The sequence below is a fragment of the Kitasatospora sp. NPDC058478 genome, assembly GCF_042720345.1.
GTDB lineage: Bacteria > Actinomycetota > Actinomycetes > Streptomycetales > Streptomycetaceae > Kitasatospora.
On record NZ_JBHXML010000013.1, the window covers coordinates 59250 to 114912 of the forward strand.

Sequence of the window (55663 nt, forward strand, 5' to 3'; positions counted from 1 at the left end):
TGCCCGCGCACACGGGGAGAGCGCCGTGGCCAGAGTCCGGCTGCAGATCGGCGAACTGGCCGGAGTCGTCCCGTCGGCACTCGACTTCTGCTTCGAACTGGCCTGTGCCGGAACGCTGTTGGAAGGTGCGGTGCTGGAGACCGAGGCCGTCGCCGCACGGGCGAAGTGCACGCCCTGCGGGGTCGAGTGGAGCGTCGGCATGCCGCCCGACCTGGGCTGCCCGCGCTGCGCCGGTGCCAGGGTCGAACTGCTGGCCGGGCGTGAGCTGCAGATCCTCGGCGTCGAGTGGTCCGAGCCCCCGGCGGGCGCCCGGACCGATCAAGGAGGCTGAAACCGATGTGTCGCACCGTCGATCTCCGGCAGGCGGTTCTCGCCCGCAACGACGACGACGCCCGGCGGCTGCGGGCGGAACTGGCCGCCCGGGGCACCGTCGTGGTGAACCTGCTGTCCAGCCCGGGCAGCGGCAAGACGGCGCTCCTGGAGGCCGAACTCGGCCTGGCCCGGGAGCGCGAGGTGCCCGTCGCGGCCCTCACCGCCGACCTCGCCACCGAGAACGACGCGCGCCGGCTGGCCCGTTCGGGCGCGCCGGTGAAGCAGGTCCTCACCGACGGGCTGTGCCACCTGGAGACGGCGATGCTGCGCGGGCACCTGGCCGGCTGGTTGCCGCCGGACACCCGGCTGCTGTTCGTCGAGAACGTCGGCAACCTGGTCTGCCCCGCCTCCTACGACCTCGGCGAGTCGCTGCGGGTCGTCCTCGCCTCGGTCACCGAGGGAGAGGACAAGCCGCTCAAGTACCCGACCGCCTTCGGACTGGCCAACCTGGTGCTGGTCACCAAGGCGGACCTCGCCGTCGCGGCACAGTTCGACGAAGCCGCCTTCCTCGCGAGCGTCGCGCGGGTCAACCCGGGGGTGGAGGTGGTCTTCACCTCGGCCCGCACCGGGCAGGGCGCCGGGGCGCTGCTGGACCGGGCGCTCGCGGTGCTGGCCGGCGCGCAGGTCCACCGGCCGGTGATGGCCGGCGCGCACGACCACGACCACACCCACGGCAACGACCACAGCCACGACCACGGCAACAACCACAACCACAGCCACGGCAACGACCACGCCCACGCGGGGGCCCACGACCACCCGCACCCGGCCGTGGACCTGTCGTGACCACGGATCAGCAGCCGCCCCTGCTCCAGCGCCGCCGGGTCGCCGTGCGCGGACTCGTCCAAGGCGTCGGATTCCGACCGTTCGTCTTCACCCTCGCCACCGAACTCGGCCTGTCCGGCAGCGTCACCAACACCGGCGATGGCGTACTCGCCGAGATCGAGGGCACCGGCGAGGCGGTGACCGCGTTCTGCCGACGCATCGCCAGCGACGCGCCCCCGCTCGCCGATGTCGCCTCGGTGGACCACCAGCCGCTGGCCGTCACCGGCACACCGGGCTTCGTCATCACACCCTCCCGCGCCGACGGACCGCACCGCACCCAGATCCCCCCGGACACCGCCACCTGCGCCGACTGCCTCGCCGAACTGGCCGACCCCGCCGGCCGCCGCTACCGGCACCCGTTCATCAGCTGCACCAACTGCGGGCCCCGGCACACCATCGTCACCGCCCTGCCGTACGACCGGGCCAACACCACGATGGCGGCCTTCGCGATGTGCCCCGACTGCGCCCGCGAGTACGCGGACCCGGCCGACCGGCGCTTCCACGCCCAGCCCGTCGCCTGCCACACCTGCGGCCCGACCCTCACCCTGTCCGTCCCCGGGCTCCCCGTGCTCGACGGCGAGCAGGCGCTCACCGAGGCCCGGCGCCTGATCACCTGCGGAGCGGTCCTGGCCGTCAAGGGCATCGGCGGCTACCACCTGGCCTGCGACGCCACCGACGCGGACACTGTCGCCCTGCTGCGCCGGCGCAAGCGGCGCGGTGACAAGCCCTTCGCCCTGATGGCCCGCGACCTCGAACAGCTCAGGGCACTGGCGGCATCCGGGGCGGTGGAGCTGGGGCCCGTCGAGGAGGAACTGCTCACCGGCCCGGTGCGGCCGATCGTGCTGCTGCGCCGGGGGGCACACCGGATCGCCGAGCTGGAAGCCGCCGCTCCGCGCAGCCCCGACCTCGGCGTGCTGCTGCCGTACACCCCGCTGCACCACCTCCTGCTCGCCCCTCCCGGCCCCGGACTGCTGGTCATGACCAGCGCGAACCTCTCCGGCGAGCCCATCGTGACGGACGACCGGGAGGCCCTCGCCCGCCTCGCCCCGCTGGTCGACGGCTGGCTCACCCACGACCGCCCCATCCACGTGCCCTGCGAGGACTCCGTGGTGCGGGTGGTGGACGGGCACCTGCTGCCGGTACGGCGCTCGCGCGGCTACGTGCCGCTCCCGGTGCCCCTGCCGGTGCCGGTGCGGCCCGCGCTGGCCGCGGGCGGCGACCTCAAGAACACGTTCGCGCTGGCCCGGGACGGCTACGCCTGGCTGTCCGGCCACCTCGGCGACATGGACGACCTCGCCACCCTGCGGGCGTTCGACCGCGCGGTGGACCACCTCGGGGCCGTCACCGGCGTGCAGCCCGAGGTGCTCGTCGTCGACCGCCACCCCGGCTACCGCTCCGCCCGGCACGTGCGCAGGTCGGCCCGGGGCCGTGAGGTGCGGGACGTCCAGCACCATCACGCGCACATCGCCTCGGTGATGGCCGAGCACGGTCTCGACGGCAGCCGGCCCGTGATCGGGATCGCCTTCGACGGCACCGGTTACGGAGTGGACGGCGCGGTGTGGGGTGGAGAGGCGCTGCTGGCCGACTACCGGGGCTTTCGGCGTCTCGCCCGGCTCGACTACGTTCCGCTGCCGGGGGGCGATGCGGCCGTGGTGCGTCCGTACCGGATGGCGCTGGCCCATCTGCGGGCGGCAGGGCTCCCGTGGGCGGCCGGCCTGCCGCCGGTGCGCTCCTGCCCTGAAGACGAACTCCGACTGCTGTCACAGCAGTTGGATCGATCGGTGAACTGCGTGCCGACCTCCAGCATGGGCCGGCTGTTCGATGCCGTGTCCTCGCTGGCCGGGGTCTGCCAGAAAGCCGGGTACGAGGCGCAGGCGGCGATCGAGCTGGAGGCGGCCGCCCTCGCGCACGGGCCGGTGGCCGGCCCGGGGGAGGGCTACGCATTCCAACTCGTCGACGAGGGCGGGATGATGACCGCCCGACCCGGGCCGGTGCTGGCTGCGGTGGTGGCGGACCTGGCAGCAGGGGCGCCGCCCGGGCTGATCGCCGCCCGGTTCCATGCGGCGGTGGCCGCGCTGGTGCGGGCGGTCTGCGCCGATATCAGGCGGCGGCACGGCACCGGGACGGTCGCGCTGAGCGGCGGCGTCTTCGCCAACGCGCTGCTGTCCTCGGCATGCGCGCGGGGTCTGGCGGAGGACGGGTTCACCGTGCTGCGGCACCGCCGGGTGCCGCCCAACGACGCGGGGCTCGCGCTCGGCCAGTTGATGGTGGCGGCGCGGGCCGACGACTGAGCGCCCCGCGCGTACGGAGTTCGGCAGGTTCGGAGGAACCGGAGAGAGGAGGGAGACCGCAATGTGCCTGGCGGTACCCGGAAGAGTGTTGGAGATCGCGGAACGCGACGGGACCAGGATGGCGGTCGTCGACTTCGGCGGGGTCGTCAAGGACGTGTGCCTGGAATACCTGCCGGACCTGAAGGTGGGCGAGTACGCCATCGTCCACGTCGGGTTCGCCCTGCAGCGGCTGGACGAGGAATCGGCCCGCCGGACCTTGCAGCTGTTCGAGGAACTCGGTCTGCTCCAGGAGGAGTTCGGCGACCCCTGGGAGGCGGCTGCGGCTGCGGCGACTGCGGCGTCCTCGGCGAGGCAGGAGGAGGAACGGTGAGATACCTGGAGGAGTTCCAGAACCCCGAGCTGGCCGGTGGTCTGCTCGCCGACATCAGGGCGACGGTCACCCGGCCGTGGGCGCTGATGGAGGTGTGCGGCGGTCAGACGCACAGCATCATCCGTCACGGGATCGACCAACTGCTGCCGCCCGAGGTCGAGTTGATCCACGGCCCGGGCTGCCCGGTGTGCGTCACCCCGCTGGAGGTGATCGACAAGGCGCTGGAGATCGCGGCCCGGCCCGAGGTGATCTTCTGCTCCTTCGGTGACATGCTGCGCGTGCCCGGCACCGGCCGTGACCTCTTCCGGGTGCGCGGCGAGGGCGGCGACGTCCGGGTGGTGTACTCCCCGCTGGACGCGCTGCGGATCGCCGAGGAGAACCCGCACTGGGAGGTCGTCTTCTTCGGCATCGGTTTCGAGACGACCGCACCACCCAACGCCATGGCCGTGCACCAGGCCAGGAAGCGGGGCATCGGCAACTTCAGCATGCTGGTCTCGCACGTACGGGTGCCACCCGCCATCGAGGCCATCATGAACTCGCCGCAGTGCCGGGTCCAGGGCTTCCTCGCCGCCGGACACGTGTGCAGCGTGATGGGCATCGACGAATACCCCGCGCTCGCCGAACGCCACCGGGTGCCGATCGTCGTCACCGGCTTCGAGCCGCTGGACATCCTGGAGGGAATCCGGCGCACCGTACGGCAGTTGGAGCGCGGCGAGCACACCGTCGACAACGCCTACGCGCGGGCCGTGCGCCCGGAGGGCAACCCGGCGGCCCGGGCCATGCTGGAGGACGTCTTCGAAGTGACCGACCGGGCCTGGCGCGGCATCGGCATCATCCCGGACAGCGGCTGGCGGCTCTCCCCGCGCTACCGCGACCACGACGCCGAGCACCGCTTCGACGTCGCGCGGATCACCACCGTCGAACCCGCGCAGTGCCGCAGCGGGGAAGTCCTCCAGGGGCTGCTCAAGCCGCACCAGTGCGAGGCCTTCGGCACCGCCTGCACCCCGCGCACCCCGCTCGGCGCCACCATGGTCTCCAGCGAGGGCGCCTGCGCCGCCTACTACCTCTACCGGCGGCTCGACGCGCCGGGCATGGCCCGGGAGGCGAGCCCCGTTGGCTGAGACCCAGACCCAGACCCAGACCCAGACCCAGACCGGCGCCGGCGGCGCCCCGGACCTCCTCGGATGGAGCTGTCCACTGCCGCTGCGCGACCACCCCCGGGTGGTGATGGGGCACGGCGGAGGCGGGGTGCTGTCGGCCGAACTGGTGGCGAACCTGTTCGCCCCGGCCTTCGGCGGGCCGGTGCTCGCCGGGCTCGCGGACTCGGCGGTCGTCGAGCTCGGCGGTGCCAGACTCGCCTTCTCCACCGATTCCTACGTCGTGCGGCCGCTCTTCTTCCCCGGCGGCAGCATCGGCGACCTCGCGGTCAACGGCACCGTCAACGACCTGGCCATGAGCGGGGCCCAGCCGGCCTATCTGTCCTGCGGCTTCATCCTGGAGGAGGGCGTGGAGACGGCCGTGGTCGCGCACGTCGCCCAGGCGCTGGGCGCCGCCGCCCGGGCCGCCGGGGTGGAGGTGGTCACCGGCGACACCAAGGTCGTCGAGGCCGGGCACGGCGACGGCGTGTACCTGAACACCGCCGGCATCGGTCTGGTCCCCGCCGGAGTCGACATCCGGCCGCAGCGTGCCGCCCCCGGCGACGTGGTGATCGTCAGCGGTGAGATCGGCCTGCACGGCGTGGCCATCATGAGCGTGCGCGAGGGTCTGGAATTCGGCGTCGAGATCGAGAGCGACTGCGCGGCCCTCGGCTCACTGGTGGCCGCGATGCTGGCCGTCACACCCGACCTGCACGTCCTGCGCGACCCCACCCGGGGCGGCCTCGCGGCGGCGCTCGGCGAGATCGCCGAGGCCGCCCGGGTGGGCGTCGTGGTGAACGAGCGCGCCGTCCCCGTGCCCGCGCAGGTCGCCAACGCCTGTGCCATCCTCGGTCTCGACCCGTTCTACGTCGCCAACGAGGGCAAGCTGGTCGCCTTCGTCCCGCGCGAGCACGCCGACGCCGTCCTCGCCGCGATGCGGGCGCACCCGCTGGGCGCGCGCTCGGCAGTGATCGGCGAGTGCGTGGCGGACCACCCCGGCATGGTCGTCTGCCGCACCCCCTTCGGCGGCACCCGCGTCATCGACCTGCCGATGGGGGAGCAACTCCCGCGGATCTGCTGAGGGTTCCGCCCGCCTCGTGCGGGTGGGGGAACAGAATCGGGGCTCGTACCGGCTTCACCGGTACGAGCTCCGATCCTTGTCCAGGGCGTGCGATCAGCCTGGGTGCACCAGGGCCGCTTGGCCCGACGCAACCGGGATCCTGCCGGTCCCGGGTGTGCCCGGGACCGGCAGGACAGCGGTCAGCGGCGGCTCCGGCGGAGCGTCAGCAGCAGGCCGCCCGCGGCGAGCATCGCGAAGGCCGCCAGGCCCGCCAGGGGCATCGGGTCCGACCCGGTGGGGGGCAGCGGGCCGCCCGTGGGGCTGGGCGAGGGCTGCGACGGGTTGACGGTGATGCTGGTGGCGCAAGGTCCGCCGGTGGTCGCCGACGGCTCCGGCACCTCCCGCGCGGAGCGGAGCGACCGGTTCGTCGAAGCGGGGCAGTTGCTGCCGTCGCCGAGCGAGACGACCCGGTTGTCGAGGCGCTTGCCGCCGGCGTCGGACTTGACGGTGAAGGTGTAGACGAGGGTCTCGGTGGCTCCGGGGCGGAGGTCGAGGATCCAGGTCAGGCGCGGCGGGCTGTAGGAGATCCGGCCGATGGTGGCGTGGGCGTCACCGTCGTAGTCGGCGGCGTCCAGGACGCCGGTGAAGTCGTCGACGACGACGGCGCCGTGGTAGGTGCCGCTGGCGCGGTTCGTGGCGGTGACGGTGTAGGTGACCTTGTCACCGGGGTCGGGCTTGGCCGGGGAGACCTGCTTGGCGAGGTGCAGGTCGTGCCGGACGGTGATCGGCTCCGTCGGGGTGGCCACGGCCGTGTGCGTGGGCGTCGCCGGGTCGGGGCCGCCGGTGACGACGGCGGAGTTCACCGGCACCTCCGTCGCGTCCGGCGAGAGGGTCCCGCTGAGGGTGTAGGTCGCGGTGGCGCCGACGGCCAGGTCGATGGCCGGGCACGTGGCGACGCCGCCGGTGTCAGGGCAGTGCGTGCCGTCGGCGTCGGCGGTAAGCACCGGGTGGTCCACCTGCTGCGGGAACCGGTCGGTGACCACGACGTTGCGGGCCCGCGAGGGGCCGTCGTTGGTGACGCCGACCCGCCAGGAGATCGGCCCGCCGGCCACGACCGGGGAGGTCAGCAACACCTTGGAGACCGTCAGACGGGCCTGCTGGGAGGGCGGACCGGTCGGTGAGGCGACCGCGGTGTGGGTGGGTGTGGCGGGGTCGGGCCCGCCGGTGACGACCGCCGTGTTCACCGGTGTGCTGGTGGCCGCGGGGTCGAGCGTGCCGGTGAGCGTCCACGAGTGGGTGGCGCCGACCGGGATCTGGACGGCGGGGCAGGTGGCGACCCCGGCCGTGACGGGGCAGACGGCGCCATCGGAATCCGAGGTCAGCGAGGCGCCGGACACCCCGCCGGGCACCCGGTCGGTGACGACCACGTCCCGCGCCTGGCTGGGGCCGTTGTTGGTGACCGACACCCGCCACCGGATCTGCTGCCCAGGCACCACCGGGCTCGTCAGCAGCACCTTCGACACCGTCAGACGGGCCTGCTGGGACGGTGAGGAGGTCGGTGAGGCCACGGCGGTGTGGGTGGGTGTGGCGGGGTCGGGCCCGCCGGTGACGACCGCGGTGTTCACCGGTGTGCTGGTGGCCGCGGGGTCGAGCGTGCCGGTGAGCGTCCAGCTCGCGGTGCCCCCGGCGGGGATCTCGACCGCCGGGCAGGTGGCGACGCCGGCGGCGACGGCGCAGCTGGCCCCGCTCGTGTCGTCGGCCATCGCGGGGTTGTCGACGCCGTCCGGGATCCGGTCGGTGACCACGACGTTCCGGGCCCGCGAAGGACCGTGGTTGGTGACCGTCACCCGCCACCGGATCGGGCCACCCGGCACCACCGGATCGGTGAGCAGGATCTTGGAGGCGGTCAGGTTCGCCTGCGGCGACGGGGAGCCGGTGGGCGAGGCCACGGCGGTGTGCGAGGAGGCCGTGGGGTCGGGGCCGCCGGTGACGGTGGCGCCGTTGGTGGGAGTGACCGTGGCGTTGGGGTCGAGGACGCCGCTCAGGCTGTAGCTGTGCGACTGACCGACCTCCAGCTCGATGGCCGGGCAGGTTGCGACGCTGCCCGAGACCGGGCAGGCGGCCCCGTCGCTCTCGGACGTCATGGTCGGGCTCGACACTCCCGCCGGGATCCGGTCCGTGACGACGACGTTCCGGGCCCGCGAAGGACCGTTGTTCGTGACGGTGACCCGCCACTGGATCTGCTGCCCGGGCACCACCGGGTTCGTCACCAGCACCTTGCCGAGCGTCAGGTTCGCCTGCGGGATGACGGCGCCGGTGGGGCTGGCGACCGCCGTGTGTGTGGGCGTGGCCGGGTCCGGGCCGCCGGTGACGGTCGCGGTGTTCCCGGGCACGGCCGTGGCGTCCTGGGCGAGCATGCCGGTGAGGGTGAAGGTCGAAGTCGCGCCGACCGGGATCTCCACCGCCGGGCACGTCGCCGTGCCCGTGCTGACCGGGCAGGACGAGCCCGTGGCGTCCACGGTCATCATCGCGCCGACCACCTGGTCCGGGATCCGGTCGCTGACGACCACGTTGCGGGCGGTCGACGGCCCCCGGTTGGTGACGGCGACCCGCCACGAGATCGGCTGGCCGGGCACCACCGGGTCGGTGAGCAGGATCTTCGTCACGGTCAGGTTCGCCTGCGGCTGGGCCGTCTCCGTGGGAGTCGCCGTCGCCGTGTTGTTCGACGGGTTGGGGTCCGGGCCGCCGGAGACGGAGGCGACGTTCACGGGCGTGCTGGTCGCGGCGGCGTCGAGCGTGCCGGTGACGGTGTAGGAGGCGGTGCCGTCGGCCGGGATCTCGATGGCCGGACAGGTCGCCGTGTTGCCGGCGATCGGACACGGCGTGCCGTCGGCGTCGGCGGTCACGGCCGGATTGTGGACCTCCGCCGGGACGGTGTCGGTGACGACCACGTTCCGGGCCCGGGAGGGACCGTTGTTGGTCACCGTCACCCGCCACTGGATCGGGCCGCCCGGCACCACCGGGCTCGTCAGCAGCACCTTGGCGATCGACAGGTCCGCCCGCGGGGCCAGCGAACCGGACGGGGTCGCGACGGCGGTGTGCGTCGGAGTGGCCGGGTCGGGACCACCCGTGGCGGTCGCGGTGTTGGTCGGCGTGGTGGTCGCGTTCGGGTCGAACGTGCCGGTGAGGGTGTACGACTCCGACTGGCCGACGGCGAGCTCGATGGCGGGGCAGATCGCCTGGTTCCCGGTGATCGGGCACGGGGTGTCGTCGGCGTCCGCAGCCATGGTCGGGTCCAGGACGCCGGCCGGGATGGTGTCGGTGACGACCACGTTCCGTGCCCGGGAGGGGCCGTTGTTGGTCACCGTCACCCGCCACTGGATCGGGCCGCCCGGCACCACGGAACCGGTGACCAGCACCTTGGAGAGCGTGAGGCTGGCCTGCGGAGAGGGCGAGACGGACGGGGTCGCGACGGCGGTGTGCGTGGGCGTCGCCGGGTCCGGGCCGCCGGTCACGACGGTGGTGTTGGTGGGCGTGGTGGTGGCGTCCGAGGCCAGGGTGCCGGTGAGGGTGTACGACTGCGACTGGCCGACGGCGAGCTCGATGGCGGGGCAGGTCGCCCGGTTCCCGGTGATCGGGCAGAGGCTGCCGTCCGTGTCCCGGGCCAGGGACGGGTTCGCGACGCCGTCAGGGACGGTATCGGTGACGACCACGTTCCGGGCCGTGCTCGGTCCGTTGTCGGTCACGGTGATCCGCCACTGGATCTGCTGTCCGGGCACGACCGGGTTGGTGAGCAGCGTCTTCGAGACCGTCAGGCTGGCCTGTCCTGAGGGGGTGGTGGTCGGCGAGGCGACGGCGGTGTGGGTGGGTGTGGTGGGGTCGGGGCCGCCGGTCACGGTGGCGGTGTTGGTGGGTGTGTTCGTCGCGTTGGGGCTGAGGGTGCCGGTGAGGGTCCACTTCAGCGTTTGGCCGACGGGGATCTGGACGGCCGGGCAGGTGGCTGTCCCGTTGGCGATCGGGCAGGTAGTGCCGTCCGTAGCCGTCATGCTGGCGTTGGTCACGCCGGTTGGTACCTGGTCGGTGACGATGACGTTGCGGGCTTCGCTGGGGCCGTTGTTGGTGACGCTGACCTGCCATTGGATCTGCTGTCCGGGCACGACCGGGTTGGTGACGAGCACCTTGGAGACGGTCAGGCTCGCCTGCGGTGACGGCGAGTTGGTTGGTGAGGCGACTGCGGTGTGTGTGGGTGTCGCGGGGTCGGGGCCACCGGTGACGGTGGCGGTGTTGGTGGGTGTGGTGGCCGCGTTGGGGTCGAGGGTGCCCGTCAGTGTCCAGGTGCGTGTCTGGCCGACCGGGATGTTCACTCTTGAGCAGGTGGCGGTGCCGTTGGTGATCGGGCAGTTGATGCCGTCGGCGTCAGCCTTCATCGAGGCAGCTGTGACACCGGCCGGCACCTGGTCGGACACCACCACATTCTGGGCGGTGCTCGGTCCGTTGTTGGTGACGGCTACCTGCCACTGGATCTGCTGTCCGGGTACGACTGGGTTGGTGAGCAGCGTCTTCGAGACCGTGAGGCTGGCCTGCGGTGAGGGCGAGTTGGTAGGTGAGGCGACGGCGGTGTGGGTGGGTGTGGTGGGGTCGGGTCCGCCGGTCACGATGGCGGTGTTGGACGGTGTCGTCGTGGCATCAGGGCCGAGGGTGCCGGTGAGTGTCCAGGTGAGTGTTTGACCGACGGGGATGTCCACCCCCGGGCAGGTGGCGGTGCCGTTGGTGATGGGGCACGTTGTGCCGTCTGCGGCCGCCATGTTGGCGTTGGTCACGCCGGTTGGTACCTGGTCGGTGACGATGACGTTGCGGGCTTCGCTGGGGCCGTTGTTGGTGACGCTGACCTGCCATTGGATCTGCTGTCCGGGCACGACCGGGTTGGTGACGAGCACCTTGGAAACGGTCAGGCTCGCCTGCGGTGACGGCGAGCCGGACGGGGTCGCGACGGCGGTGTGCGTCGGGGTGGCCGGGTCGGGACCGCCCGTCACCGTCGCCGTGTTGGACGGTGTCGTCGTGGCGTTCGGGCTGAGGGTGCCGGTGAGTGTCCAGGTGAGCGAGCCGCCGACGGGGATCTCGACGGCGGGACAGGTTGCTGTCCCGTTGGTGATCGGGCAGTTGGTGCTATCGGCGTCGGCCTTCATCGACGCGCCGGTCACTCCGCTGGGGACCGCGTCCGTCACCACGACGTTGCGGGCGCGCGAGGGCCCGTTGTTGGTGACTGTCACCTGCCACTGGATCTGCTGCCCGGGCACCACCGGGTTCGTGAGCAGCGCCTTCGACACCGTCAGGCTCGCCTGCTCGGAGGGGGATGCTGTGGGGGAGGCCATGGCGGTGTGCGTGGACGCGGAGGGATCCGGACCCCCGGTGACGGTCACGGTGTTGGTGGGCGTGGTGGTCGCGTTGGCGTCGAGGGTGCCGGTGAGTGTCCAGGTGAGTGAGCCGCCGACCGGGATCTCGACGGCGGGGCAGGTTGCTGTCCCGTTGCTGATGGGGCAGGTGGCGCCGTCGGTGTCGGCGGTCATGGAGGCGTTGCTCACCCCGTTGGGCACCGTGTCGCTGACGACGACGTTGCGGGCGCGCGAGGGCCCGTTGTTGGTGACTGTGACCTGCCACTGCACCTGCTGCCCGGGCACCACCGGGTTGGTGAGCAGGGCCTTGGAGACGGTCAGATTGGCCTGCGGTGTGGGCGAGTTGGTCGGCGAGGCGACGGCGGTGTGTGTCGGGGTCGCGGGGTCGGGGCCGCCGGTGACGGTCACGGTGTTGGTGGGTGTGGTGGTCGCGTTGGCGTCGAGGGTGCCGGTGAGTGTCCAGGTGAGTGAGCCGCCGACGGGGATCTCGACGGCGGGGCAGGTTGCTGTCCCGTTGGTGATCGGGCAGTTGGTGCTATCGGCGTCGGCCTTCATCGACGCGCTGGTCACTCCGCTGGGGACCGTGTCCGTCACCACGACGTTCCGGGCGCGCGACGGCCCGTTGTTGGTCACGGTCACCTGCCACTGCACCTGCTGTCCGGGCACCACCGGGCTCGTCAGCAGTGCCTTCGACACCGTCAGGTTCGCCTGCGGCGACGGAGTGGCGGTCGGCGAGGCCACCGCCGTACGCGTCGGGGTCGCCGGGTCGGGGCCTCCGGTGACCGTGGCGGTGTTGGTGGGGGAGGTGGTGGCGTCGGGCGACAGCGTGCCGGTGAGTGTCCAGGAGAGCGAGCCGCCGACGGGGATCTCGACAGCCGGGCAGGTGGCAGTCCCGTTGCTGATGGGGCAGTTGGTGCCGCCGGTGTCGGCCGTCATGGAGGCGCCGGTCACTCCGCTGGGCACGGTGTCGCTGACCACGACGTTGCGGGCCCGCGACGGGCCGCTGTTGGTCACCGTGATCCGCCACTGGATCTGCTGTCCGGGCACCACCGGGTTGGTGAGCAGGACCTTGGAGATGCCCAGGGTGGCTTGTCCGCCCGGCGGGATCGGGTTCGCGGTGCTGGTGCAGTTCGGGGTGCAGCCCGGGTCGGTGGCGCCGCCCGGAGGGGTGACGGTGGCGCGGTTGTCCAGCGCACCGGTGGCGTCGGCCGGGACGGTGCCGGTGAGGGTGTAGGTGACCTGGCCGCCGGCCGCGATGTTGACGGTGGTGTTGATGTTCCCGGTGCCCGACGCGGCGCTGCCGCAGCTGCTTCCACTGGCGGCCGTGCAGGTCCAGGTGAAGTTCTGGACGGAGGCGGGCAGTGTGTCCCTGACGCTCACTCCGGTGGCGTCGGAGGGGCCGCTGTTCTTCACCACGATCGTGTAGGTGAGCGGCTGGCCGGGGATGTACGGGTTCTTGTCCGGTGTCTTGGTGACGGACAGTCCGGTGGTCGGCTGCGACGGCGTGTCGAGGGTGGTGGAGCAGGTCGGGCCGCAGTTGGGGTCGGTGCTCGCCGAGGGGCGGGTGACCGTGGCGGTGTTGGTGAGCGTCCCGGTGGTCGAGGGAGGGACGGTGCCGGTGACCGTGTAGGTGACGCTGTCGTTGGCCGCGATGGTGGCCGTGGTGTCGAGGCTGCCCGAGCCGCTCGACGTGCCGCAGGCGCTGTTCGCGGTGGCGGCCGAGCAGGTCCAGGTGAAGCCCGAGAGTGCGGACGGCAGGGCGTCGCGGACGGCCGCGTCGACGGCGGGCGCGGGGCCGGCGTTGCGGACGGTGATGGTGTAGGTCAGCGGCTGGCCGGGGACGTAGCCGGCCTTGTCGGCGGTCTTGGTGATGGACAGGCCGACCGTGGTCTGCCACTCGATGACGACCTCGCCGTTTCCGCCGTTGGAGTAGCCGCCGCCGTCGCCGATGCCGCGCACGTACTGGGTGTCGGTGCGGCCGCCCGAGGTGCCGCCCTGGCCGTTGCCGGTGCTGTTGGTGCCGTTGGAGGTCTGGGTGTTGGTGACGCCGGTGCCCCGGTTGTAGCCGGAGCCGCCGCCACCCATGCCGTTGGGGTCCAGGGTGCCGGAGCGCTGGCAGGCGCCGCCGCCACCGCCGTAGTAGCCGCCACCGCCGCCGCCACCACCTTCGTAGCCGCTGTTGTTGGCGCCGCTGCCACCCTGGTACTGGCTGCCGGCGGTCGCTGCCGCGCAGGCCGTCTGGGTGGCTGCCGCGCCGCCCGCGGTCTGGGTGCCGCCCCGGCCGGAGGCGGCGGGCTGGTTGTCCTGGCCGCCGTTGGTGCCGCCGCCGCCACCGGCCGCCGGGGTGGTCGCGTCGGCGCCGGGCGAGGAGCCGCCACCACCACCGGCGATGAGCAGCGGGGTGGTTCCGTAGGTGCCGTTCCACACGGCGCTCAGCCCGCCGCCGCTGCCGCCCGTCGCGCTGGCGCCGGCGGCGTTCGTGAATCCCTGGCCGCCGGCGCCGCCGCCGCCGTACGTCGGGCTGGTGCTGTTCATCACGCCGCCCTGTCCGGAGGTGACGGTGAGCCGCTGGCCGGGCGTCACGGCGAGGGTGCCGGTGGTGTAGCCGCCGCCACCGCCCCCGTACTGGCCGGTGTAGTAGGGGCGGGGGGACCCGGCGCCGCCGGCGCCGAAGACGCGGGCGTAGACGCTGCTCACCCCGGCGGGCACGGTGAAGGTCTGGTCGCCGCCGCTGTAGGTGAAACGGACGCAGTTGGTGTTGGTGCCGGACGGCGTGCAGGAGACCTGGGCGCGGTTCCGTTCGACGAGGCGCGGGGCGGTGTGCTGCGGGTGCACGGAGGCGGCGAGGGCGAACCCTCCTTGCGGCACCAGGCACAGCAGGGCGAGGACGCCACGCAGCAGCATGGACACTGGACCGTCGACCAACGACCGCACCGGACGCACCGGCGCCTCCTCTCGCGATCACGCGTCAGCACGCGTGCGCGACCAGGAATAACCGACGTCACGGTAGGCAGCGGTCACTCGCGACCGTGTCATCTGATCATTACGTGCGAATCCCTGCTATTGGCCTATGAGGAGGCCTCGGCCGGGTCTTGCGGGCGGCGACGGAGTTGCTGTTCCTGTCCCGGAGGACTCCGGTAGGAGCTCTGCCCGGAACGACGGGTCTGGGTGGGGAGCAGCCGCCGCGACCCGCGTGTCGACGTCCCGGTTCGCTCAGTGCGCTCAGCTCGTTCAGTCGAACGCCGGTACCTGGTCCAGCACCGCCAGCCGCGCGTTCGCGGTCCGGATGCTGCCGCAGACCACCTGCGCACCGCCGATCCGGTAGTCGTCCCCGCTGCCGGTCGCCTTGATCACCGCACCCTGCAGCGAGGTGTAGGACTTGTCCGCCAGATCGGCCTTCCGCAGGTCCCGGACCACGATCAGGCGGCGCAGCAGGTCGCTCGCGCCGGGCTGGGCGCCCAGGGCCTTCTTCTGGTCTTCCGGCAGTTTGGCGAAGGCCGTGTCGTTCGGGGCGAAGACGGTGACGTTGTCCATCGAGTCGAAGACGTCCTCGGCCTTGGCCGTCTTGATCAGCGAGGACATCGAGGTGAGGTCCTTGGTCTGGTCGATCGCGGACAGCACCGGGATGCCGCCCATCGAGGCCAGGCTCCCGGGGCCGTCGGCCGGCAGCGCGGCGCAGTTCGGGCCGAACGCCTGCTCCGGCGGGGGAGGTGCGGCGACCGCCGGAGCGGCAGCGTCGCTGCCCACACCGGTGCAGCCGGCGAGCGGCACGAGGGCCAGCGCGACGGCTGCGGTCAAGACGGGGTGGGTCGTGCGACGACGCATGCGAAGTCCTTCTCAAGGGGGCGAACCGGCCTATCCGGGCTGAATACGCTCAGATAGTGACACGGGAACGGGACGATCCCCGGGACTGACCTCACTTGACCGCCCGTCACCGAATCGGTGCCGGGCTCCGGCGGACCGGCCCGCCCGGGCGACGGGCGAGCCGAACGGGCTGTCCTCGCCCGGACCCCCCGTCAGGGGGTGAGTCGGAACGCCTCCAACTCCATGCCGTACCAGCGGGTGGTGCGGCCCAGCGCGGTCATGCCGAGCCGGTGGCAGACGGCCAGCGACGGCCGGTTGTCCGGCCGGACCACCGCGTGGATCTCGGCCAGGCCGTCCGCGAATCCCTTGGCCACGGCGCCCTGCGCGGCCTCGGTGGCGTAGCCCTGCCCCCAGCTGTCCGGATGGAGGTGCCAGCCGACCTCGACCTCTCCGTCGCCGTCCGGGATCGGGATGAGCAGGACGGAGCCGGCGACCACGCCGGTGTCCTTCCGTTCCGCCGCCCAGGTGCCGAAGCGCGGGTCGGCCGAGCGGGAGCGGAAGCGTTCGATCGCCGCCTCGGCGTCAGTGAGGTTTTCCAGGGTGCGGGGATCGCGGCCCAGCCACTGCGTCACCTCCCAGCGGGAGTAGATGTCGAGTGCCCGCTCGCGGTCCTCGGGCTGCCACTGGCGTATCGTCAGGCGATTGGTCGTGAACATGGACGTGATTCTGCTCCGACTGACCTGCGGGTGCCAGGCGCAGGCGCTTCCGGCATCGACCGAGCGGCCTCCCCGCAGGGCTTCCACACCGCGGCTTCCACCGCCCCGACCGGACGGGCTCCCGTGCGCAGGGCGACTTTGGGCCAAGATTGCCTGTTCATGCGATCGGCACATGTTATGCACACTTCCTCCCCGTAGGGTGTGGCCGTCCCATCCCGGGTTCCCCCGTCAACGGGCCGCATCGTGCTGCCCGCCGCTAGGACTGGAGTGAATTGACCATGTCTGACCGCCACTTGTGGAAGCATCTGACAACTGCCGTCGTCCGCAGGGGAGTCGGCGCCACCCTGGGCGCCCTCGCGCTGATCGCGGCCTTCGTCCTCGCGGGCACCGCCGCCGGGATGTCGAGTGCGGCGGCCCAGCCGGCCGGCTGGGGCGGCCCCGGCAAGTGGGCCTGCTCCGGCGCGCCCGTCCAGTCCGGATGGGTCATCACCATCTACGACCGGACCGGCTGCAACGGCTCCGGTTCCTGGTACCAGGAACCGGTCAAGGACGGGATCTGGACCTGTTCGGGCTCGCCGATCGTCCCCGGGTACGTCATCACCGACCACATCCAGACCGGCTGCAACGGCATCGGCTCCTGGCGGCACAACCTCCCCAAGGACGGGATCTGGACCTGCGGCGGATCGCCGGTCGTCAGCGGCTATGTCATCACCGACTACATCCGCAACGGCTGCAACGGCGTCGGAGCCTGGCGGCACAACCTCGCGCGCGTCGGCCTGTGGACCTGCCCGGGCTCGCCCATCCCGGCCGGCTTCCGCGCCACCACGTACAGTGCCGGCGGGTGCAGCGGCCTCGGCGCCTGGGCCCTGGTCCGCGCCTGACCCCACCCGCCCGGCCCGGAGGCACCGCGCACTCGTCGTGCCGGTGCCTCCGGCACGCTCCCACAACGGCAGCTGGTCGAAGCCGTCGCCGTCGGCACGCACAGCGTCGAGATCCACGCCGGCCATCGTGTCCACACAACGGATGGTTGTGCCCTCCCGGCGGATCAGTTGTTTGATCCCGCCATTCGCCATCCGCTTTGATGCCGGTGGTCAGCGGGTGGTTGTTCGGATCGGCGAGAGGCGTACGGGTATGAATGGGCGGCGGGCACTGGGGCGGCGGTTCGGATGGCTGTGGGCGGCGTTCGCGGTCAGCTCCTACGGCTCGGGACTCGGATTCGGCGCGTTCCCCCTCCTCGCGATCGTCGTGCTGCACTCCGGACCGACCCAGGTGGCGCTGCTGGCCGCCGCAGGACGGGCGGTGGGGGCCCTGGTCGCCGTGCCGCTCGGTCCGTGGATGGAGTTCCGGCGCAAACGGCCGGTCATGATGGCGATGGACCTGACCCGGTTCGCGGTGCTGCTGAGCGTCCCCGCCGCGTTCGTGCTCGGCCGGCTCAGCTTCGCCCAGCTCCTCGTCGTCTCCGTCGTCACCGCCGCGGCCGACATCGCCTTCAGGGCCGCCAGCGGCGCGTACCTCAAGACGCTCGTGCCGCCCCAGGACCTGCTCGTCGCGAACAGCCGGTTCGAATCGACGACCTGGACCGCCACCACGGTCGGGCCACCGCTCGGCGGGGCCGCCATCGGAGTGTTCGGCCCGGTGGTGACCGTGGTCGCCGACGCCCTCAGCTACCTGCTCTCGGCCCTCGGCATCCGCGCCATCGGCGGCACCGAACCGCACCCCGCGCCGACCGGCGCACCGCGGCTGCGCGCCGGGGACCTGCTCGAAGGGTGGCGCCACATCCTCACCCACCCCACACTGCGCCCGCTGTTCCTCAACGCGATCGCGGTCAACGGCCTGATCATGGCCGCCGAACCGCTGATGGCCGTACTCCTCCTCGGCCACCTCGGCTACGCACCCTGGCAGTACGGCCTCGTGTTCGCCTCCCCCTGCGTCGGCGGCCTGCTCGGCTCACGCCTCGCCCGCCCGCTCGCGACGCGCTTCGGACAGCACCGGACGCTGCTCACCGCCGGAGTGCTGCGCGCGTGCTGGCCCATCGGGCTGGCGTTCGTCCAGCCCGGGGCCCCCGGGATCGTCCTGATCGTCACCGTCCAGCTCGGCCTGGTCACCTGCTGCGGCCTGTTCAATCCGCTGCTGGCCACCCACCGGCTCGAACAGATCGACCCCGACAAGCTCGCCCGCACCCTCGCCGCATGGTCGATCAGCAGCAGTGCCGCCATCGCGGCCCTCACCGCCCTGTGGGGCCTGCTGGCCGCCACCACCAGCCCCCGCACCGCGATCGCCGCCGCCGGAATCCTCCTCCTCGCCACCCCGTTGCTGCTGCCGCGCCGCGAGAGGACGCCCCGGAAGGCAGGGGAACAGGCCGCGAGCCTGACCTGAGACGCGGGAGGACCCGGCATGGGGGAGCTCGGACAGCTGCCGGTCGGGTGTCTCGGACGGCTCGGATGTCAGTGCGGCCCACGCCGGTCGTCGAGCTGGACCTCCAACTGCGGCCAGGTTGCGGCCAGGCGTGTCAGGTCGTCTGCCGTCGGGGTGGTGAGCGAGCCCACCGGTGTGCCCGGCTTGAAGTGGACCAGTGTCCCGGTCGTGCCGTCCACCTCGACGGGCTCCAATCCGGTGACGGGGACGCCGAGTTCGTAGCGCTGGGTCCAGGCCCCGTTGAGACGGCGGTTGGTGTGGACGAGCCAGTCGCTGAGCGCTGCGACGACGGACATGCCGCGCCGGGGATGACCGTCGGGCAGCACTTCGGCCTGCGGGGAGTCGAAGAACCGAAGGTCCTTCGTCGCCATGACGGGCTTCTTCACGCTCCGGCCCTGCTCGTCCACCCGGGTGTCGGTGCCCCGCCCGTTGTCCCTGACGGACAGGGAGCTGTCGGTGTGGAGAACGAGGACGCAGCGCCCGCTGCCGTTTCCTGATGCTTCGTCGGCCGCATAGCCGAGGACTTCCAGGGCGAGGTGCCACGGTCCGCCCGGAGCGAACTCCGCCGGGTTCTGCCTGATGTGCGCCAGATGATCCGTATCGACGGCGCTCGACCAGTCATGTGTCGTGTTGACCCACTGGGCCCTCGGTTCATTCATCGGGCCAGGATGCCGCAGGCCGACGACGGCTCCGGGACCGGCCCCGTGACTGGCGACCGTTCGTGGCATCTGTGCCGGTCGAGGCCGGGCGATGGCCGTTGGGTGTCAGAGCAGGACCGCTCCCGCGACTGCCGCCGACGCCGTGACGAGAACGCCCACGATGCCGCTGGTGACTCCGCTCCTCCAGGACCGCTGTGCGGCCGCGAGGTCCGGGGTGAAGTCGGCCGGGTCGGCGGGGGAGTAGTGGATCGTGACGTTCCGGCCGTACGAGTTGGTGGGGTCCGGCAGGCCTGAAAAGCAGTACGCGGTGACGGCCGCGCCCTCGTGGGTGGTGAAGGCGACCACCGGCGTCTGGCTGGTGGAGGTGTAGCCGTCCTCGTCGGTGCGGACGCTCCTGACGACGGCGACCACACGGCCCGGAACGGGAACCATCGCGGCCAGGGTGTCGAACCGGCTCCGCGCCTGGCGGACCTCCGGGGGCAGGGAGCACGCGAGGAACACGCTCCACGGCGCGCCGACACCGATCAGGGCCCACGGCCAGCCCCAGTCGACCGCGGCGACGACCACCAGCCCGACGCAGATCAGGAACACCGCGAAGTTCGGCCAGCCGAGCCCGTAGCGGCCGGCCCAGAGGTCGTCGGTGAACCGGAAGGCCTGCGGTCTTCCGGGCGGATAGCGGATCCCGATCTCCCGGCCCGTCCAGGCCGTGCTGATCCTGTCGCCGCAGTCACCGTCGTTCGTCACGGTGAACTCCTGCCCGGTGGAGGGGTCTTGGAAGGTGACGACGACCGCTATGCCGTCCCCCTCGGAACCTCCGTGCCGCGGCTCCTGCACCCGCTCGATCCGCCCCATCACCCGGACCGTCCGCTGGGCCCGGGTCGCCCCCGCCAGCGACCGCCCGTACCCCAGCAGTGCCAACGTGCCGAACACCCCGCACCAGAGCGCCAGATAGTCGTGCCAGCCCATGAGTCCTCCTCCTGTCCTCCGGGTACGGTCTGCCGGGGTTCGTTCGCTGCTGTGGCAACCCGCCGTGTCGAAGCGCGTCGAGTGCGGGTGAGGCGCGGGTGATCAGCGTGCCGGGGCTCGTCGCACTACCTGGCCCTCACCGTTCGCCTCCAGCGAGGCACTGCCCTCGGGCCCGGTCACGCCGACCCTGATCGTGAGGGAGCCGGCGAGATGGTCGGCAGTGATCTGCCAGGACGTCGGGGAGTGGACGCCGAGCGTCGTTTCGGCCTCCTTGACCAGGGCCGGGAACCGCTCGTAGGGCAGGGAGAGCGGATCGAACTGGGGGGCCTTCGTGCCGCTCGGGGAGAACACGACCGACAGCACGCGGTCCTGCGCGAAGACGGTGATCGCCTGGCGCGGATCCTTCCCCTCGGTAAGGGAGTTGATGGCCTTGCGTAGTTCGCCGTCGTCGAGGAACGACTGGTCCGGCCCGAGAGAGACCGTCCCGGTCCCGGACGACACCACCGTGGTCGACCACGTCGAAGTGACCGTCGGCGTCGGGGAGGCGGAGTCCTGCTGCTCGAACAGGTCCACGCGGAACAGGAAGACCACGGCAGCCGCGGCGAGCAGCAGGCCGAAGAGCCCGACGAAACCGGTCGAACGGCCCTCGGAAGGCTCGGTCACCATGGTCGACTCGGGAGCCGAATCCAGCTGAGCGCCGGCCGCCCGCTCCTCCCACTCCGGGGTCGGCCGCTTCACGATCCTCACCCGCCACGGCCTGTCCTGCGGATACTTCACCACCAGGACGCCGCGCGGCCGGTAGTCGGGGAGGTCGACCAGGTTGATGTCCTGAGTGATCCCGACGCGGTAGGCAGGATCGTCGTCCGGTGCGACGGTGAGATCGAACCGCACCGGCACGTCGCTCGTCTCACCCCCAATGGCGCGCAGGCTCTCGATCACCGCGAGCGCCGTTCGGGGCACGACCTCCGCCTCCCGGGCCCGCCGTGGCGCCCCGGCGAGGAGGAGCAACAGGCCGTAGGCGATGGGCAACCCCAAACCCCCGATGAACAAGGGCACCTTCTCGACGACCACACCGACGACGAGCGCGGCCAGCGAACCCCCGATCACGGCACCCGTCAGGAAGCTGCGGGCGAGAGCGACCGGAGTACTGCGCGGGGGCGGCGCGCTCGTGGTGATCGTCATACGGGTGATTGTGCCGGGCCGGGGTGACAGTCGGTAGGCCTGGGGCGGGCGTTGTTCACGCGGGGCCGGCAGGACGCGGAGTGGGGCGGCTGTCAGGAGCAGTCGGAGCGATGGGCGAAGGGCTGCGCGCGCTCCTCGAAGGGCAGGTCCCGGATCGCGCCCGTCGCGGGGCGGTTTCGACGGGTGGCCCGGTTCGCCAGCTCCCGCGGTCGACCTCACGGGAGTTGGCGATGAGCGGCCGGTCTGTGCGCGAGCCGAAGGTCGGGCACGAGGGGCAGAACGGGCGCTGGGCCCGGGTGTCGAGCCTGCTGTTGGCGGGTGGCTATTGGGTGTTTGTGCTGGTGTTTTGTGTGAGTTGGTGGTTGAGGTTGGTGAGGGCGTTGTGGGTGGCTTTGGTGTGTTGGTTGGGGATGGTGTGTTTGGGGAGGAGGGTGGGCCATCCGTGGGGGGTGGTGGTGAAGGTGATGGTGAGTTTGGTGTGTTGGTTGTTGTGGGTGGGGGTGAGGGTGTAGGTGGTGGTGCCGGTGAAGTGGCCGGTGTGGGTGGTGGTGAGGGTGTGGGGGGGTGTGGTGTGGGTGGTGGTGGCGGTGGTGTGGATTTTGGGTCCGGGTTTGGTGTGGCCGTTGGGGTGGATGGTGATGTGGGTGGTGCCGCCGGGGTGTTCGGGGGTGGGGTTGCCGGGTTGGTGGGTGTTGTGGGGGGTCCACCAGGTGGTGGTGCCGTTGAGTTCGGCGATGAGGTGGTTCCAGACCTGGTGGGTGGGGGCGTGGATGATGGCTTCGTTGATGAGGTCGTAGGTGTGCATGGCGGGCCCTCCTGTTCTGTCCTGATGTCCTGATGTTCCGGGTTCTTGTTTTCTGGTCTTTGGTCTGTATTTCTTTTTGTTGCTTGTTGCTTGTTGCTTGTTGCTTGTTGCTTGTTGCTTGTTGCTTGTTGCTTGTTGCTTGTTGCTTGTTGCTTGTGGTCTGTGCTTGTGGTTTGTTTGTTGGTTTATCTGTGCGTCTGTGTCGCGTGTTTTATTGGTGCATGTCTGCTGTGTGCCTATTTCGGTGCGCCCATGCCTGTGTGTTGGCCTGTGCCTGTGGGCGTGTTTTTGTGTCTGCGGCTGCTGTGCGCCTGCGCCTTCTGCGTGTTCTTGTGTCTGGGCTTGTTGTGTTTCTGGTGTCTTCTGTTTGTGTGCCCGCGTGCCCGCGTGCCGGCGTTTCCGTGTGCCGTGTGTCGGCGTTTCTGTGCCGGTGTGTTTATTTGTCGGTGCCCGTAGCCTGTGGGCCTATGCCGGCGCTTGCGTGCCTGTGTCTGGGCTTGCTGTGTGTCTGTTTGTGTGCCGGTTTTTGTGTGTCTATGTCTATGCCTGTGTCGGAGCCTGTGCTCGGTGTCCGTGGCCGGTGTTTGCGTGCTTGTGCTTGTGTGTCCGTGGCCTGTGTTTGCGTGCCGGTGCCTGTGGCCTGTGCGTCTGTGGTTTGTGTTTGTTGTTTGAGGGTTTGTTTGCTGGTTTGTTTTATTGCCGTGCCGTGCCGTGCCGTGTCTGTGTGTTTGTGTGTTTGTGTCTGCTCGTGTTTGTCTGTGTCTGTCTGTGTTTGTGTGTGTTGTTAGGGGAAGATGTTTTGGCCGGGGGTGAGGGTGTGGGTGGGGTCGTATTTGTGTTTGGTGTTGGTGAGGTTGGTCCATTGGGGGCCGTAGTGGTTTTTCCAGTCGGTGGGGGTCATGTGGGGGATGGCGCCGACGAGGTAGCGTTTGGCGCCGAGGGTGGTGGCGTGGTCGTAGAGGGTGCGGTTGTGGGTGAGTTGGGTGGTGGGGTTGGTGTTGGGGTGGGGGAAGGTGAGGAGGTCGAAGAGGTAGGTGGTGGGTTCGTTGGGGGTGATGGCGTAGGGGTGGGTGAGTTTGTTGGTGGGGAAGGGGTAGAAGAGGAGGAGGCCTTGGCCGAGGGTTTGGGGGGTGAGGAGGGGGGTGGCGTAGGTGATGAAGTTGGCGGCTTGGGTGGCGGGGATGAAGAGGCTGAGCCAGGGTTTGGGTTGGTTCCAGTAGCCGAGGTTTTTGAGGTTTTGGGTCCAGGTGTCGGCGCGGTAGGTGTATTCGCGGTAGGTCTGGTCGGTGGTGGTGGTTTGGTGGGGGTTGGGGTTGAGTCCGGTGAGGAGGGGGGTGGGGTTGGGGGGTGTGGTGCCGTTGTAGTAGGTGGCGGTTTCGATTTTGTAGAGGGGGGTGGTGTTTTGTTGGGGGATGATTTCGCCGATTTGGGTGTGGAAGCGGCCGTCGTTGAGGATGGTTTGTTGGTCGGTGAGGTAGGTGGTGAGGTTGTTGTAGTAGAGGTTGAAGACGAGGGCGCGTTGGGGGGCGGGGATGAGTTTGATGGTGGCGCGGATGATGATGCCGAATTGTCCGGCGCCGGCGAGGGCGGCGTGGAAGAGATCGGGGTTTTTGGTGGGGGTGGCGGTGAGGAGGTGGCCGGTGCCGGTGATGATGTCGATGGATTCGACGGTGTCGGCTTGGAGGCCGTGTTTTTGGACGGTGTTGCCGATGCCGCCGATGCTGATGGTGCCGCCGATGGAGAGGTGGAGGTAGTCGGTGAGGCAGGGTGGGGTGAGGCCTTGGTTGAGGGTGGCGTCGGTGAGTTGGGCCCAGGTGACGCCGGCGTCGACGGTGGCGTTGGTGGGGGTGATGGTGTGGATGCGGTTGAGGGTGCGGGCGTCGATGCTGATGCCGCCGTTGGGGGAGGCTTGGCCGTAGTTGGAGTGTGATTCGAGGTCGTTGTCGGTGCCGCTTTGGCCGTTCATGGCGACTTTGAGGCCGTTGCGGCGGGCGTAGTTGATGATTTTGATGATGTCCTGGTCGGAGCCGGGTTTGAGGACGGCGTGGGGGGTGTTGGTGGTGAGGCGGCCGAAGTCGTGGCTGAATTCGGTGAGGGTGGTGGTGTCGGTGGTGAGGGTGCCGTCGAGGGTGGGGACGGGGCAGTGGTTGTGGGTGGTGGGGGTGTTGGTGGTGGCCCAGGTGCGGGTGGTGGTGTTGAAGGCGGTGATGAGGGCGGTGGTGGCGGTGGTGGTGAGGATGGTGCGTCGGGTGGGGTTGGTCATGCGGGGGTTTCCTGTTCACGGGTAGGGGTGGGTGTTCGGGTGGTGTGTGTTTGTTCGTGGTGTGGGTGTCTGATGGTGTGATGTTCTGGGGTTGGGCTGCGGGTTGGCGGTCGGGTGGTGGTTAGTGTGTGAGGGCGGGTGGGTGGGTCCTGCGGGGTGGGCGGCTTGCTGGGTCCGTGCAGGTGTTCGGTTGTTGGTTGTGTGTCCGGTTCGGTTTCCGGTGGGGTGTCGTGGGGTGTGGGCCGGCCGGGCGGCGGGGTCCGTGGGTGGGCGGGTGCCGCCCGGCCGTGTGGGGTGTGCCTGTGTGGTTGTGTGCGTGTGCCCCCGCGTGTGTGCCCGCGCGTGTGCCCCCGTGTGTGTCCGGGTGTGTGCGTGTGGGGGGTTAGGGGGTGGTGTGGGTGACGGTGGCGCGTTGGTAGTTGAGGAGGTCGAAGCGGCGGGTCTGGCGGCGGAAGCGGTAGGTGTAGGTGGGCCAGATGGAGGGGTTGTTGCCGTGGTGGTCGGTGTACCAGCTCTGGCAGCCGCCGGCGTTCCAGACGGTGTTCTTCAGGCGGTCGGTGAGGGTCTGGTTGTAGGCGTTCTGGGCTTCGGGGCGGATCTCGACGGAGGTGATGCCGAGTTTGTCGATGGTTTTGAGGGCGTCGACGATGTAGGCGATCTGGGCTTCGATCATGACGGTCTGGGAGGAGTGGCCCAGGGTGGTGTTGGGGCCCAGGAGCATGAAGAGGTTGGGGAAGCCGTGGATGGTGGTGCCGCGGTGGGCTTTCATGCCGTGGGTGTGCCAGGTGTCGCGCAGGGTGGTTCCGTCGCGGCCGTGGATGCGGCGGGCGACGGGGCGGTCGGTGGCGGTGAAGCCGGTGGCCAGGATGATGGTGTCGACGGTGCGGGTGGTGCCGTCGGCGGTGGTGATGTGGGTGGGGCCGATGTCGGTGATGGTGTCGGAGACGATGTCGACGTTGGGCTGCTGGATGGCGGGGTACCAGGTGTTGGAGAACAGGAGGCGTTTGCAGCCGACGGTGTAGTCGGGGGTCAGGCGCTTGCGCAGGCCGGGGTCGGGGACGGATTTCTTGAGGTGGCCGGCGGCCATGTTCTTCATGCCGGTGGTGCGGGTGGGGCGGGACATGAAGAACGCGACGATCTCGCGGCCGTTCTTGTTGAAGGCGCGGCGGAAGCGCTGGTAGCCGGGCAGGTGGCGCAGCATCCAGGTGTGGCGGGGGGTGTTGGGCTTGTCGGGTTTGTGGGCGACCCAGGGGGGGGTTCGCTGGTAGAGGTCGAGGCGGGCGACCTGGTTCTGGATGGCGGGGACGAACTGGATGGCGGAGGCGCCGGTGCCGATGACGGCGACGTTGCGGCCGGTGAGGTCGTGGTCGTGGCGCCAGCGGGCGGAGTGGAAGAGGGTGCCGGTGAAGGTGTCCAGGCCGGGCAGGTCGGGGACGGCGGGCTCGGAGAGGTAGCCGGTGCCGGTGACGAGGATCTGCGCGGTGTAGCGGCCGTGGGTGGTGTGGATGCGCCAGTGGCGGTGGTCGGCGTCCCAGTGGGCGTCGAGGAGTTCGTGGCCGTAGCGCAGGTGGGGTTCGACGCCGAAGCGCTGGGCGGTGTCCTTGAGGTAGGCGTGGACTTCGGCCTGGGTGGCGAAGGTGGACTTCCACCGCGGGTTGCGGGCGAAGGAGAAGGAGTAGAGGTGGGCCTGGACGTCGCAGGCGCAGCCGGGGTAGGTGTTGTCGCGCCAGGTGCCGCCGAGGTCGGTGGCGCGTTCGAAGACGAGGAAGTCGTCGGTGCCGCTCTGCAGGAGGCGGATCGCGGTGCCCAGGCCGGAGATGCCGGCGCCGATGATGGCGACTTTGAGGTGGCGTACGGCGGTGGTGTCGGGGTGGGTGGTAGCGCCGGCGGGTTCGGGCTGGTCGGCGCCGGAGGGGGCGGGGTGTTCGGCGGTGGTGGTCATGGCCGGGGTGTCCCCTTTCAGGCGCGGCGGGTGAGGGTGACGCGGAAGTTGTTGAAGATGTGGTCTTCGAGGGTGTAGGCGAAGATGTCGAGGTAGCGCTCGAAGCGCTGGACGGTGGTCTCGTCGGCCATGGCGACGGCTTCGTCGCGGCGGGCGGCCAGGAGCTGGAGCCAGGCGCGGCAGGCGCGGGCGAAGGACTCGGGTTCGTTGCGGATCTCGGTGACCTCGAAGAGGCCGTCGAGGCCGGCGGCGAGTTCGGGCAGGCGCGGGATGTGGCAGCCCTCGAACTCCTCGCGCTGGAGGAACTTGAGGTCGTCCAGGAGCTGGCGGCGCAGCGGGGGGTTCTCGACGGTCATGGTGTGCAGGACGAAGCGGGCGCCGGGCTTGAGCAGGGAGTGGACCTGCTTGAAGAAGACGCGGTAGCGCTGGGTGCGCTCCTTGGGGGTGAGGGAGGAGAGCACGAAGTGTTCGAGGGCGTTGATGCAGAACGCGGCGTCGTAGGGCTCGCCGTCGGCCTTGTGGTCCTCCCAGCTCTCCACGCGGGCGTGGATGGCGGGGTTGTCGAGGGCGGCGACGAAGTCGGCCTGGGTGCGGGAGAGGGTGACGCCGACGGCCTGCTGGACGCCGTGGACGGTGGTGAGGCGGTTGAGCATGGTGCCCCAGCCGCAGCCGATGTCCAGGACCTTGGCCTTGCCGGCGGCCTGGGCGAGGTCGGTGAAGACGTCGAGCTTGCGTTCCTGGGCCTCGTCGAGGGTGGCGACGAGGTCCTCGCCGTCCTCCCAGTAGCCGCCGGAGTACATCATGGTGGGGCCCAGGATGAGGCGGTAGAGGTCGTTGCCGACCTCGTAGTGGTGGCGGATCGCGTCGACGTCGGGGTTGATGGAGCGGGTCTCGGCGGTGGTCATGCGGGTGTGCCCCTGTTCTGATGGCGGATCGGATGGACCGGATTGGGCCGGGCTCGGCCGGGCCGGACTGGACTGGACTGGGCCGGGTGGTGCGGGTGTCCGGTGGTGCGGGTGTCCGTGGTGCGCGGCGCCGGGTGGTGCCTTTCCCCGCGTGGACGGCCGTTGCGGTGGCGGTGGCCGCTCTCGTCGTCTGCGGACGGGAGCGCCGGTGAGGGCGGCCGGGTCCGTGCGGTGTGAACGGCCGTGCGGGTCGGGGTGGTCGGGGTGTGTCCGTGCTTGCCTACGGTCGCCCTCCCGCCCCGGCGGGTGCGGCCTGCGGCGCGGTGCGGTGGCCTCGGTGCGGAGCTGTGCGGGTGCGGCCTGCGGCGCGGTGCGGGTGCGGGTGCTGTGCGGGTGCGGGTGCGGTGCTGTGCGGTGCGGGTGCGGTGTCCGCGTCGCGGTGCGAGGTGGTGGGTGTCGTGCGTGTGGGTGCGGTGTCTCGGGTCAGGTAAGCGCGTGTCTCGCAAGCGGTGCGCAAGCGTGGGCGCAGGGCCGGGGTTGCGGGGCGTTTGCGTGGGGGTGGGTTTCATGCGGTTTCGACAAGACACGCGGCCCCCACGGCCTTCCCGGGTTTTTCCCCGGGGGGTTTTCGGGTTCCGTCGCGGTGCGTTCCGTGGCCTGTGGGCGGCGGGGGGCGCGGTGGCGGTGTCCGTGATCCTCCCGGGGTGTCCGGGTCTGTTCTGCCTCATCACGTGTTGGCGCCCGTTCCGGGGCGTCCAGGAAGGAACGATCACTCATGTCCGACATCCCCACCATCGAGGACCTGGCCGCGCAGTTGCAGGCGGTGTCCGGGGCGCAGGAGATCGACGCGGACGCGGCGCTGCAGCACATCGCGGACGTGGACTCGCTGGATCTGATGGAGTGGCTGTACGGGTTCCAGAACCAGTACCCGCACATTCCGGCGGACGAGTCGCTGTTCGCGGACATCGACGACACGACGACGCTGCGGGTGGTGCACGAGCGGATCCTGGCGCTCGTGGGCCAGGCCGGCGTCTGAGCGCGGGGCACTGCTCGATGAGCGGCTTCGACATCACCGGGTGGGGGATCTCCGTCCCCGAGCGCGTGGTGACCAGCGTGGAGCTGGCGGAGCGTTTCGGTGTGGACGAGCACTGGATCGTCTCCAGGTGCGGGATCCGGGAACGGCGGGCGGTCGGGGCGGGGCAGAGCACCGCGTCGATGGCGGTGGAAGCCGGACGCCGGGCGCTGGAGCGGGCGGGGCTGTCGGGTGCGGACATCGCGCACCTGATCGTGGCGACGGCGACGCCGGAGCAGCCCTCGCCGGCGACGTCGGCGTTCGTCCACGACGCGCTGAAGATCGCGGGCAGCGCGCACGACGTGAACTCCGAGTGCGCGGGGTTCGTGTACGCGCTGGTGACGGCGGTGGGTCTGCTGCACATGGACCCGCGCCCGATCCTGGTGATCGGTTCGGACACCCACACGCTGACCGCGAACCCGGCGGACCGGGACCTGTCGATCCTGGTGGGTGACGGGGCCGGTGCGGTGGTCCTGCAGCCCGGCCCGGTGGAGCGGGTCCTGGCGTGGAACCTGGGCGCGGACGGCTCGTGCAAGGACAGCCTGAAGGTCCTGGCGGGGGGCTCGCGGATGCCCACCACCGAGGAGACGGTGCGCCAGGGCTTGCACTACGCGCAGATCAACGGCAACGAGATCTACCTGAACGCGGTGCGCTACACGGTGCGCACGATCCGCGAGACGCTGGAGCAGGCGAAGCTGACGCCGGCGGACGTGGACCACGTGGTGCCGCACCAGGCGAACATCCGGATCATCAACTCGGTGCTCGCCCACACCGGGATTCCCGCGGACCGTCTGGTGGCCAATCTCGACCGGTACGGCAACACCGCTTCGGCGTCGATCCCCATCGCGCTGGCGGAGGCGCTGGACGCCGGGCGCATCCAGGACGGCGACACGGTGCTGCTGGCCGGGTTCGGTGCCGGGATGACGTGGGGTTCGGTCCTGCTGACGTGGGGAGGGGCGCGGTGAGCGGCAAGGGCGCCTTCGGGCAGCGGCCCGCCTCCCCGGTGGCGCTGGTCACCGGCGCCTCGGGGGGTCTGGGCCGGGAGCTGGCGCTGGCGCTGGACGCGGCCGGGTGCCGGGTCGCGGTGCACTACAACAGCGCCCGCCAGGCCGCCGAGGAGGTGGCGGGCAAGCTGGCCGGCGACCACGTCCTGGTCACCGGCGACGTCGCGGACTACGCGCAGGTCACCGCGATGTACGAGCGGATCACCGAGGCGCTGGGCCCGGTGGACGTGCTCGTCAACAACGGGGCGGTGCGCAAGGACGCGCTGATGGCCATGCAGAACCCGGTCGAGTGGCGGCAGGTGATCGACACGAACCTGGTCGGTTCCTTCCACACCGCGCGGGTGTGCGTGCCGGCGATGCTGCGGGCCCGCTGGGGCAGGGTGGTCAACATCGTCTCCCCGTCCGCGCTGATCGCCACCGCCGGGCAGACCGCCTACGCGGCGTCCAAGGCGGGGCTGATCGGGCTGACCCGCACGCTGGCGGCGGAGTGCGGGCGCCGGGGGGTGACGGTGAACGCGCTGTCGCCCGGGTTCATGATCACGGGGATGACGGACACCCTGCCCGAGCACGTGATCGCCGGGATGCGGGAGAAGGTGCCGGTGCCGCGGTTCGTCACCCCGCAGGAGGTCGCCCGTTCCATCGGGCTCTTCCTCGACCAGGACTGCATGACCGGACAGGTCATCAGCATCGACTCGGGAGCCTCCATCACCTGACCCGCCCCGCCCCCGGTTCCCGGCCCGCCCGGTCCCCTTCCCGGCCCGCCCCCCTTGGTGAAGACCTGGGGGGCGGGCCGGGCGGCGTTGCGCGGGGCAGGCCGGCCGGGGCGGGGCGGGTGTGGCGCGGGGGTTCTAGGCGAGGACGGCGAGCGCGGCCTCGTAGTTCGGCTCGTCGGCGATCTCCGCGACCAGCTCGGTGTGCAGGACGGTGTCGTTCTCGTCCAGGACGACGACGGCGCGGGCGGTCAGCCCCGCCAGCGGGCCGTCGGCCAGGGCCACGCCGTAGTTCTCGTGGAAGTCGCGTCCGCGCAGGGTGGACAGGGTCCGGACGCTGTCCAGGCCCTCGGCGCCGCAGAAGCGGGCCTGCGCGAACGGCAGGTCGGCGGAGATGCACAGCACCACGGTGTTGGCCAGCGAGCCGGCCTTGGCGTTGAAGGTGCGCACCGAGGTGGCGCAGGTGGGGGTGTCGATGCTGGGGAAGATGTTGAGGACCTTGCGCTTGCCGGCGAAGTCCTGCAGCGAGGTGTCGGCGAGTCCCTCGCCGACCAGCGTGAACGCCGGGGCCTGGCTGCCGGCCTGGGGCAGCGCGCCGCCGACCTGGACCGGGTTCCCCTTCAGCGTGACCTGAGCCATGAAAAGCCTCCTACCAGCGGTGGAATGTGGTGACAACGCCGCCGATCCTACTGCGCGCCCCCGGCCCCGGACGCCGGGCGGCCACTTCTCGGACACGGGAGGGCCTGCGGGTGCCGCCGCCGGCACACCCGCCGGTGCGCTCGCCAGCGGGTCTGCCGGTGCGTCTGGCGGTGCGTCTGCCGGTCAGGCGGACCAGAACGGGTCGTCGTGGCGGGGCAGGACGTTCAGGTTGCCGTTGGGCAGGGTCGGTTCGGGCACGTAGGTGCCGAAGGGGTCGCGGTCGCGGATGACGGGGATGGGGCCGACGGTGGCCTGGAAGGTGATGTTCCCGGCGGCGCCGAACAGCACCGCGACGCCGTATCCGGCGGGCGTGGTGGCGAACATGGCGGGCTGGCGGGGGTTGACGGCGGTGATCCGGTAGCCGCGGGCCTGCCAGCCGCGTTCGGTGACGCCCAGCAGCGCCCCGTACCTGGCGGGGGCGACCCTGGTGGTGACGTGCCGCTCGCGGGTGGCGGTGGCGTAGCCCAGGGAGCGGTCCTGGAGGCCGCCGGTGGTCTGCTCGGTGGAGCGCGGCCAGCCGTCCCAGTGGCGCAGCGGGGGGCGGATGGCGGACATCGCCTCGTCGAGGAGCGCGTCGAGGGCGTGGACGGCCTGTTCGGGGGTCATGGGGGCGGCTCTCAGTGTGACCAGAACGGGTCGTCGTCCGTGGGGATGACGTCGAGGTTGCCGTTGGCCGTCACGGGGTCGGGGGTGGGGGTGCCGAACGGGTCGCGGTCGCGGATGACGGGGATGTGGCCGCCGCCGGAGGCCTGGAGGGTGATGTTGCCGGCGGCGCCGAACAGCATCGCGACGGAGGATCCGTCCGGGGTGGCGGCGAACAGGGCCGGCTGGTTGGGGTTGACCGAGGTGATCTTGTATCCCTTGGCTTTCCAGTCGCGTTCGGCCATGTCCATCAGGGCGGTGTACTTGGCCTTGGAGACCTTGGTCGTGATGTGGCGGTCGCGGGTGGCGGTGGCATAGCCCTTGGAGTGGTCGTCGATGCCCCCGCTCTGTTCGGTGGAGCGCGGCCAGCCGTCCCAGTGGCGCAGCGGCGGCTGGATGCCGGAGAGCGCCTCGTCCAGGAGCGCGTCGAGTTTCTGGACGGCCTGTTCGGGTGTGGTGAGGGACTGGGGTGCCGGGTGCTCGTCGCCCACGCCCGCGCCTGTGTGTCCGCAGGCCGTCAGGGCGAGTGCCAGCGTGGCGGCTGTGAGGCCGAGCCGTCGTGCGGTCGGGGTTGCCATGTTCATCGGCCTTCCTGCCGTGTCACGGCGTCGTACCTGCCGGCCACGATCTGGCCGATGTTGTTGATCGACTCCGCGGTCGCGGTGTCGGAGGAGCTGTTCATGTAGTTGGAGTGGGAGTCCAGGGACAGGGACTTGCCGTCGGGGACCGCGAACCGGTTGGCGCCGAAGTCCTTGCTGGCGGGGTCCTGGCCGAACCAGAGCTGGTTGTCGGGGGCGAACGTCTGGTAGAGGTCGTCGGCGACGGGGCCAAGGACGGGGCCCAGGACCACGTCGGTGGCGACCCGGCCCTTGGCCGGCAGGTGGCTGACCGGGTCGTTCTCGGCGTCGCCGACCCACACGTGGTGGGGGTCGATGTGCAGTTGGGAGGCCTTGTCGGCGCCGGTGCCGGGGGAGCCGACCAGGATGATGTCGTCGGCGCCGGTGCCGCCGGGCAGCTGCGCGCCCAGGCCCACCGTGGTGGAGCCGTAGCTGTGGGCGAGGGCGACCAGGTGCGCGGGCGCTCCCTCGTGGGTGGCGCGCAGTCCGGCCATGAACGTGTCGTAGGCGGCGCCGCCCTTGGCGGCGCGGTCGGTGCCCGTCACCTCCAGGGGCCGGGGGTCCCCGTCGAGGACCTTCTCCAGTCCGGGCGGCGGGTCGTAGCCGAGCCAGATCATGGAGGCGACCTCGGCACCGGAGTCGGCGATGTGGGCGGCGTTCCACACGTTCAGGGCCCGGTCGGCGTCCTTGCCGCCGACGGAGGACAGCTTGGTGCCCAGCCCCGGCACGTAGGCGCTGACGTTCTTCGCGGTGTCGGGGTTGCCGAAGGACAGGATGCCGCGGCCCTGGCCCTGTTCGCCGACGCCCAGCAGGAACGCGGGCGGCTGCCGGCCGTTCTGCACGTTCAGCTTGTCCCGGATCGCGCGGAAGCCCTCCAGTTTCTGCTTCTCGTCGTCCGACGGGTTCGGCTTGTGCTCGTAGGTGTCGATCAGGTGTGCCAGGTTGAGGCGGTTGGCCTGGTCGCGGGCGGTGGCGGGGATGCCGTCGCGCATGCCCAGCAGGTCGGGGTGGGCCTGGACCAGGCGCTGCTGCTCGTCCGGGGTCAGGCCCTTCCACCAGGAGTTGACCTCGGTGGGGGCGGCGCCGGCGGGCGGCCAGCCGGCCGCCATCAGGCCGGTGCCGAGCTCGTCGACGGCCTTGCGGTCGGCGCCGGCCTGCGCCAGGTCCAGGCCGGTGCCGGTGCGGGCCCGCACGGTCAGGTCGTCCAGCAGCTTGGCGATCTTCTGGTCGGCGCCGTCGGCCTCGGTGACGGCGTGGCAGATGCGGTCCGCCAGCGCCCTGGCCCGCTGCGGCGTGTCGTAGCCGGGGTCGTGGCGTTCGGCCTGCGAGGGCGCCGGCCAGCTGACCGTGCCGTCCTCGGCGACCGTCAGCCCCGCGCCCTGCGCCTCCTTCAGGGCCTCCTTCAGCTTGGACTGCGCCAGCTGGAAGCTCTCCGAGGCCTCGCGCAGCAGCCCCGACACCGCGGACATCTCGGTGTGCGCGGCGTCCAGGCGCCCGCTGGTGCGCTGCAGCGAGGCGTTGGCGGCGCCGGCCGCGGTGCCGACCCACTGGCTGTTGAAGACGTGCTTGGTGACCTCGGTGTTCATCGCCTGGACGTGCTTGCCGAACGCGCCGGCCAGGGTGTCGTAGGCGCCGGCGGCGCCGGCCAGGCCGGACAGGTCCGCGTCGCGCAGCTGGGCGAGGGTGACCATCAGTTCACCGCCGGCGCGTAGGGCCCGGCGCCGGGCGCCTTGAGGGCGCCGGCGTTGCCCGAGTCGGTGCCGCGGTAGTTGCCCGCGGTCTGGCCCAGCTTCAGGCTCACCCCGTCCACCTCCGAGGCCAGCTTGTTCAGGCACTCCTCCCACGCCGCCGTGCAGGCGTGCAGCGACGCCCCGGTGCGCCAGCCAGACAGCGCCGCGACCGCCGTGTCGGAGGGCTCGTGGATGTGCTTGAGCTCGCCCGGCATCGCCTCACCGGTGTCCTTGGCGACCTTCGCCGCCGCGTCCAGGTCCGCCGGGTTCACCCCGAACAGCGGCCCGCCCGCCGGCGGACCGTAGGGCCCGTACAGGCCCGGCCCGTCGGAGCCCGCGTACGCGTTCAATGGATCCCGTCCCCCCGCTGGTCGACCGACTGCTGTGCCCGCTTGGGGCCGCCCCGGGGCCCGCACCCGGGGCCGCGGCCGGGCTCGTGGCCGGGGTCCCGTGCGGGCATGCGAAACCGCACGCTTGTACGGTTCGCGTCGAAGCATGGCGAAAATAGCAGATCAGCCCACCGGCGCAGGCCCGGCCGCGGGCCCACGCCTGCCCGGTGACGGCCTGGCGGCGGGCGGGCGGCGGGCGTCCGGGGACGTACCGGGGCCCGTGTCCCGGGGGGTGGCGCCCCGTCACCCGGGCGCGCACGGCGGACCCGGGGCCGGTGGGTCGGTGGGTAGGGGCGGCCGGGTGGTGGCGCGGGCGCGGTCTACGGCTGCGGTGGTCGGGCGGCGATGAAGACGAGTTCGCGGCCCGGCCGGTCGGGGGCGTCGCGGACCTCGCGCAGGATGAAGCCGTGTGCGGCCAAGTCCGCCTCCACCTCGCCGCGTTGGCGAAAGCGCAGGGTGGAGGTGGAGGTGAGCTGCTGCCCGTCGGCGGCGAACACACAGGTCCACCGGAAGGTCACCGGGGCCGGCCCGGCCGGGCGGTTCAGGGGGCGGGGTCCGCCGGCCCGGCGGGGGAGGGCCAGGGGTGGGCGGGGTCCTCGGTGATCCGCACCTGCTGCGGGGCGTCGCGGGGGAAGGTCCAGATCCGTCCCAGGGTGCTGGTGGCGGTCACCGCGGTGTCGTCCAGGGTGACGTCGGCGAACGGGTTGGAGGAGCAGGAGATCGCGAGCCACTCCAGGGTGTTCTCGTCGTCGTCGCGGGTCAGCGCGACCCAGCCGATGCTGCCGTGCTCGGACGCCTCGCCCGCGAGCGCGCGGCTGCCGGCGTGGGTGCTGGCGGCGAACGTCGTGTCGACGTCCGTCCAGTCGGTGGGGGTCCACGCGGTGGCCCGCAGCAGTTCCCCCCAACTCCACTGCTGGGCCCGCGGGTCGTGGCGCCGGCCGGCGGGGGAGAACCGCATGAGCTGCATCACCGACAGCGACCCGTCGCCGTACATGATGAAGTCCCCGTGGGGCGCCTGGCGGGCACGCCAGCGCTCATGGGCCAGGCCGGTCCGGGGTCGCGCGTCGTCAAAAGCCACGCCCGCCATGATCGCACCCGGCGGCGCCCCGGCAACGGCCGGGCCCGAACTCCCCTGCACCGCAAGGCCGGTGCGGCGCCGCGCCGCGGCGGGCGACTCGGACCACCCCTTCCACATACTCGGATCCGAGTAGTACGATCCGAGTATCACCGGTCCGGGCCCCAGCCCCGGCCCCCGCGTGCGACCACGGAGTGCCATGACCGCCAAACGACCCGCCAACCCCCTGGCCCTCGCCCTGCTCGGCCTGCTCCTCGAACAGCCCCTGCACCCCCACGCCATGGCCACCACCCTGCGCGAGCGCCACCTCGACCAGGCCTTCAAACTGACCACCGGTTCGCTCTACGACACGGTGCGCGCCCTGGCCCGCGACGGCTGGATCGAGGCCACCGACACCGAACAGGTCGGCGCGCGCCCCGCCCGCACCGTCTACCGCCACACCCCCCAGGGCCGGCAGTACTTCACCCAGTGGCTGGACGAACTCATCCGCGAACCCTCCCGCGAATACCCGAAATTCCTGTCCGCCGTCAGCTACCTGGGCGCCCTGGGACCGCACCGCGCCGCCCAGGCCCTGCGCGAACGGGCCGCCGCCCTGCAGACCCGCATCACCGAGAGCGAACAGGCCCACCACAGCGCCACCCACGAACACCACGCCCCCCGACTGTTCGTCATCGAGGCCGAGTACGCCCACGCCATGCTGCACGCCGAACGCCAATGGGTGCTGCGCACCGCCGAGGAGATCGAACAGGGCACCCTGGCCTGGCCGGAGGCCGCCCCCGATGCCTGACACCCCCGCACCCGCCCCCGCCGCCACGCCCGCCCCCGCGCCGGCCCCCACCGGGCAGCGCTTACCTGCCTCCGGTACCAGCGCCGTCGGGGCCGGTGAAGCGGACGTCCTGGTCGTCGGCGCCGGCCCCGCCGGCCTGATGCTGGCCTGCGAACTGGCCCTGGCCCGCGTGCGCACCGTGCTCCTGGAACGCGACCCGTCCCCGCCCGGCTTCTGCCGCGGCTTCAACCTCAACGCCCGCAGCCTGGAACTGCTGGAACGCCGAGGCCTGGCCGAGCGCCTCCTCGCCGAAGGCCCCACCGTGGCGACCACCGCGTTCACCGCACAGGCCCGCCTCGACCTCGCCGCCATGCGCACCCGCCACCCCTACGTCCTGGGCATCGCCCAGACCAGGGTGGAGGAGATCCTCACCGAACACGCCCGCCACCTGGGCGTGCGCATCCTGCGCGGCCACCGCCTGAGCGCCCTCGACCTCGACGACGACGGCGTCCACGCCCACACCGACACCCCCGACGGCCCCGCGCTGCTGCGCGCCGGCTGGCTGGCCGGCTGCGACGGCGGCCGCAGCACCGTGCGCGAACTCGCCGCCATCGCCTTCCCCGGCACCCCCGCCCGCCGCTTCACCCTGCTCGCGGACGTGGTCCCGACCGACCCCCAGCAGATCCCCTTCGGCGTGAACACCGGCCCGGGCGGCACCGTGTTCGCCATCCCCAGACCCGGCTACCTCCGCCTGCTCACCGCCGACCCCCACCCGCCCCGGGACCGGCACGAACCGCTCACCCTGCCCCGCTTCCAGCAGGCACTGGACCACGCCCTGGGACGCCGCGTCCCGATCGCCCGCGCCCACTGGCTGACCCGCTTCGGCGACGCCGCCCGCCTGGCCGAACGGCTGCGCCGGGGCCGGGTGCTGCTGGCCGGGGACGCCGCCCACATCCACCCGCCCGCCGGCGCCATCGGCGTCAACGCCGCCATCGACGACGCGATGAACCTCGGCTGGAAACTCGCCCTCGTCGCCCGCGGACAAGCCCCCCAAACCCTCCTGGACACCTACCACAGCGAACGGCACGCGGCCGGCGCCAGACTGCTGCGCAACACCCGCGCCCAGGCGCTGCTCGCCGGCGACGACGAGGAACTCGCGCCGGTGCGCGACCTGCTCGCCGAACTCGCGCAGGCCAAGGAGACGGCCGGCCCCCTGGCCGAGGAGATCACCGGCATCGCCACCCGCTACCCGGCCCCCCACGGCAGCGGCCACCCCTGGGAGGGCGCGATGGTCCCGGACATCCCCCTGCAGCGCGACACCCTCCAAGACGGCGCCCTGATACCGCTGCTGGCCCGCACCGGCGCCGGCGCCCTGCTCCTGGAGGACACCACCGCCACCGAGGCGCTGCGCGCGGCGGCCGCCCCCTGGGCGGACCGGGTGAGCGCGGCGGCGGTGCGGCCCGGCGCCCTGCCCGACACGTCCGCGGTGCTGGTGCGCCCGGACGGCCACGCCGCCTGGACCGCACCGCCCACCGCACCGCCCCGGGCCGCCGCCGAACAGCTGCTCGCGGCCCTGCACCTGTGGTTCGGGCCGGCGGCGGTGCCGGTGCCGGGGGCGCCCGGCCTCCCGTAGGATCCGGCCGCTGTCGCGCAGCCGTGGCAGCACCCGCTGGGTGAGGAAGAGCGGCGCTTTGACGTTGACCGCGACCATCTCGTCGAACTCCTCGGGGGTGAGGACCTCGATCGGGCGCCCCATGAGGTTGAGCCCGGCGTTGTGGACCAGGATGTCGATCGCCGCTTCCCCGTGCGCGCGCAGCCCGGCCGCCGGCCCGGCCATGAGGGTGTCCACGTCGCCGGGAACGCCCAGTTCGGCGTCCACGGTGAACGCCCGGCCGCCGGCCCCGGCGATGGCCGTGGCGCTCTCCTTCGCCGCCGCCTCGTTGCTGCCGTAGTGCACGGCGGCCAGGGCGCCGTCCCGGGCCGGGCGTTCGGCGATGCCCCGCCCGATGCCCCGGCCGGCGCCGGTGACCAGCGCGACCTTCCCGCCGAGGTCTCGCATGTCCACCCCTTGATCATGTTCCGCCGAGACCCCACCGTTTGACCCGACAAGGTCGGACTCACCCGAGTTTGACGTTCACTCAGGCCACGCGGGGGTGACGCCCTTTCCCGGACACGGACACGGACACGGACACGGACGCGCACGCCTCGGCCCCAGGCCGGCGGGCCGTCGCCCGAGCCGGTCCCGCCACCGCCGGGCTCAGGCGGCCAGGCCGGGGAGGACCTCGGCGCCGGGCAGCCGGGCCGCCGCCCAGCCGGGGAGGATCAGCTTGCCCCGCCGCCGCCCGCTGCCGATGAGCACGTGCGGGGCGGCGGCCACCGCCTCGTCGACCAGCAGCGGCCAGCCGCCCGGCAGGCCGACGGCGGTGATGCCGCCGTACTCCATGCCGGTGGCGGCGACGGCGACGTCCACCGGCGCGAAGGAGGCCTTGCGCGCGCCCAGGTGCCTGCGCACGGCGGTGTTGACGTCCAGGCGGGTGTCGGCGCGCACCAGGCAGGCGGCCAGGGTGACGTCGCCGCCGCGTTTGGCGGCGACCACCACGCAGTTCGCGGAGAGCTCCAGCGGCACGTCGTAGGCCTGGCAGAACACCGCGGTGTCCGCCTTGTCGGGGTCGGTGTCCACGTACAGCACGGATCCGGCCCACCCGTGCGCGTCCGCGTTCGTCAAGGCGTCGGTGACGGGGGCGGCGAGGTCGTCGCAGACCTCGACCGCCGTGCGGACGAGGGTGAAGTTCCCGAACGGGGCGCGCACGTTCTCGTTCATGAAGCGGACTGTACCGCGCCCCCGGCAGGCCTGGCGCGGGCCCTGCCGCTGCCCCTGGGGCGGCGAAATCCGGTGCCGGCCGGAGTCGGTGGCGCCGGGCGCGGGGAAGGGGCCCGCCATGGAAGATCTTGCACAGAACATCGATGAGGCGGCCGCCGGACAGGACGGTCCGCCGCCGCACCTGCTCCCCGGCCCGCCGGCGCACGCGGTGCGCCTGGCCGGCGGCGCCGCGAACACCGTCTGGCTGGTCACCCTGGCCGACGGCGGACGCGTGGTGGTGAAATCCACCCCGGCACTGGCCCCCGACGCGTACGCGAAGGAGGCCCAGGGCCTGCAGGCCCTGCGCACCCACGGCGCCCTGCCGACCCCGCGGGTGCCGGCCCTGCACCCGGACGGCCTGGTCCTGGAAGCCCTCGAACAGCCGCCCGCGCACGACACCGCCTTCTGGGAACGCGCCGCACACGCGCTGGCCGGCCTGCACACCACCACCGGACAGCGCTTCGGCTGGGCCGAGGACGGCCGGCTCGGCCGCCTGGCACAGCGCAACCCCTGGACCCAGGACGGACACGAGCTCTTCGCCCGCCACCGCCTGCTGCGCTACCTCGACGAACCCCTGGCACGCCAGGCACTCGGACCCCGGGGCCGCGCCGACCTGGAACGCATCTGCGACCGGCTGCCCCGACTCCTCCCCGCCGCACCGCCCGTCCTCACCCACGGCGACCTGTGGCACGCCAACATCCTCGCCCGCCCGGACGCAACACCGGCGTTCATCGACCCGGCGGTGTCCTGGACATGGGCGGAGACGGACCTGAGCATGATGTTCTGCACCGGCGGCGTCCCCGCCCGCTTCTTCGACGCCTACCGCGAACACCACCCCCTCACCGACGGCTGGCAGCACCGCATGCGGCTGCTCCACCTGCGCGAACAGCTCAGCTGCGCCGCCCACTTCGGCGCACGCGACGGCCACACCGGCGACCTCCTCGACGTGCTGCGCACCTACCGGTAGCGCGGCCGCCCGTCCGGCCCGGTGCCCGCTGCGCCGTCCTCAGCGGCCTTCTCGTCTGTGGTGGTCCTGCGGTGCGTCGGGGACCAGTTCCTGGTCGTAGCGGGCCAGGAGGGTCTGCATCGTCCGGCGGTCGGGGCGGCCGCCGGCGGCGAGGGCGGCGGCCTCGATGAAGAACTCCTCGAAGCCGGCCGGGGTCAGCGTCACCAGGATCGTGGCGGGGGTGTCGCCGATCGCGGTGAAGGAGTGCGGGTGGGTGCGCGGGACGTGCAGGAAGCCGCCGGGGCCCGCCTCGGTGGTGTGCTCGTCGCACCGCAGGCGGAACGCGCCGCTGACGACGTAGAACGTCTCGTCGTGGCCGCGGTGCAGGTGCAGTGGCGCGCCCTGGCCGGGTTCGAAGGTGGACTCCAGGACGGCGATCGATCCGCCGCTCTGGGCGCCCGCGAGTTTGACGACGTACGGGCTGCCCGGCACGTGGTGGCGCCCGCCGTGCCCGGGGGCCAGGGCGACGGGTTCGCGGTGGACGCCGCCCCGGCCGGGCTCCCGGCCAGACTCCCTGCCGGGTTCCGCGCGGTGGGGGTCAGCCACGGCCGGGCTCCGCGCCGGGGTCCTCGGTGAACTCCCCGGTGAACTCCTCGCGGTGGCGTTCGGCCCAGGCCCGGAACGGTGTCGCGGCGCGGCCGGTGAGCTGCTGGACCGCGGGCGTGACGGTCGCGGCGAACGGTTCGAGGGAGGCGGCGCGCAGCGCCATGACCGCGTCGGCGGTCTCCGGGCGCAGGCCGTGGTCCAGGAGTGCCTGGCGGGCGGCGGGGGGTGGGATCTCGGTGAAGTCCAGTGGGGTGCCCAGGACTTCGGCGAGCGTCGTGGTCATCTCGCCGGGGGTGAGGGCCTGGGGGCCGGTCAGCAGGTGGGCCCGGCCGTCGTGTCCGGGCCGGGTCAGGGCGTGGGCGGCGGCCGCGGCGATGTCGGCGGGGTCGATGACGGACACCCGGCCGGCGGCGAACGGGGCCCGGACGGTGCGGGTCGCGCGGATCGCTCCGGCCCAGGCGAGGGTGTTGGACATGAAGCCCATCGGGCGCAGGAACGTCCATGCCAGGCCGCTGTCCTGGACGGCCTGTTCGCCCGCGCGGTGCCAGCGGGCGACGGGGTCGTCCGCGTCCGGGTCGGCGGCCCGGCCGGAGGACAGCTTGACGACGGCCTCGGCGCCGGCGCGGGCGGCCGCGGCGGCGAGGTTGGCGTCGTGGCGCGGGATGTCGGGGCCGTCGGAGAGCAGGAACACCTTGCGCACGCCCCGCAGGGCGGCGGCCAGGCTGTCCGGCTCGCCGAGGTCGGCGCCGACGACGTCCACGCCGCCTGGCAGGCGGGCCCGTTCGGGGCGGCGGGTGGCGGCGCGCACGGGGGCGCCGAGGGCGGCCAGGTGGCCGACGAGGGCGCGGCCGACGGTGCCGGTCGCGCCGGTCACGAGTATCACAGGGTCCTCCCAGTGTCCTTCGGCAGGCTGTTCTTCGGCAGGGTGCCCTTCGGCAGGGTGTTCTTCGTCAGGGTGTCGAGCAGGTCGTCGTGCCAGGCCAGGTCGGCCTTCAGGCGGGCGAGGCAGTGCTCGAAGATCCACGGTTCCAGGCCGGTCAGGTCCGGCCGGGCGGCCTCGAACTGCTCCTCGAACAGGGCCACTTGGTCGGCCACGGCCTGCCGGCGCGCGGCGACGGCCCCGGCGAGGTCCTCGTCCGTGAGGTCCGCGGTGTACTGCAGGGCCAGGTCGACCGGGTCGGGCAGCAGGCGCACCTTGCGCAGGGCGGCGTCGCGCAGGGCGGCGAGCTCCCGGCGGCCCTGGTCGGTGATCGCGTAGACGGTCCGCTCGGGCGGGTTGCCGACCTTCTCGTTGCGCACCACCTCGACCAGGCCGTCATCGGCCATCCGGTGCAGGACGCTGTAGAGCGATCCGGGTTTGACGTCGGTCCACAGCTCGGTGCGGTCGAGCTGTGCCGCCTGGCGGATCTGGTAGCCGTGCATCGGCCCGCCCCGGGCCAGCGCGCTGAGTGCGAAGAGTCGCGAAGTGCTCACAGTGTTAGTCGAACACGACTACGGGCCATAGTCAAACGCGATTATGGGCGGGGTGCGGGTGCGGGTGCGGGTGCGGGTGCGGGTGCGGCCGGGGCGTGGGAAGTCGGCCGGTCCGACTTCCCACGCAGGCGCGTCCGCTGCCGGGGGCGGGCGCGACTCGGGGCGAATCGTTCCTGCGGCCCCGTTGCTCCCCGCAAGGGGCCGCCGGTACAACAGGGTTGGCCGTCCCGGCTGTCTCCAGTACCTGTGCGGGGCGGTCGTGGCCACCGTGGTGCGGGTCGGGCGGGCCGGTCGGGTCGGAGATCGCGGGCCCGGTACGCCGATGGGGTCGGCGGGGCGGGTCGTCGGGCCGGACGGCATCCCCGTGGTGCTGCGGTTGTACGGACCTGTTCACGGCCTTCCGCCGGACGGCGGCGCGGCCTGTTCCGACGGCTTTCCGGTCTTTCTCGTGCTCGTTGTTCTGTTCGGCCTGGTGATCCTGCCGGTCGAGGCGGTGGGGTGGGTGCGTGGGACGCCTCGCTACCGGTTGAGCGTCGAGGTCGGCGGGCCGCGGCCGCGCAGTCTCGTGCTCGGTTTCAAGTCCAGGGCGCAGGCGCGGGATTGCCGCCGGAGCCTGGCTGTCGGCGTCGGCGAGCACGGCGGGGGAGCGGTGCCCCGCACCCCGCAGGGCGGCGAGGGCGGACTGAAGCGCGAGAAGTCGGCCGGTCCGACTTCCTGCGCGGAACCACCGGTTTGCTGCGGGCCCGCGCCCTGCCGGGTCGCCTGTTCGGCTCCCGCTCAGAGGCCTGGTGGATCCGCTGGGACGGGTCCTTCGCGCTCACGGTACGTCGCAGCCCCGGCCGCGCGGCCGGGGCTGCGACGGGGGTGGCTGGCGGGTCAGGCGGTGGGGAAGTCGCCAGCCTTGACCCCGGTGAGGAAAGCGGACCAGGCGTCGGCCGGGAAGACCAAGGCCGGGCCGCTGGGGTCCTTCGAGTCGCGGACGGCCATGCCGCCAGCGACGACGTTCCCCGCCTCGACGCACTCGTTCGCCTGTGCGCTGTAGCTGCTCTTGTACCAGCCCCGAGCGGAGATCTTCGGCTTGGTCATGCGCTCACCCTCTTGTCTGATCTCTTAACTCGCTGTCTCTGCCGCGATTGCGGTGATCATATCCAGCGACTGGGCGGGGTTCAGGGCTGACGATCGCAGGTCCTCGAAGACGAGCCCGTAGCCGTCGAGTTCTGCCTCTCGTTCCAGGTAATGGCTGCTCGTCAGATTCTCCAGAAACACTGCTCCCGAGGTAGGGGAGCCAGTGAATCCGTACATCACGAATGCCCCGCAGGCGCCAGCGGTCGGACCGATGTCGAGCGGAACCACTTGCAAGGTGACGTTGGGGAGTTGCGCCGCTTCGACGAGGTAGCCCAGTTGCGCGCGGTGTGCATCGGCGCCGCCCACCGGGCATCGGAGGGCCGGCTCCCAGATGATCGCGCAGAGTCGGGCCGGATCGGGCTTGGTCAGAACCTCCTTGCGTTCCATCCGGAGCCTGACCAACTGGTCGATGCGTTCCGGGCGGACAACAGCCGGGTTGGCCTGAAGCAGAGCGCGGGTGTAGTCCTCGGTCTGCAACAGGCCTGGCAGGACCAGTGGCTGCCAGTTCCGGATGTAGCGAGCGTCTGCTTCCAGATCGAGGAAGTCCACATAGGCGGGCGGGATCGTATCGCCGTGGTCGTGCCACCAGCCGCGCTTCTTGCTGTCGCGGGCCAGCGTCTCAAGGGAATCGCGGTCCCTCGGCTCCGTGACGCCGTACAGGTCCATCAGGACGCCGAGGTCCAGTCGGCGGATCCCGACCGCGCCGGTCTCTATCCGGCTGATCTTCGCGCGCGAGCACGCGAGCGCGGACGCGGCGTCCTCGGTGGTCCTGTTCGCTGATTCCCGGAGCCGACGGAGCTCCGACCCCAGGCGGCGGCCGCGGACGGTCGGCCTCGGTTCGTCGGTCATGCGCGATTCCTCCCTTGAACTGCCCAGTCTGCCCCGTGACGGACCGTCGGGGCCACGCGCCTCGCAAATCTGCACGGTTGCAGTCGTTCTTGTTGCAGACGGCATTGGCGCAGTGGCATGCTACAGGCAGTAGTCCATGAAAGACACAGCGTGATCATGATGGATCGTCGCCCGGGCATCCCCATGCCCGCCGACGGTCCTCGGGCCTTGCCTCACGTGCCCGGATCACGCTTTCCCGCTCCGCCGCCGAGGAGGCGTCGCCATGTCCGAAACGCTGAAGATCCCGCCCCCCGCCGTGGGGGAGTACTCCTGCTGGCTGTCGCGCCACCAGAAGTCCGTGCCCACCGCGCGGGGGCTGCTGCGCGGCTTCCTCTCCCACCACCAGGGGGGTGAACTGTTCTCCGACTACTCCGGGTTGGTGCTCGGCGAACTCGTCACCAACGCCGTCCAGCACGCCCGCACCCCGTCCGACCGGCTGCTGTTCGTGCGCTTCGCCCTCTCGGCCGACGACCTCAGGATCGAGGTCCACGACGCCGACTCCCGGCAGCCCGTGCTGCGTCGCGTCAACGGGGACGAGGAATGCGGGCGGGGGCTGTGGCTGGTGTCCGAACTCGCCCTCCAGTGGGGCTGCCGACCGTGCGCGGGCGGGGTCGGCAAGGCGGTGTGGGCGGTCCTCGGACCCCAGAGCGGCGCCGCCGCGTGACCACCATCCCGCCGCGCGACTACCCGCACCCGGTCACCGTCGAGATCGGCGGCGTCACCGAGACCGCCACCTTCACCCGGCTCGCCGACGCCCTGGCGGCCGTGCGCACCGCCCTGGCCCGCCTTCCCCTCGACGACGACCACGCCGCCTACCTCGCCGACCTGTTCGCCCCCGAATCCACCGCCCTCATCTCCCGCCGGCTGACCGACTTCGGCGCGCTGCGCACGATCGCCTTCGTCGGCATCCACGCCCACCCCATCCACCTGCGCCCCGCTGACGGCATCGACGAGCTCCCGGACCCGAGGTGAGGCGCAGCTGCGCCCGGGTCGTGAGGTGGTGGTGCCTGCGCGGCCAGTTCTCCCTGCCCGTACGGGCGTTGAGTCCGGGGCGCCGCGCCGCCCACGCCGAGATACGGCGCTGGGCGGCCGCCCCGGGCAGTGCCGAGGCCCTGCTGCGGGCCGTCGCCGACCGCGCCGCCCGCCAGGCGCCCTCGCGCTAGTTGTGCTGTGACCGGGACCGTTCGCCGTGTACGGGGGCGCCTCTCAGTCTTCCTGCGAGAGGTCTGATCACTCGGCCACTGCCGCGCGCCAGATCCATGAGGTGCGGCGGGGGCGGTCTTCCAGATCGCCCCGGCCGGTGCACCAGAGGAGGACATGGGCCGGGTCACCGGGTGGAGCTTCGGGGAAGAGCCGGTGGAGTACCGCCGCGCAGAGCGGCGCCGGGGGCAGCCATGGCACGCCCAGCCCCTGGGTGATGTCGTGGGTGTGCAGGAGCACCTCGGCGACACCCATTGCCGCAAAGCCTGACGGGTCGCAAGGACCCCAGTGCCAGGCCCGCGCCTCCGGGCCGGCCGTGGCCAGTGCACTGCCGAGCAGCCCTGCGCAGGCGGTGACCACCTGGAGCACCTCGCGTGGGGAGCTGTCCGGGCGGACGGCGAGGTCGAAGGGCAGGTAGGCGTCCGTCGGGCGTGCGGCGATCTGCCCGGCGTAGGCCAGCAGGTCATGGGCGATGTGGGCGGCCGTCGTCCAGCAGCTCCATTCCAGCGGACCTGCCGGTACCGACCAGTCCTCCGCGTCGTGCGGGCCAAGTACCCGCATCATCTCGGTCACGGCCTCGTTGACGTCTCGGTTGTCGATGTAGCGCATCCGGCGATGCTACGGCTGCGACAGGAGGGTTCATCCGTCCACGGTTGGGCTGCCGCGCTTGCGAGGGGGCGTCCGCCCCGGCGGAGGCCCTTCTCGCCGGGGATGCGTGCGCGTTCACGGCGTTGGGCGGCCAGGACGTCGGGGTGGCGGGGTGGCGGGCGTTGGCGTTGCGCCAACGGAGGCGGCGGTGCAGTTCACGGTTCTGGACGGGGCGGTTGGGGTGGCTGGAGTTGGCGAGGGTGAACTGGCGCAGCGGTCCGAAGTGCGCCTCGACGGGGTCGGCCCAGGAGGCGTTGGTCGGGGTGAAGCACAGCTCCACCTTGTTCTTCCGGGCCCACTGGCGGATCTCGGCGCCCTTGTGCGTGGAGAGGTGTCCACGATCGCGTAGATCGGGGCGCCGTCGGGGCGGGCGGCGCGGATCGACTTGAGCGCGGCCAGGCTATCGGCGGTGCCCTTGCGGCGACGGTTGACGCCCCAGAGGGTGTCATCGCCGATGGAGTAGCAGCCGTGGAAGTAGGTCATGCCGTGGGTGTGGTGGTAGGTCGCCGGGACCCGGTCCGGCCGGCCCTGCTCGGCCCAGCAGGATCCGCCGGTCGGGCGTATGCCGAGCGGCCCGAACTCGTCGAACGCGAAAACGCGGTCAGGGAAGCGGTCCGGGACGTGCTCGATCCGGTCCAGCGCGGCGTCGCGGCCGGGGTCGGTGGACTCCTTCCAGGTCTTGGCCCGCCGGAAGGTGGCGCCGCGTCGGGCGGGCAGGCAGCGCAGGGCCTCGCGGTCGATGCGGATCACCCGGCCGTGGACCTTGCGGATGTAGGCGGCGAGCTTGCGGATGGACCAGCGGGTGAAGGGCTGGGCGAGCTTGGTCGGGCGGGTGGCGGCCGTCTGGACGACGAACATTGGATGGGATGTCAGCCCCCGTCCAATCGGCCCCAGCCTTCGCCCAGGCAGGAAGCCGGTGAACCTATGCGGTCAGAGCGCTGGCGTCCGTCCCGCGCTGCTGCGGGGCGGAGAACGGGATCGATCCCGGCCAGACTGTCGCGCAGCCGACGGGCCCCCAGGGCGACGCGGTCGTCGGCGGCCCGCGACAGCTCCTCGCACAGCCGTACCGCGTCGTCCCGGTCGTCGGCGAAGACGCCGAACACATCGCGGACCGCGGTGTGGATCCAGTCGCCGTGGTTGTCGTCGGCCACTGCCAGTGCGGACGCGACGATCGCCAGCCCGGCCAGGTCGTTTCGCCGCAGCAGGGCTTGTGCGCTCACCCGGGTGACGAAGGTGTCGCCTGCGTCGAGCACGAGCGCCAGCAGCGGCCTGCGGGCCTCCCTCAGCTCGGCGAAGCCTGCCAGGGCGCGACCGGCGTCCGCCCGGTCGCGGTAGTCGCGGCTGCGCCCGAGCTCGGCGAGCGCCGCGACGGCCGCCCGCCGCATGTCCCCGTCCATCTGTCTGTCCACCCCTTCCGAGAGGTCCGGCGAAAGTACCACCGGGGCGCTCCGCGGGCTGATCCGCCAAGATCGGCCGGACAGGGCCTAGCCGCAATGCCACTGACTTTGCGGTCCTCCGCGACCCTCCGACCGAGGCATCGCCACAGGTCAGCGGCTCGCGATCGCTGTTAAGTCAGTGGCATTGGACCTAGCCGAACAGGACGGCCAGCCGGGTCCGGTCGTCCTCGGGCCGCAGGAGCAGCGCGTGGCTCCTGCCGCTCGCGGCCGCGCCGACGAGGACCGGCAGTCCCCAGTCGGCTCCCAAGCGCGTCTCGCGTCCCGTGACGGAGTCGCGGTAGCGGTCTGGAGCGCCGGCCCACAGCGCCACCGGGGTGGCGCCGTCCAGGACCAGCAGGCCGTTCGTGTGCTCCGTCGTGAAGCGCAGCGCGTGGTGCCCGGGGCCGTGGACCGGCCAGACCGCGAAGGGCCCGTCCGGCAGAACGCCGGCCGGAGCAGTGGACCGGGCGCCGGTGCCGTCGAGGCGGACCGCGCTGACCCGGCCGTCGTCGGCGACGGAGTACAGCAGCGCCGAGCCGTCGGAGTGGGCTTCGGCGAGCAGCAGAAACGCCTCCTCGGGGTCCCGCAGGACGGGACGTTCCCGCTCGACGGCGAGGGTGTCCGGGGTGAGGATGCGCAGCGTCGCGGGTCCCGCCGGATCCGCGTCCAGCGCGAGTACTGCCAGCTGCGCCCCGTCGGTGCATACCACCGCGTACTGCGACTGAGGCAACGGCAGCCGCACCGGGCGGCGGACCCGCCACCGGGGCCCGCCGGCGCCGGACTCCAGGTCTGCCGCCTGGACCCGGGACGGCCGGCGTTCGTCGAAGACGTCGTCCAGGTGCCAGAAGGCACGGTCGCCGATCCACCCGACGAAGTCGCCCGCGAAGGCGGAGGTGCGCGGCGGTTGTTCCCACCTGCCCCGTCCCCGCAACGGCAGGAGGGTGTCGGGCTCTTGGTCCACGCCGTCCTGGAGCACGGACATCCGAACCCAGGGGTTGCCGTCCGGGCCGGTGTACAGGGCGGGATTGACGCCCTCGTGCTCCACCGTGATCTCCTCCACACCGTCCGGACCGACCGTCAGGTAGAGGGTGTCGTCACCGCCGTCCGCCCTGTGCCGGTTGGCGGCGACCACCACCGCCTCGCCCGCTCCACCGCAGACGCTGCGGAACGACAGCCCGCCCTCGTCCCTCAGGGTGACCAGCCGAGCGCCGGAGGCCGTGTCGATCCGCCACTCGACCGGCGAGGAAGCGGAGGTCAGTTCACGCATGCAGCCCATCTTAGGGAGGAGGCCGGTCGGGCCGACGGCGCGGCGAGCGGGACGCGGCGGCCCGCACGGCCGTCCCCCGGCGGTCACACCGCTGTTCGCGCAGCACGACCACCGCGTCGTCGCCCTGATCCAGTTGCGGCGCCGGTCGGCCGGGCCGGGGCCTCAGCGCCGAGCGTGGCGGACCTTCAGCCGTCCGAACCCGGTGGTCCCGGAGATCCGGATGGTGGGGCCGCCGGGGGTGGGGTGCCGCGGGGGCTTGTAGCGGGCCTCCTTCCAGCCGGCGTGCATGCCCTCGATGTCGACGACCGCGTCGTGGGGCACCGTGATCCTGGCGCCGCCGGTGCCGAGTTGCAGTTCGATGTCGACGACCGGGTGCTCGAAGATCGCCCGGGACAGGTCCAGGTGCACCCTGCCGAGCGCGGAGACGACCTTGAGGGTCCGGGGCACCCGCCAGGCGCCGCTGCGCCGGATGCGTCCCGTGGCGGCGCCGATCGTCGCCTCGGTGCCCGCACCCGCGCCCGGCTCGGGGAGCGAGGCCAGGGACCGTGCGAGTGCGCCCTGCGTCCTGGCGGTGAGCGCCTGGTCGAGGCGTTCGTCCATCTCCTCGTGGGAGATGCGCCCTTGGCTGTACGCCTCTTGCAGGCGTTGCACGGCCGTGTCGCGGTCGTCGTCGCCGGCCAGGGGCGAGAGGTCTTCCGGCAGCGAGGTCACCGCCACAGCCTAGCGCCGCGCCTGCGCTGCGAACCCGCCAAGGCCCCTGGCGGGAACGGCCGGTGCCGCGCGGAGCCGGTGCGCGCAGGATCGCGGCCCCGCGTCGGGCGGCGTGCGGTCAGCGCAGGGCGGCGAGTTCGCTGACGCGCAGGGTGGGGGTGCCCAGGAAGAGGTCGGCAGGTGCCGGGCCGTGGGCGATGTTGAGCGTGTCGAGCCGGTAGGTCCACGCGCCGTCGTGCGCGTGGGCGAAGCGGTAGTTGATCTGCCAGCGCAGCCATTGCCCGCGGGCCAGGCGCAGTGCCGGGGGGCGGCGCCGTCGGCGCGGCATGCCGAAGGGCGTCGCGACGAGCTGGACCCGCAGCAGGTGGCCGGCCTCCTGGAGGAGCACGCCGGTGTCCGTGCGGGAGCCGGGTGTGCTCTCGTGTGTCAGGGAACGGGGCCGGAAGCCGTCGGACTCGTGCATCCGGACCTCGTGGACGAGGGGCGGTGAGCCGGGCGGCAGCAAGAAGGCGGTCGGGGCCGCGTTGCGCCGGGCGGCTTCGGGTCCGCCCCGGGACTGTCCGGTCCATGACGTGCGGACCCACTGCATCACCGTTTCCACGGGGCCGATCCTGCGGCAGGGCGGTGCCCGGGCGCCACGTCGTTTCGGCGGCTCACGGCAACGGCCGGGGCCGGGCGGGTGGGCCTGACGGCAACGGCCATGCGCGGGTGGGCGCGTAGTCGGCCTTGAGGCTGTGCAGCTGGGCGGCGAGCAGGCGGCCCGCCGCCCCGGCCAGGCCCTGGCGGTCCGTCACCGGATGCGGACCGTCCAGGAGGGACATGGTGAGGCGGTAGGTCGACAGGGCGCTGTCCGTCCGGGCCCCGGTCTGCTCCCGGGACGGTGCGCGGGACAGGACCAGTACCGCCGGCTCGCGGTTCTCGGCGATGGCGGCGCCGAGGCGGGCGTGGCCGTCCAGGACCGCATGGCAGTTGAGTCCGCTGAACCACCAGAGCAGGACGGGCGCCAGGATGCCCTCCCGGGCCTGCTTGCGGCAGGCCTTCACCCGGGGGTCGTCGGGTGGCGGCATCCGGCGCAGCGGCATGACCCGCCACGAGCCGTCGAACCAGTCGATGTAGCCGTCGGGATGGCCGTCGAGCAGCAGGGAGCGCCACTGGCCGCCCGGCCCGCCTGCGGCCGGTGCCATCCCCTCGCGGGCGAGCCGCGGGGAGAGCACCCACGGCCCCTCGTGGAGCGGGCCGGAGGCGCGGGCGTGCAGGGCGCCGGCGAAGCGGTGTGCCCAGCGGGCGTACCAGGACGGCCCTCCCGGCCCGGCGACCGAGCACGCCTCGGCGACCGCGCGTGCCTCGGCGGCCCGCAGGGGGGCGATGGGGGAGCGGTAGTGGTCCGTGCGGGAGTACTCGACGCCGCACCGGTCGTCGTCGATCCTGCCGGTGAGCACCACCCGCGGACCCTGCGACAGGACGATCAGGTTCCCGTTCGCCGTCCGCGGCCGCAGCCCCGGTTCGGTGGCAGGGGGGAGCTCCAGGCCCAGGCCGCCCCAGGATTCGCCGTCGGCCGCTGTCAGATTCCTCCGGTGCACCGGCCGATCCTAGGCGCCGGCAGGCCCGCGTCGCCCCGCCCGGCCCGGGTTGACACGTTTCTTCACATCTAGAATATTGGATGCGTCATCTGGTCGAGGGTCGGGCGAAGGGAGTGCGCGGTGGATCCGCTGGCCGTTCACAAGGCGCTCGCCAATCCGGCGCGGGCGGACTTCCTGCGCTGGCTCAAGACGCCCGAGCGCTACTTCGACGAGGACTACTACCGCGAACGCGGCGTGGGCTTTCACATCGGCGTGTGCGTGACGGACATCCGGGAGAAGTCCGGGCTCGCCCAGTCCGTGGTCTCCGGCTACCTGCAGATCCTGCGCGACGCCGGACTGCTGGTGTCCGAACGCGTCGGCAAGTGGACCTTCTACCGCCGCGACGAGGAGACGATCGCCGCGTTCGCCGCCTACGCCCGCGACGAACTCTGACGCTCCGCCCCCTCAGGGGCGCACCCCACCGCCCCCGCCGGGGCGGCCCGGGTTGCGCCCTTCCTTTTCGCCCCATTCCATCTAACTATCTAGATTTGTAGCCCTGTGCGTGGGGGGCGGGTGCCGTGCGCCCGCACACCCCGCGCACCGGGCGGACGGAGGCAGCACATGGCAAAGACCGGCCCCGCCGTCCTGACGCTCTCCCTGGGAGTGTTCGGGATCATCACCACCGAGATGGGCGTCGTCGGCGTCCTGCCCCGCATCTCCGAGGACCTCGGCGTCACACCCTCCGCCGCCGGCTGGCTGGTGGGCGTCTTCGCCCTCGTGGTCGCCGCCACCGGGCCGTTCGGCACCCTGCTGGCCTCCGGCCTGCGCCGCAAGGCCGTCCTGGCGGGCGCCCTGGCCGTCTTCGCGCTCTCCAACGCCGTGTACGCGCTCACCGACGACTTCGCCGTGATGTTCGCCTTCCGGATCCTGCCCGCGCTCTTCCACCCCGTCTTCTTCGCCGTCGCCCTCACCACCGCCGCCAACCTGGTCCCCGCACACCGCGCCACCCGGGCGGCCACCACCGTCTTCGCCGGCGTCACCCTCGGCTTCGCCTTCGGCGTGCCGCTCACCTCCTACCTCGCCGAACACGCGGGCCTGGCCGCCGCGTTCTGGTTCGGCGCCGGCGTCAACCTGCTGGCCTGCCTGGGCGTCCTGCTCCTCCTGCCCGCCACCCCCGCAGCGCCCACCACCCCCACCACCCCCACCACCCCCGCAGCGCCCGCCGGCCGGCGCCCCTCCTACCGGGGCCAGCTGGCCATCCTGCGCCGGGGCCGGCTGTGGCTGTCGATCCTGGCCGTCGTGTGCGTGTTCGCCGCGATGTTCTCCGTCTACGGCTACTTCGCCGAATACCTGGAACGCGTCACCGGCCTGAGCGCCTCCCTGGTGGGCGCCGCGCTGATGGCCTTCGGGATCGTCATGGTCCTCGGCAACCTCCTCTTCGGCCGCCTCCTGGAACGCGACCTGCTGCGCACCGTCACCGCCTTCCCCGCCCTCTACGTCCTCCTCTACGCCCTGCTCTACGCGATCGGCCCCTGGCCCGCGCCGATGACCGCCGGCGTCCTGCTCTGGGGCGCGGTGCACTCCGGCGGACTCGTCGTCAGCCAGAGCTGGCTGGCCCGCGACGCCCAGGACGCACCCGAGTTCGGCAACAGCCTGTTCATCTCCTTCTCCAACCTGGGCATCACCGCCGGCAGCGCGGTGGGCGGCCTCGTCGTCTCCACCGCCGGCGCCCGCCACCTGCCCTGGGCCGGAGCGGGCTTCGCCCTCGCCGCCCTGGCCGCCGTCCTGCTCCGCCGCCGCCTGGGCCCCGGCGCCCCCGCCGCCCCCACCGCCCCGGCGCCGCAGGCGCAGGACGCACCGCCCGCCACCGTCTGAGCCGGCCGGCCAGGGCTTCGCGGGCCTGCTGGACGCTCGCAGAGGGGTGCGCGGGCATGGAGCCGGCCTTCGTCAGATTCCGTACAGGTGGTGCGGGACCGCTCGCTCCCAGACCGCTTCGAACGCGGTGGCGCACAGCTTGACGGTCTGCGGGTCCTCGGTGATCTCGTCCTCGACCACCGCGCCGTCGCCGGAGAAGTGGTGCACCCGAAGCAGCGCGCCGTCGAACAGCCAGAAGTCGTTGCCCGGCAGGGGGATGCCCGTGGCCCGTCGCCGGGGCAGCCAGCGGACCTCCTCGCCCGCCGTGACGTTGGCGTGGGTGACGTAGTGCTCCCACCGGATGTACGCGGACACGGGCTCGGAGACGACCCGGGCCCGGCGCACGGCCACACCCCGGGCCACCGTGTCCGTGATCAACTGGTCATAGGGATGCCACCAGGACCCGCGGTCCTCCCAGTCGATCCGCTCGCCGCGCCGCCACGCCTCGAACCGCTCCGTCGGGGCGTAGGAGTCCCGCAGCTCCAGATGGACGGCGGACCGCCGGCACCGCCCGAGCAGCTCGGCGAAGTCGGGCACGCTCGACGGCGCCTGCGTTCCTCCGGGGACAGCTCGGACGGCCGAACCGCTCGTCGGGGTCCGGCGGGGCGGCTTCGCCTCCCGGCGGTCGGGGGCCCCTTGCAGTGCCGCGCTCACGTGCCCAGGGCTTTGCGGATCAGGGTGGCGAGCACGGCGGCCTCGGCCTCCTTGAGGTGTCCCAGGGCCACCCAGGAGAAGCTGGAATCCGTGAACACGTCCGGGCCGCCACGGACGAGGGTGGAGATCCCGGCAGCGCGTAGCGCTTCCCTCAGATCGTTCGCCGCCGACTCCCCGGCGCTCACCCGTTCCGACTGTCCAGTCGGCTCAAGACCCGACATGTGCCACTCCCTTGACCGGTGGGGTTTCCGTCACCACGAAGGTAGGGGCGGCGGCCGGAGCCGGGCGGAGGTGATTCCCGGTGATTCTCACAGCAGCGACCGGCGCGCCCGGACAATCACCCGATGGGCTGACGGGCCGTAGACGGCGCTCTGCGCCAGGGCCTCCCACGCCCGGATGTGAAGCGCGACGTCCGCCGGATCGTCCAACCACATCTCCGCGTGCCAGGACTCGGTGATGACCAACGCGCCGTCGTGGATGGAGAATCCGACTCCCGCGGGCACTCTGAGATCGGCATCGAACGGCACGATCCCGAGCCGGACGTTCCCACGAGCAAGCCAGGGGGCCAGGGACTCCAGCTGGTCCGCCAGTACGGCCGGCGGGCAGAGCCGGGAGACGAGGGCGCCTTCCCACACCAGGAAGTGGAACGACCGCGACCGGTCGTTGAGAACCCTCTGACGCTCCATGCGGGCTACTGTCGCGGCCTCGACGTCGCGGATCGACGGATGGACCCTGGTGTACCGGGTGAGGACCGCTCGCGCGTACTCGGCGGTCTGGAGCAGGCCGGGAACCAGGGTCGGGTCGAATGACCGCCGGTCGCCGGTCCGCTTCCCCTGCGCGGCGTGCGCCTCCTGCACCGGCCGGACACCGCCGGCGAGCTGGCGCCGCCACGACCGGTACTGGGTCTCCACCGTCCGCAGCCGGCCCACCAGTTCGGCGCCGGCGTCGGGCCGGCCGACGGCCTCGGCCCAGGCGACCACGTCGGCCCTGGTGGGAGACTGCCTGCCGTTCTCCAACTTGCTGACCTTGGACTGGGGCCAGCCCAGCCGCACGGCCAAGGCGCGTCCGGACAACCCGCACTCGGTGCGGAGTTCACGCATCCGGGCACCAAGAGCAGACCGCGCCTGCTGATAGTCGGTGCTCACATGTCGGAAGGTACCTGAGCCCGGAACTGCGCGTAGGGCCTGGCGTGGTGCCAGGCGGCATCACGCGTCTGGCAGGCACGGAGGACTTCCAGCGGGTCGGTGACCAACTCCATTCCCACGGTGCGCTCCCCCTCGAAGTGGAAGCGCGCGACCGTGCGGGAGTCGAAGAGCCAGAAGTCCGACAGCCCGGCCAGCCCGGCCGCCTCGGCCTCCGAACGCCACATGCACCGGATGTCCTCACCGGCCGCCACGTTGGTCCGGGCACACGCCAGCAGGTACCGCTGCCCCTCGGTCGGCGGATCGTCCACCAGGCGCACCCGCTCGAACCTCTTGCCCTTGCCGATCATGCGGCGCACGTTCTCGAACCAGGGGTGCCCGACCTCCCCGGCGCTGTCCCCCGTCCGAAGGAACTCGGCGTAGGAGGGCGTCAGCTTGTCGGAGAGGTATCCCGCCCTTGTCTCCAACCGCCACGCGGTGTGCTCGAACCCGTCGTTGATGAACTCGGTGATCCGCTGCTGCGGTACGAACTCCGGCACCGGCGTTGACTCCTTCGGCGCGAACCGCACCAGCAGTTCGCGGGGCACGACTACGAAGCCCTCATCGTCCTTCACGTGCATGAGTTGCGCCACGTCCTCGGGGTCCGTCACGGCATACCCCTGCACGACCACCTCGCCGGTGTCCACGTCCTCGTACAGCGTCGGGCAGTCGCCGACACCCGAGGTGCTGCCGATGACGCGCAGCCGCCTTGCCATAGCTGTTCCTCTCGACGGCGGACAGGAAAGTCCTCCCATGATCGGCCTCAACCGGCGCTCCGGAAGGCGTGATTCTCGATGATTCTCATGACGGTCCAACGCGGGCGTGGTGACGGCCGGATGCCGGGGGTGTGAGCCGGGTGCCGGTGGCCTGTCAGTGGCGTGCCGGTGGGCCCTGGGAGCTTTCCGGGGACAGGCCGGGTGCCCATCCGGCAGGCGTGCGACAGGCAGGGAACCACCATGACCACCGACATCACGATCATCGGCGCCGGACTCGGCGGGCTGACCCTGGCCCGGGTCCTGCACCTGCACGGCATCGCGTCCACGGTCTACGAGGCGGAGGCCTCGCCGGCGGCGCGTGCGCAGGGCGGGATGCTCGACATCCACGACTACAACGGGCAGCTCGCCGTCCGGGCGGCCGGCCTGATGGAGGAGTTCGAGGCCCTCGTGCTGGAGGGCCGCCAGGCGATGCGGATCCTCGACCGTGACGGGAGCGTCCTGCTCGACAAGGCCGACGACGGCACGGGCGGGCGCCCCGAGGTGCAGCGCGCCGAACTGCGGCAGATGCTGCTCGACTCGCTCCCGGCCGGCACCGTCCGGTGGGGCCGCAAGGCCGCCGGCGTCCGCGCCCTGGGCGCCGGCCGCCACGAGGTGGCGTTCGCCGACGGCGCCAC

52 protein-coding genes and 3 pseudogenes (2 of these 55 only partly in view) are annotated in these 55663 nt (G+C 72.0%); 20 read left to right on the forward strand and 35 right to left on the reverse strand.

The features are described from left to right. The 6 genes from hypA to hypE form a co-directional block, all read left to right on the forward strand. On the forward strand, positions 1–331 hold the 3' portion of the coding sequence (gene hypA, locus ACFWPT_RS10000; protein ID WP_063350769.1) for a hydrogenase maturation nickel metallochaperone HypA. The gene continues 50 nt to the left of window position 1, outside the view; 331 of the gene's 381 nt are visible here — the last part of the coding sequence; the start codon falls outside the window, past its left edge; the stop codon is at positions 329–331. Positions 332–336: 5 nt separating this feature from the next. Beyond that, complete coding sequence (hypB, locus tag ACFWPT_RS10005) at positions 337–1155, forward strand: hydrogenase nickel incorporation protein HypB (RefSeq protein WP_380480855.1); 819 nt, start codon at positions 337–339, stop codon at positions 1153–1155. Then, positions 1152–3485, forward strand: a complete 2334-nt coding sequence (gene hypF, locus ACFWPT_RS10010; RefSeq protein WP_380480857.1) for a carbamoyltransferase HypF — start codon at positions 1152–1154, stop codon at positions 3483–3485. The genes hypB and hypF overlap by 4 nt, the downstream gene beginning before the upstream one ends. Before the next feature lie 61 nt (positions 3486–3546). Then, entirely contained in the window at positions 3547–3855 is a 309-nt protein-coding gene (locus tag ACFWPT_RS10015; RefSeq protein ID WP_380480859.1) for a HypC/HybG/HupF family hydrogenase formation chaperone, read from the forward strand. Continuing rightward, on the forward strand, positions 3852–4976 hold the full coding sequence (gene hypD, locus ACFWPT_RS10020; RefSeq protein ID WP_380480861.1) for a hydrogenase formation protein HypD: 1125 nt from the start codon (positions 3852–3854) through the stop codon (positions 4974–4976). Before ACFWPT_RS10015 ends, hypD begins: the two co-directional genes overlap by 4 nt. Beyond that, on the forward strand, positions 4969–6072 hold the full coding sequence (hypE, locus tag ACFWPT_RS10025) for a hydrogenase expression/formation protein HypE (protein ID WP_380480863.1): 1104 nt from the start codon (positions 4969–4971) through the stop codon (positions 6070–6072). Before hypD ends, hypE begins: the two co-directional genes overlap by 8 nt. Positions 6073–6251: 179 nt before the next feature. Here hypE and ACFWPT_RS10030 read toward each other — a convergent pair whose 3' ends face one another. From ACFWPT_RS10030 to ACFWPT_RS10040, 3 genes are all read right to left on the reverse strand, one after another. Continuing rightward, positions 6252–14348 carry a hypothetical protein gene (locus tag ACFWPT_RS10030; protein WP_380480865.1) on the reverse strand — a complete coding sequence of 2699 codons (8097 nt, stop codon included), beginning with the start codon at positions 14346–14348 and terminating at the stop codon, positions 6252–6254. A 327-nt stretch (positions 14349–14675) separates the two neighbouring features. Beyond that, positions 14676–15269, reverse strand: a complete 594-nt coding sequence (locus ACFWPT_RS10035; protein WP_380480867.1) for a fasciclin domain-containing protein — start codon at positions 15267–15269, stop codon at positions 14676–14678. Between the two features lie 191 nt (positions 15270–15460). Further along, on the reverse strand, positions 15461–15964 hold the full coding sequence (locus ACFWPT_RS10040) for a GNAT family N-acetyltransferase (protein ID WP_063350778.1): 504 nt from the start codon (positions 15962–15964) through the stop codon (positions 15461–15463). 278 nt (positions 15965–16242) lie between these two features. On the opposite strand from ACFWPT_RS10040, the gene ACFWPT_RS10045 reads away from it, so the two are divergent. Together ACFWPT_RS10045 and ACFWPT_RS10050 are read left to right on the forward strand one after the other, a co-directional pair. After that, positions 16243–16845, forward strand: coding sequence for a hypothetical protein (locus ACFWPT_RS10045; protein WP_380480869.1), 603 nt, complete (start codon positions 16243–16245; stop codon positions 16843–16845). A gap of 250 nt (positions 16846–17095) precedes the next feature. Continuing rightward, on the forward strand, positions 17096–18340 hold the full coding sequence (locus ACFWPT_RS10050) for an MFS transporter (RefSeq protein ID WP_380377847.1): 1245 nt from the start codon (positions 17096–17098) through the stop codon (positions 18338–18340). 68 nt (positions 18341–18408) lie between these two features. On the opposite strand, the gene ACFWPT_RS10055 is transcribed toward ACFWPT_RS10050, so the two are convergent. From ACFWPT_RS10055 to ACFWPT_RS10085, 7 genes are all read right to left on the reverse strand, one after another. After that, entirely contained in the window at positions 18409–19038 is a 630-nt protein-coding gene (locus ACFWPT_RS10055; protein WP_380377845.1) for an ATP-binding protein, read from the reverse strand. Positions 19039–19143: 105 nt separating this feature from the next. After that, positions 19144–20004, reverse strand: a complete 861-nt coding sequence (locus ACFWPT_RS10060; protein WP_380377843.1) for a DUF3592 domain-containing protein — start codon at positions 20002–20004, stop codon at positions 19144–19146. A 102-nt stretch (positions 20005–20106) separates the two neighbouring features. Beyond that, entirely contained in the window at positions 20107–21186 is a 1080-nt protein-coding gene (locus tag ACFWPT_RS10065; protein ID WP_380480871.1) for a hypothetical protein, read from the reverse strand. 322 nt (positions 21187–21508) lie between these two features. Beyond that, positions 21509–21991: an SRPBCC family protein gene (locus ACFWPT_RS10070; RefSeq protein WP_380480873.1), complete on the reverse strand. Its 483-nt coding sequence runs from the start codon at positions 21989–21991 to the stop codon at positions 21509–21511. Between the two features lie 784 nt (positions 21992–22775). After that, positions 22776–24254 carry an FAD-binding protein gene (locus tag ACFWPT_RS10075; RefSeq protein ID WP_380480875.1) on the reverse strand — a complete coding sequence of 493 codons (1479 nt, stop codon included), beginning with the start codon at positions 24252–24254 and terminating at the stop codon, positions 22776–22778. A gap of 382 nt (positions 24255–24636) precedes the next feature. Further along, positions 24637–26196, reverse strand: a complete 1560-nt coding sequence (locus ACFWPT_RS10080) for a flavin-containing monooxygenase (RefSeq protein WP_380480877.1) — start codon at positions 26194–26196, stop codon at positions 24637–24639. A 17-nt stretch (positions 26197–26213) separates the two neighbouring features. After that, complete coding sequence (locus ACFWPT_RS10085; protein ID WP_063350786.1) at positions 26214–27101, reverse strand: class I SAM-dependent methyltransferase; 888 nt, start codon at positions 27099–27101, stop codon at positions 26214–26216. Positions 27102–27876: 775 nt separating this feature from the next. On the opposite strand from ACFWPT_RS10085, the gene ACFWPT_RS10090 reads away from it, so the two are divergent. The 3 genes from ACFWPT_RS10090 to ACFWPT_RS10100 are packed head-to-tail and all read left to right on the forward strand — an operon-like array spanning position 27877 to position 29890. Next, positions 27877–28137, forward strand: a complete 261-nt coding sequence (locus ACFWPT_RS10090) for a hypothetical protein (RefSeq protein ID WP_063350787.1) — start codon at positions 27877–27879, stop codon at positions 28135–28137. A 17-nt stretch (positions 28138–28154) separates the two neighbouring features. Next, on the forward strand, positions 28155–29138 hold the full coding sequence (locus ACFWPT_RS10095) for a 3-oxoacyl-ACP synthase III family protein (protein ID WP_063350788.1): 984 nt from the start codon (positions 28155–28157) through the stop codon (positions 29136–29138). Further along, the gene (locus ACFWPT_RS10100) at positions 29135–29890 is read left to right on the forward strand and encodes an SDR family NAD(P)-dependent oxidoreductase (RefSeq protein ID WP_363377635.1); all 756 of its coding nucleotides are present in this window, start codon (positions 29135–29137) and stop codon (positions 29888–29890) included. The genes ACFWPT_RS10095 and ACFWPT_RS10100 overlap by 4 nt, the downstream gene beginning before the upstream one ends. 135 nt (positions 29891–30025) lie before the next feature. Here ACFWPT_RS10100 and tpx read toward each other — a convergent pair whose 3' ends face one another. The 7 genes and pseudogenes from tpx to ACFWPT_RS10135 all read right to left on the reverse strand — a co-directional run bounded on the left by tpx (position 30026) and on the right by ACFWPT_RS10135 (position 35042). Continuing rightward, positions 30026–30526, reverse strand: coding sequence for a thiol peroxidase (gene tpx, locus ACFWPT_RS10105; RefSeq protein WP_063350790.1), 501 nt, complete (start codon positions 30524–30526; stop codon positions 30026–30028). A 183-nt stretch (positions 30527–30709) separates the two neighbouring features. Continuing rightward, positions 30710–31192, reverse strand: a complete 483-nt coding sequence (locus tag ACFWPT_RS10110) for a hypothetical protein (protein ID WP_380480880.1) — start codon at positions 31190–31192, stop codon at positions 30710–30712. A gap of 11 nt (positions 31193–31203) precedes the next feature. After that, positions 31204–31812 (reverse strand): hypothetical protein, encoded by a 609-nt coding sequence (locus ACFWPT_RS10115; RefSeq protein ID WP_380480882.1) that lies wholly within the window; start codon positions 31810–31812, stop codon positions 31204–31206. Further along, positions 31809–33536, reverse strand: a complete 1728-nt coding sequence (locus tag ACFWPT_RS10120) for an alpha/beta hydrolase (protein WP_380480884.1) — start codon at positions 33534–33536, stop codon at positions 31809–31811. The genes ACFWPT_RS10115 and ACFWPT_RS10120 overlap by 4 nt, the downstream gene beginning before the upstream one ends. Continuing rightward, positions 33536–33925, reverse strand: a complete 390-nt coding sequence (locus ACFWPT_RS10125) for a WXG100 family type VII secretion target (protein ID WP_063350794.1) — start codon at positions 33923–33925, stop codon at positions 33536–33538. Before ACFWPT_RS10125 ends, ACFWPT_RS10120 begins: the two co-directional genes overlap by 1 nt. A gap of 359 nt (positions 33926–34284) precedes the next feature. After that, positions 34285–34482, reverse strand: a pseudogene (locus tag ACFWPT_RS10130) (SAM-dependent methyltransferase); the annotation flags it as partial. Positions 34483–34505: 23 nt separating this feature from the next. After that, positions 34506–35042, reverse strand: coding sequence for a hypothetical protein (locus ACFWPT_RS10135; protein ID WP_380480886.1), 537 nt, complete (start codon positions 35040–35042; stop codon positions 34506–34508). A 196-nt stretch (positions 35043–35238) separates the two neighbouring features. Here ACFWPT_RS10135 and ACFWPT_RS10140 point away from each other — a divergent pair, with 196 nt between their 5' ends. Further along, a complete protein-coding gene (locus tag ACFWPT_RS10140) occupies positions 35239–35826 on the forward strand; it encodes a PadR family transcriptional regulator (RefSeq protein WP_380480888.1) in 588 nt (195 codons plus the stop codon). Next, positions 35819–37438, forward strand: coding sequence for an FAD-dependent monooxygenase (locus ACFWPT_RS10145; protein ID WP_380480890.1), 1620 nt, complete (start codon positions 35819–35821; stop codon positions 37436–37438). The genes ACFWPT_RS10140 and ACFWPT_RS10145 overlap by 8 nt, the downstream gene beginning before the upstream one ends. A gap of 57 nt (positions 37439–37495) precedes the next feature. Here ACFWPT_RS10145 and ACFWPT_RS10150 read toward each other — a convergent pair. Next, positions 37496–37864: pseudogene (locus ACFWPT_RS10150) on the reverse strand (SDR family NAD(P)-dependent oxidoreductase); the annotation flags it as partial. Positions 37865–38062: 198 nt separating this feature from the next. After that, positions 38063–38626, reverse strand: a complete 564-nt coding sequence (locus ACFWPT_RS10155; RefSeq protein WP_380480892.1) for a YbaK/EbsC family protein — start codon at positions 38624–38626, stop codon at positions 38063–38065. Between the two features lie 118 nt (positions 38627–38744). Between ACFWPT_RS10155 and ACFWPT_RS10160 the strand changes: the two genes are divergently transcribed. Beyond that, on the forward strand, positions 38745–39632 hold the full coding sequence (locus tag ACFWPT_RS10160) for a fructosamine kinase family protein (protein ID WP_380480894.1): 888 nt from the start codon (positions 38745–38747) through the stop codon (positions 39630–39632). Positions 39633–39671: 39 nt separating this feature from the next. Here ACFWPT_RS10160 and ACFWPT_RS10165 read toward each other — a convergent pair whose 3' ends face one another. The 5 genes from ACFWPT_RS10165 to ACFWPT_RS10185 form a co-directional block, all read right to left on the reverse strand. Beyond that, the gene (locus tag ACFWPT_RS10165) at positions 39672–40217 is read right to left on the reverse strand and encodes a cupin domain-containing protein (protein WP_380480896.1); all 546 of its coding nucleotides are present in this window, start codon (positions 40215–40217) and stop codon (positions 39672–39674) included. Then, on the reverse strand, positions 40210–41100 hold the full coding sequence (locus ACFWPT_RS10170; RefSeq protein ID WP_380480898.1) for an NAD(P)H-binding protein: 891 nt from the start codon (positions 41098–41100) through the stop codon (positions 40210–40212). Before ACFWPT_RS10170 ends, ACFWPT_RS10165 begins: the two co-directional genes overlap by 8 nt. Next, a complete protein-coding gene (locus ACFWPT_RS10175; protein WP_380480900.1) occupies positions 41097–41690 on the reverse strand; it encodes a PadR family transcriptional regulator in 594 nt (197 codons plus the stop codon). Before ACFWPT_RS10175 ends, ACFWPT_RS10170 begins: the two co-directional genes overlap by 4 nt. An 876-nt stretch (positions 41691–42566) precedes the next feature. Continuing rightward, a complete protein-coding gene (locus tag ACFWPT_RS10180) occupies positions 42567–42776 on the reverse strand; it encodes a DUF397 domain-containing protein (RefSeq protein WP_063353001.1) in 210 nt (69 codons plus the stop codon). Between the two features lie 24 nt (positions 42777–42800). After that, on the reverse strand, positions 42801–43664 hold the full coding sequence (locus ACFWPT_RS10185) for a helix-turn-helix transcriptional regulator (RefSeq protein ID WP_063353000.1): 864 nt from the start codon (positions 43662–43664) through the stop codon (positions 42801–42803). A 262-nt stretch (positions 43665–43926) separates the two neighbouring features. On the opposite strand from ACFWPT_RS10185, the gene ACFWPT_RS10190 reads away from it, so the two are divergent. The 3 genes from ACFWPT_RS10190 to ACFWPT_RS10200 are packed head-to-tail and all read left to right on the forward strand — an operon-like array spanning position 43927 to position 44866. Beyond that, positions 43927–44367, forward strand: a complete 441-nt coding sequence (locus ACFWPT_RS10190) for an ATP-binding protein (RefSeq protein ID WP_380480903.1) — start codon at positions 43927–43929, stop codon at positions 44365–44367. Beyond that, the gene (locus ACFWPT_RS10195; protein ID WP_380480905.1) at positions 44364–44675 is read left to right on the forward strand and encodes a hypothetical protein; all 312 of its coding nucleotides are present in this window, start codon (positions 44364–44366) and stop codon (positions 44673–44675) included. Before ACFWPT_RS10190 ends, ACFWPT_RS10195 begins: the two co-directional genes overlap by 4 nt. Beyond that, the gene (locus tag ACFWPT_RS10200; RefSeq protein ID WP_380378252.1) at positions 44672–44866 is read left to right on the forward strand and encodes a hypothetical protein; all 195 of its coding nucleotides are present in this window, start codon (positions 44672–44674) and stop codon (positions 44864–44866) included. The genes ACFWPT_RS10195 and ACFWPT_RS10200 overlap by 4 nt, the downstream gene beginning before the upstream one ends. A 67-nt stretch (positions 44867–44933) precedes the next feature. Here ACFWPT_RS10200 and ACFWPT_RS10205 read toward each other — a convergent pair whose 3' ends face one another. The 7 genes and pseudogenes from ACFWPT_RS10205 to ACFWPT_RS10235 form a co-directional block, all read right to left on the reverse strand. Next, the gene (locus tag ACFWPT_RS10205) at positions 44934–45512 is read right to left on the reverse strand and encodes a maleylpyruvate isomerase N-terminal domain-containing protein (RefSeq protein WP_380480908.1); all 579 of its coding nucleotides are present in this window, start codon (positions 45510–45512) and stop codon (positions 44934–44936) included. 50 nt (positions 45513–45562) lie between these two features. Next, positions 45563–46406 (reverse strand): annotated as a pseudogene (locus tag ACFWPT_RS10210) (transposase); the annotation flags it as partial. A 14-nt stretch (positions 46407–46420) separates the two neighbouring features. Continuing rightward, a complete protein-coding gene (locus ACFWPT_RS10215) occupies positions 46421–46948 on the reverse strand; it encodes a hypothetical protein (RefSeq protein ID WP_380480910.1) in 528 nt (175 codons plus the stop codon). Between the two features lie 190 nt (positions 46949–47138). Continuing rightward, positions 47139–48254 (reverse strand): hypothetical protein, encoded by a 1116-nt coding sequence (locus ACFWPT_RS10220; protein WP_380378246.1) that lies wholly within the window; start codon positions 48252–48254, stop codon positions 47139–47141. A gap of 162 nt (positions 48255–48416) precedes the next feature. After that, entirely contained in the window at positions 48417–48965 is a 549-nt protein-coding gene (locus ACFWPT_RS10225; protein ID WP_380480913.1) for a DUF1707 domain-containing protein, read from the reverse strand. Positions 48966–49083: 118 nt separating this feature from the next. After that, positions 49084–49566 (reverse strand): hypothetical protein, encoded by a 483-nt coding sequence (locus tag ACFWPT_RS10230; protein WP_380375873.1) that lies wholly within the window; start codon positions 49564–49566, stop codon positions 49084–49086. Positions 49567–49618: 52 nt separating this feature from the next. Next, the gene (locus ACFWPT_RS10235; RefSeq protein WP_380480915.1) at positions 49619–50545 is read right to left on the reverse strand and encodes a hypothetical protein; all 927 of its coding nucleotides are present in this window, start codon (positions 50543–50545) and stop codon (positions 49619–49621) included. A 120-nt stretch (positions 50546–50665) separates the two neighbouring features. Between ACFWPT_RS10235 and ACFWPT_RS10240 the strand changes: the two genes are divergently transcribed. Both ACFWPT_RS10240 and ACFWPT_RS10245 read left to right on the forward strand, forming a co-directional pair. Then, positions 50666–50977, forward strand: a complete 312-nt coding sequence (locus ACFWPT_RS10240) for a helix-turn-helix transcriptional regulator (RefSeq protein ID WP_063352995.1) — start codon at positions 50666–50668, stop codon at positions 50975–50977. Positions 50978–51145: 168 nt separating this feature from the next. Further along, entirely contained in the window at positions 51146–52399 is a 1254-nt protein-coding gene (locus tag ACFWPT_RS10245) for an MFS transporter (RefSeq protein WP_380480918.1), read from the forward strand. Positions 52400–52471: 72 nt separating this feature from the next. On the opposite strand, the gene ACFWPT_RS10250 is transcribed toward ACFWPT_RS10245, so the two are convergent. From ACFWPT_RS10250 to ACFWPT_RS10265, 4 genes are all read right to left on the reverse strand, one after another. Then, positions 52472–52975: a DUF6879 family protein gene (locus ACFWPT_RS10250; protein ID WP_380480921.1), complete on the reverse strand. Its 504-nt coding sequence runs from the start codon at positions 52973–52975 to the stop codon at positions 52472–52474. Positions 52976–53088: 113 nt separating this feature from the next. Further along, the gene (locus tag ACFWPT_RS10255; RefSeq protein WP_380480924.1) at positions 53089–53313 is read right to left on the reverse strand and encodes a hypothetical protein; all 225 of its coding nucleotides are present in this window, start codon (positions 53311–53313) and stop codon (positions 53089–53091) included. Between the two features lie 87 nt (positions 53314–53400). After that, positions 53401–54237 carry a helix-turn-helix domain-containing protein gene (locus ACFWPT_RS10260; protein WP_380480926.1) on the reverse strand — a complete coding sequence of 279 codons (837 nt, stop codon included), beginning with the start codon at positions 54235–54237 and terminating at the stop codon, positions 53401–53403. Further along, complete coding sequence (locus tag ACFWPT_RS10265; protein ID WP_380480929.1) at positions 54234–54989, reverse strand: DUF6879 family protein; 756 nt, start codon at positions 54987–54989, stop codon at positions 54234–54236. The genes ACFWPT_RS10260 and ACFWPT_RS10265 overlap by 4 nt, the downstream gene beginning before the upstream one ends. Before the next feature lie 240 nt (positions 54990–55229). Here ACFWPT_RS10265 and ACFWPT_RS10270 point away from each other — a divergent pair, with 240 nt between their 5' ends. Next, positions 55230–55663, forward strand: the 5' portion of a protein-coding gene (locus ACFWPT_RS10270; RefSeq protein WP_380375865.1) for an FAD-dependent oxidoreductase. Its footprint extends 700 nt past the window's final position; 434 of the gene's 1134 nt are visible here — the first part of the coding sequence; it begins with the start codon at positions 55230–55232; the stop codon falls past the right edge of the window.

Excerpts from the sequence above, each read along its gene's own strand:
- ACFWPT_RS10205 (WP_380480908.1), bottom strand. The coding sequence starts at position 45,512 with ATGCGCTACATCGACAACCGAGACGTCAACGAGGCCGTGACCGAGATG.
- tpx (WP_063350790.1), bottom strand. The coding sequence starts at position 30,526 with ATGGCTCAGGTCACGCTGAAGGGGAACCCGGTCCAGGTCGGCGGCGCG.
- ACFWPT_RS10065 (WP_380480871.1), bottom strand. The coding sequence starts at position 21,186 with ATGACGATCACCACGAGCGCGCCGCCCCCGCGCAGTACTCCGGTCGCT.
- ACFWPT_RS10185 (WP_063353000.1), bottom strand. The coding sequence starts at position 43,664 with ATGACCGACGAACCGAGGCCGACCGTCCGCGGCCGCCGCCTGGGGTCG.
- ACFWPT_RS10085 (WP_063350786.1), bottom strand. The coding sequence starts at position 27,101 with ATGACCACCGCCGAGACCCGCTCCATCAACCCCGACGTCGACGCGATC.
- ACFWPT_RS10190 (WP_380480903.1), top strand. The coding sequence starts at position 43,927 with ATGTCCGAAACGCTGAAGATCCCGCCCCCCGCCGTGGGGGAGTACTCC.
- ACFWPT_RS10245 (WP_380480918.1), top strand. The coding sequence starts at position 51,146 with ATGGCAAAGACCGGCCCCGCCGTCCTGACGCTCTCCCTGGGAGTGTTC.
- ACFWPT_RS10060 (WP_380377843.1), bottom strand. The coding sequence starts at position 20,004 with ATGGGCTGGCACGACTATCTGGCGCTCTGGTGCGGGGTGTTCGGCACG.
- ACFWPT_RS10155 (WP_380480892.1), bottom strand. The coding sequence starts at position 38,626 with ATGAACGAGAACGTGCGCGCCCCGTTCGGGAACTTCACCCTCGTCCGC.
- ACFWPT_RS10215 (WP_380480910.1), bottom strand. The coding sequence starts at position 46,948 with ATGGACGGGGACATGCGGCGGGCGGCCGTCGCGGCGCTCGCCGAGCTC.
- ACFWPT_RS10115 (WP_380480882.1), bottom strand. The coding sequence starts at position 31,812 with ATGAACATGGCAACCCCGACCGCACGACGGCTCGGCCTCACAGCCGCC.
- ACFWPT_RS10080 (WP_380480877.1), bottom strand. The coding sequence starts at position 26,196 with ATGACCACCACCGCCGAACACCCCGCCCCCTCCGGCGCCGACCAGCCC.
- ACFWPT_RS10140 (WP_380480888.1), top strand. The coding sequence starts at position 35,239 with ATGACCGCCAAACGACCCGCCAACCCCCTGGCCCTCGCCCTGCTCGGC.
- ACFWPT_RS10015 (WP_380480859.1), top strand. The coding sequence starts at position 3,547 with ATGTGCCTGGCGGTACCCGGAAGAGTGTTGGAGATCGCGGAACGCGAC.
- ACFWPT_RS10095 (WP_063350788.1), top strand. The coding sequence starts at position 28,155 with ATGAGCGGCTTCGACATCACCGGGTGGGGGATCTCCGTCCCCGAGCGC.
- ACFWPT_RS10090 (WP_063350787.1), top strand. The coding sequence starts at position 27,877 with ATGTCCGACATCCCCACCATCGAGGACCTGGCCGCGCAGTTGCAGGCG.
- ACFWPT_RS10045 (WP_380480869.1), top strand. The coding sequence starts at position 16,243 with ATGTCTGACCGCCACTTGTGGAAGCATCTGACAACTGCCGTCGTCCGC.
- ACFWPT_RS10220 (WP_380378246.1), bottom strand. The coding sequence starts at position 48,254 with ATGCGTGAACTGACCTCCGCTTCCTCGCCGGTCGAGTGGCGGATCGAC.
- ACFWPT_RS10075 (WP_380480875.1), bottom strand. The coding sequence starts at position 24,254 with ATGACCAACCCCACCCGACGCACCATCCTCACCACCACCGCCACCACC.
- ACFWPT_RS10255 (WP_380480924.1), bottom strand. The coding sequence starts at position 53,313 with ATGTCGGGTCTTGAGCCGACTGGACAGTCGGAACGGGTGAGCGCCGGG.
- ACFWPT_RS10160 (WP_380480894.1), top strand. The coding sequence starts at position 38,745 with ATGGAAGATCTTGCACAGAACATCGATGAGGCGGCCGCCGGACAGGAC.
- ACFWPT_RS10110 (WP_380480880.1), bottom strand. The coding sequence starts at position 31,192 with ATGACCCCCGAACAGGCCGTCCACGCCCTCGACGCGCTCCTCGACGAG.
- ACFWPT_RS10265 (WP_380480929.1), bottom strand. The coding sequence starts at position 54,989 with ATGGCAAGGCGGCTGCGCGTCATCGGCAGCACCTCGGGTGTCGGCGAC.
- ACFWPT_RS10050 (WP_380377847.1), top strand. The coding sequence starts at position 17,096 with ATGAATGGGCGGCGGGCACTGGGGCGGCGGTTCGGATGGCTGTGGGCG.
- ACFWPT_RS10120 (WP_380480884.1), bottom strand. The coding sequence starts at position 33,536 with ATGGTCACCCTCGCCCAGCTGCGCGACGCGGACCTGTCCGGCCTGGCC.
- ACFWPT_RS10180 (WP_063353001.1), bottom strand. The coding sequence starts at position 42,776 with ATGACCAAGCCGAAGATCTCCGCTCGGGGCTGGTACAAGAGCAGCTAC.
- ACFWPT_RS10070 (WP_380480873.1), bottom strand. The coding sequence starts at position 21,991 with ATGCACACCTACGACCTCATCAACGAAGCCATCATCCACGCCCCCACC.
- ACFWPT_RS10055 (WP_380377845.1), bottom strand. The coding sequence starts at position 19,038 with ATGAATGAACCGAGGGCCCAGTGGGTCAACACGACACATGACTGGTCG.
- ACFWPT_RS10030 (WP_380480865.1), bottom strand. The coding sequence starts at position 14,348 with ATGCTGCTGCGTGGCGTCCTCGCCCTGCTGTGCCTGGTGCCGCAAGGA.
- ACFWPT_RS10035 (WP_380480867.1), bottom strand. The coding sequence starts at position 15,269 with ATGCGTCGTCGCACGACCCACCCCGTCTTGACCGCAGCCGTCGCGCTG.
- hypB (WP_380480855.1), top strand. The coding sequence starts at position 337 with ATGTGTCGCACCGTCGATCTCCGGCAGGCGGTTCTCGCCCGCAACGAC.
- ACFWPT_RS10040 (WP_063350778.1), bottom strand. The coding sequence starts at position 15,964 with ATGTTCACGACCAATCGCCTGACGATACGCCAGTGGCAGCCCGAGGAC.
- ACFWPT_RS10145 (WP_380480890.1), top strand. The coding sequence starts at position 35,819 with ATGCCTGACACCCCCGCACCCGCCCCCGCCGCCACGCCCGCCCCCGCG.